General features: G+C 72.9%; 51 protein-coding genes and 2 pseudogenes (1 of these 53 running past the window's edge). 10 read left to right on the forward strand and 43 right to left on the reverse strand.

Features of this window, described 5'->3' with window-relative positions:
* Positions 1-133: 133 nt before the first annotated feature.
* The 3 genes from xdhC to H488_RS34225 are packed head-to-tail and all read right to left on the reverse strand — an operon-like array spanning position 134 to position 4,882.
* On the reverse strand, positions 134-988 hold the full coding sequence (xdhC, locus tag H488_RS34215; RefSeq protein ID WP_017834758.1) for a xanthine dehydrogenase accessory protein XdhC: 855 nt from the start codon (positions 986-988) through the stop codon (positions 134-136).
* A gap of 1 nt (position 989) precedes the next feature.
* A complete protein-coding gene (gene xdhB, locus H488_RS34220; protein WP_017834759.1) occupies positions 990-3,374 on the reverse strand; it encodes a xanthine dehydrogenase molybdopterin binding subunit in 2,385 nt (794 codons plus the stop codon).
* Positions 3,371-4,882: a xanthine dehydrogenase small subunit gene (locus H488_RS34225; protein ID WP_017834760.1), complete on the reverse strand. Its 1,512-nt coding sequence runs from the start codon at positions 4,880-4,882 to the stop codon at positions 3,371-3,373. The genes xdhB and H488_RS34225 overlap by 4 nt, the downstream gene beginning before the upstream one ends.
* A gap of 397 nt (positions 4,883-5,279) precedes the next feature.
* Between H488_RS34225 and H488_RS34230 the strand changes: the two genes are divergently transcribed.
* Positions 5,280-5,777: a nucleoside deaminase gene (locus H488_RS34230; RefSeq protein WP_017834761.1), complete on the forward strand. Its 498-nt coding sequence runs from the start codon at positions 5,280-5,282 to the stop codon at positions 5,775-5,777.
* A 156-nt stretch (positions 5,778-5,933) separates the two neighbouring features.
* Positions 5,934-7,565 (forward strand): nucleobase:cation symporter-2 family protein, encoded by a 1,632-nt coding sequence (locus H488_RS34235; RefSeq protein ID WP_017834762.1) that lies wholly within the window; start codon positions 5,934-5,936, stop codon positions 7,563-7,565.
* Between the two features lie 195 nt (positions 7,566-7,760).
* On the opposite strand, the gene H488_RS34240 is transcribed toward H488_RS34235, so the two are convergent.
* From H488_RS34240 to H488_RS34285, 10 genes are all read right to left on the reverse strand, one after another.
* Positions 7,761-9,146, reverse strand: coding sequence for an 8-oxoguanine deaminase (locus H488_RS34240; protein ID WP_017834763.1), 1,386 nt, complete (start codon positions 9,144-9,146; stop codon positions 7,761-7,763).
* Positions 9,147-9,350: 204 nt separating this feature from the next.
* Positions 9,351-10,754 carry an allantoinase AllB gene (gene allB, locus H488_RS0119160; protein WP_081615858.1) on the reverse strand — a complete coding sequence of 468 codons (1,404 nt, stop codon included), beginning with the start codon at positions 10,752-10,754 and terminating at the stop codon, positions 9,351-9,353.
* Between the two features lie 380 nt (positions 10,755-11,134).
* A complete protein-coding gene (locus tag H488_RS34250; RefSeq protein WP_017834765.1) occupies positions 11,135-12,301 on the reverse strand; it encodes a glycerate kinase in 1,167 nt (388 codons plus the stop codon).
* A 32-nt stretch (positions 12,302-12,333) separates the two neighbouring features.
* Positions 12,334-14,109: a glyoxylate carboligase gene (gene gcl / locus H488_RS34255; protein ID WP_031283718.1), complete on the reverse strand. Its 1,776-nt coding sequence runs from the start codon at positions 14,107-14,109 to the stop codon at positions 12,334-12,336.
* Positions 14,110-14,168: 59 nt separating this feature from the next.
* Positions 14,169-15,053 carry a 2-hydroxy-3-oxopropionate reductase gene (locus H488_RS34260; RefSeq protein ID WP_017834767.1) on the reverse strand — a complete coding sequence of 295 codons (885 nt, stop codon included), beginning with the start codon at positions 15,051-15,053 and terminating at the stop codon, positions 14,169-14,171.
* A 76-nt stretch (positions 15,054-15,129) separates the two neighbouring features.
* Positions 15,130-15,936: a hydroxypyruvate isomerase family protein gene (locus H488_RS34265; protein ID WP_017834768.1), complete on the reverse strand. Its 807-nt coding sequence runs from the start codon at positions 15,934-15,936 to the stop codon at positions 15,130-15,132.
* Between the two features lie 232 nt (positions 15,937-16,168).
* The gene (locus tag H488_RS34270; protein ID WP_017834769.1) at positions 16,169-16,990 is read right to left on the reverse strand and encodes a bifunctional allantoicase/(S)-ureidoglycine aminohydrolase; all 822 of its coding nucleotides are present in this window, start codon (positions 16,988-16,990) and stop codon (positions 16,169-16,171) included.
* Positions 16,987-18,333, reverse strand: a complete 1,347-nt coding sequence (locus H488_RS34275; RefSeq protein ID WP_017834770.1) for a DUF6986 family protein — start codon at positions 18,331-18,333, stop codon at positions 16,987-16,989. The genes H488_RS34270 and H488_RS34275 overlap by 4 nt, the downstream gene beginning before the upstream one ends.
* Positions 18,330-19,958 (reverse strand): malate synthase A, encoded by a 1,629-nt coding sequence (aceB, locus tag H488_RS34280; protein WP_017834771.1) that lies wholly within the window; start codon positions 19,956-19,958, stop codon positions 18,330-18,332. Before aceB ends, H488_RS34275 begins: the two co-directional genes overlap by 4 nt.
* 91 nt (positions 19,959-20,049) lie before the next feature.
* Positions 20,050-21,465, reverse strand: a complete 1,416-nt coding sequence (locus H488_RS34285) for an NAD-dependent malic enzyme (RefSeq protein WP_031283721.1) — start codon at positions 21,463-21,465, stop codon at positions 20,050-20,052.
* A 183-nt stretch (positions 21,466-21,648) separates the two neighbouring features.
* Between H488_RS34285 and H488_RS34290 the strand changes: the two genes are divergently transcribed.
* The gene (locus H488_RS34290; RefSeq protein WP_031283722.1) at positions 21,649-22,422 is read left to right on the forward strand and encodes an IclR family transcriptional regulator; all 774 of its coding nucleotides are present in this window, start codon (positions 21,649-21,651) and stop codon (positions 22,420-22,422) included.
* A 67-nt stretch (positions 22,423-22,489) separates the two neighbouring features.
* Here the strand turns inward: H488_RS34290 and H488_RS34295 are convergent.
* The 5 genes and pseudogenes from H488_RS34295 to uraD all read right to left on the reverse strand — a co-directional run bounded on the left by H488_RS34295 (position 22,490) and on the right by uraD (position 29,184).
* Positions 22,490-25,442, reverse strand: a pseudogene (locus H488_RS34295) (pyruvate dehydrogenase (acetyl-transferring), homodimeric type).
* Positions 25,443-25,582: 140 nt separating this feature from the next.
* A complete protein-coding gene (locus H488_RS34300) occupies positions 25,583-27,142 on the reverse strand; it encodes a nucleobase:cation symporter-2 family protein (RefSeq protein WP_017834774.1) in 1,560 nt (519 codons plus the stop codon).
* Between the two features lie 236 nt (positions 27,143-27,378).
* Positions 27,379-28,290 (reverse strand): factor-independent urate hydroxylase, encoded by a 912-nt coding sequence (gene pucL / locus H488_RS34305; RefSeq protein ID WP_017834775.1) that lies wholly within the window; start codon positions 28,288-28,290, stop codon positions 27,379-27,381.
* A 73-nt stretch (positions 28,291-28,363) separates the two neighbouring features.
* On the reverse strand, positions 28,364-28,690 hold the full coding sequence (gene uraH / locus H488_RS34310; RefSeq protein ID WP_017834776.1) for a hydroxyisourate hydrolase: 327 nt from the start codon (positions 28,688-28,690) through the stop codon (positions 28,364-28,366).
* Positions 28,687-29,184, reverse strand: a complete 498-nt coding sequence (uraD, locus tag H488_RS34315) for a 2-oxo-4-hydroxy-4-carboxy-5-ureidoimidazoline decarboxylase (protein WP_017834777.1) — start codon at positions 29,182-29,184, stop codon at positions 28,687-28,689. Before uraD ends, uraH begins: the two co-directional genes overlap by 4 nt.
* 202 nt (positions 29,185-29,386) lie before the next feature.
* Here uraD and H488_RS34320 point away from each other — a divergent pair, with 202 nt between their 5' ends.
* From H488_RS34320 to bcp, 3 genes are all read left to right on the forward strand, one after another.
* Entirely contained in the window at positions 29,387-30,169 is a 783-nt protein-coding gene (locus H488_RS34320; RefSeq protein ID WP_043739609.1) for an SDR family oxidoreductase, read from the forward strand.
* 164 nt (positions 30,170-30,333) lie between these two features.
* Positions 30,334-30,519 (forward strand): hypothetical protein, encoded by a 186-nt coding sequence (locus H488_RS34325; RefSeq protein WP_017834779.1) that lies wholly within the window; start codon positions 30,334-30,336, stop codon positions 30,517-30,519.
* 72 nt (positions 30,520-30,591) lie between these two features.
* Positions 30,592-31,059: a thioredoxin-dependent thiol peroxidase gene (bcp, locus tag H488_RS34330; RefSeq protein ID WP_017834780.1), complete on the forward strand. Its 468-nt coding sequence runs from the start codon at positions 30,592-30,594 to the stop codon at positions 31,057-31,059.
* 29 nt (positions 31,060-31,088) lie between these two features.
* On the opposite strand, the gene H488_RS34335 is transcribed toward bcp, so the two are convergent.
* Together H488_RS34335 and H488_RS34340 are read right to left on the reverse strand one after the other, a co-directional pair.
* The gene (locus H488_RS34335) at positions 31,089-31,928 is read right to left on the reverse strand and encodes a RibD family protein (protein ID WP_017834781.1); all 840 of its coding nucleotides are present in this window, start codon (positions 31,926-31,928) and stop codon (positions 31,089-31,091) included.
* 4 nt (positions 31,929-31,932) lie between these two features.
* Complete coding sequence (locus H488_RS34340; protein ID WP_017834782.1) at positions 31,933-32,469, reverse strand: hypothetical protein; 537 nt, start codon at positions 32,467-32,469, stop codon at positions 31,933-31,935.
* Positions 32,470-32,639: 170 nt separating this feature from the next.
* On the opposite strand from H488_RS34340, the gene H488_RS34345 reads away from it, so the two are divergent.
* Both H488_RS34345 and H488_RS34350 read left to right on the forward strand, forming a co-directional pair.
* Positions 32,640-32,903, forward strand: coding sequence for a DUF3072 domain-containing protein (locus H488_RS34345; protein WP_017834783.1), 264 nt, complete (start codon positions 32,640-32,642; stop codon positions 32,901-32,903).
* Between the two features lie 27 nt (positions 32,904-32,930).
* Positions 32,931-33,962 (forward strand): NAD-dependent epimerase/dehydratase family protein, encoded by a 1,032-nt coding sequence (locus tag H488_RS34350; protein WP_017834784.1) that lies wholly within the window; start codon positions 32,931-32,933, stop codon positions 33,960-33,962.
* Between the two features lie 48 nt (positions 33,963-34,010).
* Here the strand turns inward: H488_RS34350 and H488_RS34355 are convergent, their stop codons facing one another.
* The 19 genes from H488_RS34355 to urtA form a co-directional block, all read right to left on the reverse strand.
* On the reverse strand, positions 34,011-35,351 hold the full coding sequence (locus tag H488_RS34355) for an MFS transporter (RefSeq protein WP_017834785.1): 1,341 nt from the start codon (positions 35,349-35,351) through the stop codon (positions 34,011-34,013).
* A 69-nt stretch (positions 35,352-35,420) separates the two neighbouring features.
* Entirely contained in the window at positions 35,421-36,323 is a 903-nt protein-coding gene (locus H488_RS34360) for a hypothetical protein (RefSeq protein ID WP_017834786.1), read from the reverse strand.
* Positions 36,320-37,024 carry a response regulator transcription factor gene (locus H488_RS34365; RefSeq protein WP_017834787.1) on the reverse strand — a complete coding sequence of 235 codons (705 nt, stop codon included), beginning with the start codon at positions 37,022-37,024 and terminating at the stop codon, positions 36,320-36,322. Before H488_RS34365 ends, H488_RS34360 begins: the two co-directional genes overlap by 4 nt.
* A complete protein-coding gene (locus H488_RS34370; protein ID WP_081615856.1) occupies positions 37,024-38,439 on the reverse strand; it encodes a sensor histidine kinase in 1,416 nt (471 codons plus the stop codon). Before H488_RS34370 ends, H488_RS34365 begins: the two co-directional genes overlap by 1 nt.
* A gap of 105 nt (positions 38,440-38,544) precedes the next feature.
* Positions 38,545-39,018 carry a hypothetical protein gene (locus H488_RS34375; protein ID WP_017834789.1) on the reverse strand — a complete coding sequence of 158 codons (474 nt, stop codon included), beginning with the start codon at positions 39,016-39,018 and terminating at the stop codon, positions 38,545-38,547.
* Positions 39,019-39,154: 136 nt separating this feature from the next.
* Complete coding sequence (locus H488_RS34380; protein WP_031283725.1) at positions 39,155-40,102, reverse strand: alpha/beta hydrolase; 948 nt, start codon at positions 40,100-40,102, stop codon at positions 39,155-39,157.
* 91 nt (positions 40,103-40,193) lie between these two features.
* On the reverse strand, positions 40,194-40,415 hold the full coding sequence (locus H488_RS34385) for a hypothetical protein (protein ID WP_017834791.1): 222 nt from the start codon (positions 40,413-40,415) through the stop codon (positions 40,194-40,196).
* Positions 40,416-40,557: 142 nt separating this feature from the next.
* The gene (locus H488_RS34390) at positions 40,558-41,442 is read right to left on the reverse strand and encodes an urease accessory protein UreD (protein ID WP_017834792.1); all 885 of its coding nucleotides are present in this window, start codon (positions 41,440-41,442) and stop codon (positions 40,558-40,560) included.
* Positions 41,439-42,092 carry an urease accessory protein UreG gene (gene ureG / locus H488_RS34395; protein ID WP_017834793.1) on the reverse strand — a complete coding sequence of 218 codons (654 nt, stop codon included), beginning with the start codon at positions 42,090-42,092 and terminating at the stop codon, positions 41,439-41,441. Before ureG ends, H488_RS34390 begins: the two co-directional genes overlap by 4 nt.
* Positions 42,093-42,131: 39 nt before the next feature.
* A complete protein-coding gene (locus tag H488_RS34400; protein ID WP_017834794.1) occupies positions 42,132-42,854 on the reverse strand; it encodes an urease accessory protein UreF in 723 nt (240 codons plus the stop codon).
* Positions 42,835-43,323: an urease accessory protein UreE gene (locus tag H488_RS34405; RefSeq protein ID WP_017834795.1), complete on the reverse strand. Its 489-nt coding sequence runs from the start codon at positions 43,321-43,323 to the stop codon at positions 42,835-42,837. The genes H488_RS34400 and H488_RS34405 overlap by 20 nt, the downstream gene beginning before the upstream one ends.
* A 65-nt stretch (positions 43,324-43,388) precedes the next feature.
* Positions 43,389-45,101 (reverse strand): urease subunit alpha, encoded by a 1,713-nt coding sequence (gene ureC / locus H488_RS34410; protein ID WP_017834796.1) that lies wholly within the window; start codon positions 45,099-45,101, stop codon positions 43,389-43,391.
* Positions 45,098-45,475: an urease subunit beta gene (locus H488_RS34415; RefSeq protein WP_017834797.1), complete on the reverse strand. Its 378-nt coding sequence runs from the start codon at positions 45,473-45,475 to the stop codon at positions 45,098-45,100. Before H488_RS34415 ends, ureC begins: the two co-directional genes overlap by 4 nt.
* A 31-nt stretch (positions 45,476-45,506) precedes the next feature.
* The gene (locus H488_RS34420; protein WP_017834798.1) at positions 45,507-45,809 is read right to left on the reverse strand and encodes an urease subunit gamma; all 303 of its coding nucleotides are present in this window, start codon (positions 45,807-45,809) and stop codon (positions 45,507-45,509) included.
* Between the two features lie 142 nt (positions 45,810-45,951).
* Positions 45,952-46,644, reverse strand: coding sequence for an ATP-binding cassette domain-containing protein (locus tag H488_RS34425; RefSeq protein ID WP_017834799.1), 693 nt, complete (start codon positions 46,642-46,644; stop codon positions 45,952-45,954).
* The gene (gene urtD, locus H488_RS34430; RefSeq protein WP_017834800.1) at positions 46,644-47,522 is read right to left on the reverse strand and encodes an urea ABC transporter ATP-binding protein UrtD; all 879 of its coding nucleotides are present in this window, start codon (positions 47,520-47,522) and stop codon (positions 46,644-46,646) included. Before urtD ends, H488_RS34425 begins: the two co-directional genes overlap by 1 nt.
* Complete coding sequence (gene urtC / locus H488_RS34435; RefSeq protein WP_017834801.1) at positions 47,519-48,712, reverse strand: urea ABC transporter permease subunit UrtC; 1,194 nt, start codon at positions 48,710-48,712, stop codon at positions 47,519-47,521. Before urtC ends, urtD begins: the two co-directional genes overlap by 4 nt.
* The gene (gene urtB, locus H488_RS34440; RefSeq protein WP_017834802.1) at positions 48,709-49,593 is read right to left on the reverse strand and encodes an urea ABC transporter permease subunit UrtB; all 885 of its coding nucleotides are present in this window, start codon (positions 49,591-49,593) and stop codon (positions 48,709-48,711) included. Before urtB ends, urtC begins: the two co-directional genes overlap by 4 nt.
* 60 nt (positions 49,594-49,653) lie before the next feature.
* On the reverse strand, positions 49,654-50,910 hold the full coding sequence (gene urtA / locus H488_RS34445; RefSeq protein WP_017834803.1) for an urea ABC transporter substrate-binding protein: 1,257 nt from the start codon (positions 50,908-50,910) through the stop codon (positions 49,654-49,656).
* A 218-nt stretch (positions 50,911-51,128) separates the two neighbouring features.
* Here urtA and H488_RS34450 point away from each other — a divergent pair, with 218 nt between their 5' ends.
* Together H488_RS34450 and H488_RS34455 are read left to right on the forward strand one after the other, a co-directional pair.
* Entirely contained in the window at positions 51,129-51,662 is a 534-nt protein-coding gene (locus H488_RS34450; protein WP_237740475.1) for a substrate-binding periplasmic protein, read from the forward strand.
* Between the two features lie 357 nt (positions 51,663-52,019).
* The gene (locus H488_RS34455) at positions 52,020-52,787 is read left to right on the forward strand and encodes a cation diffusion facilitator family transporter (protein WP_017834805.1); all 768 of its coding nucleotides are present in this window, start codon (positions 52,020-52,022) and stop codon (positions 52,785-52,787) included.
* 112 nt (positions 52,788-52,899) lie between these two features.
* Here H488_RS34455 and H488_RS34460 read toward each other — a convergent pair whose 3' ends face one another.
* From H488_RS34460 to H488_RS34475, 4 genes and pseudogenes are all read right to left on the reverse strand, one after another.
* Positions 52,900-54,483, reverse strand: a complete 1,584-nt coding sequence (locus H488_RS34460; RefSeq protein ID WP_017834806.1) for a thiamine pyrophosphate-binding protein — start codon at positions 54,481-54,483, stop codon at positions 52,900-52,902.
* Between the two features lie 205 nt (positions 54,484-54,688).
* Positions 54,689-56,074 (reverse strand): annotated as a pseudogene (locus H488_RS36845) (NAD-dependent succinate-semialdehyde dehydrogenase); the annotation flags it as partial.
* A gap of 104 nt (positions 56,075-56,178) precedes the next feature.
* Positions 56,179-56,835, reverse strand: coding sequence for a cyclase family protein (locus H488_RS34470; RefSeq protein WP_017834809.1), 657 nt, complete (start codon positions 56,833-56,835; stop codon positions 56,179-56,181).
* Positions 56,822-57,037 carry the 3' portion of a purine-cytosine permease family protein gene (locus H488_RS34475; protein WP_017834810.1) on the reverse strand. It continues 1,290 nt past the right edge of the window, so the window shows 216 of its 1,506 coding nt (coding positions 1,291-1,506); its start codon lies beyond the right edge, outside the window; it ends in the stop codon at positions 56,822-56,824. Before H488_RS34475 ends, H488_RS34470 begins: the two co-directional genes overlap by 14 nt.

Raw genomic sequence — 57,037 nt, forward strand, 5'->3', positions numbered from 1 at the left:
TTGCACTTGTCGATCACCGACAGGCGCAGGTCGGTGGCGCGGCGGCCGTGGCGGTCCATCAGCCCGGCCCCGGCCGGGGCGCCGCTGGGGCCCGGACCGGTGTCGCGCAGCCGCGGCAGTCCCAGGGAAACGCTCATGTCACCGCCTCGGTGGTCGTCCCCGGCCCCCGGCGGCCGGGGGGCGCCGGAGCCGCGGCGGCACCGAACCGCCCGAGCAGGTCGGCGGCGACGCTGATGGCGATCACCGCCGGGGCCTTGCCCGGGATGCCGGGGAGCCCGATGGGACACGCGATGCGCTCCAGCGCGGCGTCGGAGTGCCCCTCCGCCCGCAGCCGCGCCCGGAACCTCGACCACTTGGCCCGGGAGCCGATCAGGCCCACGCTGCCGAGGTCGTCCCGGCGCAGCGCGGCGTCGCACAGCACGAAGTCCTCGGCGTGGTCGTGGCTCATGATCAGCACGTGCGCCCCGGCCGGCAGCCCGGCCAGGACGTTCTCGGGGACGGGGCTGTGGTGGAGGTGGACCTGCGCGGTCCCGTCGGTGACGTCGGCGAGCCGGGAGGCGTCCAGCTGGCTCTCGCGGCTGTCCACCAGGTGCAGGTGCAGGGGCAGCCGGGACAGCACCCGCGCGAGCTCGTGTCCCACGTGCCCCATGCCAAACACCGCCACCGCCGGCCGGGCGCCCTGGGGCTCGAGCAGAACGTTGACCACGCCCCCGCAGCACTGCCGCCCGTGCTCCACGGGAGCGTGCTCGTTGAGCGCGAAGGTCAGCGTCTCCGGGACCGTGGCCCCAGTGGCGAGGAGGACCCGCGCCCGCTCGACCACCGTGGCCTCGAGGTTGCCTCCGCCCACGGTGTCCCACGTGTCCGTCTCGGCCACGACCATCTTGGCCCCCGCCTCCCGGGGGGCGTGCCCGCGCACCTCCGTGACGGTGGCGAGCACCCCCGGTGCGCCCGCCGCGCGCAGGTGCTGCAGCGCGTCCAGCCAGTCCACGTCAGCGCGCCGCCGGAGCGGCCGGAGCGGCCGAGGCGGCGACGTCCGCCACGGGCAGGGCGCGGCGCGCCTCCTGGACCGCCCAGAACACGGCCTCCGGGGTGGCGGGGCTCGCGAGCTCGGTGCTCCGCCCGCCCGGCCCGAACGCGGCCGCGGCCTCCCGCAGCGCCTCGCGCACGCTGAAGGCCAGCATGAGCGGCGGCTCCCCCACGGCCTTGGAGCCGTAGACGACGCCGCTCTCGGTGGCCTCCTCGAAGAGGTGCACGTTGAACTCCTCGGGCATCTCCGAGAAGCTCGGCAGCTTGTAGGTGCTCGCCGCCTGGGTCGCCAACCGGCCCCGGTGCGGCCCGTCGGACTCGTCCCAGCGCAGCTCCTCGAGCGTGAGCCAGCCGGCGCCCTGGACGAACCCGCCCTCGATCTGCCCCACGTCGATCAGCGGGGAGAGGCTGTCGCCCACGTCGTGGACGATGTCGGTGCGCAGCAGCCGGTACGCGCCGGTGAAGCCGTCGACCTCCACCTCGGAGACGGAGGCGCCGTAGGAGAAGTACTTGAACGGCTCGCCCTGCATCCGGGCGCCGTCCCAGTGCAGCCCCTCGGTCCGGTAGTACCCGGCGGCCCACAGCGAGATCCGCTGGAAGTAGGCGTCGTGGGCGAGCTCGGCGAAGGACATCTGCCGGTCATGGAAGCCGATCCCGGTGACCGTGCCGTCGACGAACCGGACGTCATCGGGGTGGATGTCGAACTTGCGGGCGGCGACCTCGGCCAGCCGGTCGCGGATCTGCTCGCAGGCGTTCTTCACGGCCCCGCCGTTGAGGTCCGCCCCGGAGCTGGCGGCCGTCGCGGAGGTGTTGGGCACCTTGTCCGTGCGGGTGGGCGCGAGCCGGACGGTCTCCATGGGCACGCCCAGGGCCGTGGCCGCGACCTGGCGCATCTTGGTGTGCAGCCCCTGTCCCATCTCGGTGCCGCCGTGGTTGATGAGCACGGACCCGTCCTTGTAGACGTGCACGAGGGCGCCGGCCTGGTTGAAGGCCGTGAGGTTGAACGAGATGCCGAACTTGACCGGGGTGACCGCCAGCGCCCGCTTGGTGTCGGGGTGGGCGGCGTTGAAGGCGGCGATCTCCTCGCGGCGGCGCTCGACCTCGGCCCGGTCGAGCAGCTGGGTCCAGATGGTGCGCAGCCGCTCGGCGTGCCGGACGGGCTGGCCGTAGGGCGTGGTCTGGCCGGGGACGTAGAGGTTGCGGTGGCGCAGCTCCGTGGGGTCCAGGCCGAGCAACGGGGCGCAGCGGCCCATGACCTCCTCGATCACCAGCATGCCCTGCGGGCCGCCGAAGCCGCGGAACGCGGTCTGGGAGGTCTTGTGGGTCCGTGCGATCCGGCCGTGGACCTGCACGTGCGGGATCCAGTAGGCGTTGTCGATGTGGCACAGCGTGCGCTGCAGCACGGGCTCGGAGAGGTCCAGGCTCCACCCGCCGTCGCTGGTGACGGTGGCCTCCAGGGCCTGCAGGTGACCGCCCTCGTCGAAGCCGGCCTCCCACCGGGCGTGGTACGGATGACGCTTGCCGGACATGGTGAGGTCCTGGGTGCGGTTGAGCCGCAGCCGCACCGGCCGGCCCGTCAGCACCGAGCCGAGGGCGGCGACGGCGGCGTAGCCGTGCGGCTGCATCTCCTTGCCGCCGAACCCACCGCCCATGCGCAGGCACTGCACGGTGACCTCGTGGCTGTGCAGACCCAGGACGTGGGCGACGATCTCCTGGGTCTCCGTGGGGTGCTGGGTGCTGCAGTGCACCAGGACCTGCCCGCCCTCGTCCACGTAGGCGAAGGAGGCGTGGGTCTCCAGGTAGAAGTGCTCCTGGCCGCCGAACTCGAACTCCCCGCTGAAGCGGTGGGCGGAGCCGGCCAGCGCCGTGCCCGTGTCCCCGCGGCTGACGGTGGGCTGACCGCCCTGGAAGCTGCCGGCCTCGACGGCCTCCGCCACGGTGACCAGCGACGGCAGCGGCTCGTAGTCGACCTCGACGGCGTCCGCGCCCAGCCGGGCGGCCTCCTGGGTCTCGCCCAGCACCCAGCACACGGCGTGCCCGTAGAACATGACCTCGGCGGGGAACAGCGGCTCGTCGTGCTTGGTGCCGGCGTCGTTGACCCCGGGCACGTCCGCCGCGGTGAGGACCCGGACCACCCCGGGGACCGCCAGGGCCGGGGCGGTGCGCAGGTCCTGCACGCGGGCGTGGGCGTGCGGGGCCTGCACGGGCCAGGCGTGCAGCACGTCCTGGTGGCGCACGATGAGGTCGTCGGTGTACAGGGCCGTGCCGGTGACGTGCAGCGCGGCGCTCTCGTGCGGGACGGGCACGCCCACCACGGGGTCGACGGGGCGGTCGGCGAGGGACTTCAACGGGACACCTCCAGATCGGGGGCGGGCGCGTGCTGCGCCCAGAACTTGAGCAGGGCCTGCTCGAGCATGGCCGAGCGGTAGCGGGCGCTGGCCCGGTGGTCGTCGATCGGGGTGCCCTCCCCGGCCAGCGCGGCCGCCGCGGCGACGACCGTGTCGCGGTTCCACGGCGCCCCGTCGAGGAGGCGCTCCGCGCCGTGCGCCCGGATCGGGGTGGCCGCCACGCCGCCCAGGCCGATCCGCGCGGACGAGACCGTCCCGGCGTCCACCTGCACGGCGATGCCGACGGCCACGCTGGAGATGTCGTCGAAGCGCCGCTTGGCGATCTTGTGGAACCCGCTGTGCCGGGCGAGAGGCAGCGGGATCCGCACGGCGCGGATGATCTCCCCGGGGCGGCGGACGCTGCGCCGGTACCCCGTGTAGTACTCGTCCAGGGGCACCTCGCGCTCGCCCCCGGCGGAGGCCAGCACCACGGACGCGCCCAGGGCCAGCAGGGCCGGGGCCGAGTCCCCGATGGGCGATCCGGTGCCGAGGTTGCCGCCGAACGTCGCGGCGTTGCGGATCAGGCGGGAGGCGAACTGCGGGAAGAGCTGGTCGAGCAGGGGCACCCGTCCGGCGAGGCCGCGCTCGACCTCGGACAGGCTCAGGGCCGCACCGATCTCGATCCGATCCTGTCCCACCGCGAGCGTGCGCAGCTCCTCGAGCCGGTCCACGGCGAGGGAGAGCGGCGGACGGGTGTGGCGGATGTTGACCTCCACGCCCGCGTCCGTCGAACCGGAGATCAGCTGGGCCCCCGATTCGCGCTCGAGGTGCTCGAAGAGCTCGTCCAGGGAGCCGGGACGGACGAACCGTGCGCCGTCGGCCTCCACCTGGGTGGGCGGGGCGGGCTGCGCGGGCCGCTCCTGGCGCCGGAGCAGGGGGTCGGCGTCGGCCGGAGCCCCCAGGGCGTAGGCGGCGTCGCGGATGGGCCGGTAGCCGGTGCAGCGGCAGAGGTTGCCGCTCAGGGCGTGCAGGTCGAACCCGTTGGGCCCGCACTCGTGATCGGCCGCGTGCTCCTCGCCGGTGACCGCGGTGCCGGTCTGCGCCTCGTCGGCCGCGCCGGAGGTGCCGCGCTCGGGGCGGTAGTACTCGGCGGCCATGGCGCAGACGAACCCCGGCGTGCAGTAGCCGCACTGGGAGCCTCCCCGGAACGCCATCTCCTGCTGGACGGGGTGCAGCGCCGCGGGCGCGCCGGCCCCGGGGGCGGACCCGAGCCCCTCGGCGGTGACGACCTCCTGGCCATCGAAGGCGACGGCGGGGGGCAGGCACGCGTTCACGGCGGTCCACCGACTGCGCCCTTCCCCGTCCGGCCGGGCGACCAGCACCGCGCAGGCACCGCACTCGCCCTCGGCGCAGCCTTCCTTGGCCCCGGTCAGGCCCTCGCCGCGCAGCCAGTCCAGCAGCCGGGTGTGCGGGCCGAGCCCGTCACAGCTCCGGGTACGACCGTTGACCGTCACTCGGATGTCGCTCATGCCTGCTGCTCCTCGGTGCATGCCACTGGCCGCGACCTGGAGTCAGGTGGTTCCCCGGGGGTACCGGGAGCTCTCTGGCGGCGGACCAGCGCGATTCGTCGTTGCTCGCCCGGTAGATAGTCCGCTTCAGGACCCGCCGTAGGCTGAGTCACACCATAACCACGCCGTGACGGGGCCGCAAGAGTTCGGGCGCCACGACCGGGCCACGGCGGATCTGGAAGAATTCTTCCACAATGTGTTGTACCTCACGTCCAACTGCTCTACGTTGGCCTCAGCCACAGGCGGGTCCCGCTCGATCGGGACTATCTACCGGGCATGATCTGACAGCCGGGTGGGCCCGCCGACGGACATCAGCCGTTCCCCGGGTCCCCCCACGATCCGTGAGGACCTGAGCAGCATGTCGACCGTTCACGAAGAGACCACGCACCTCCAGACCCACCTCCAGCACGCCGTCGACCTCGCGGCGGAGAACGCCGCTGTCGACGGCGGACCCTTCGGGGCCGTCGTCGTGACCGCGGACGGGCGGGAGTTCCCCGCCGTCAACCGTGTGACGGCGGACCACGACCCCACGGCGCACGCCGAGGTCATGGCGATCCGCAGCGCCTGCCGCGCGCTGGGCACCTTCGACCTCAGCGGGGCCGTGCTCTACACCAGCTGCGAACCGTGCCCGCTGTGCCTCTCGGCCTCGCTGTGGGCCCGGTTGGACGCGGTGTACTTCGCCGCCGACCGGCACGACGCCGCGGCCGGCGGATTCGACGACGCCGAGTTCTACGAGTTCTTCGCCCGGAGCGCGCCGGAGCGTGACCGGGCCCTGCCGGTCCGCCACGTCCCGCTCGACGCACGCACCGAGCCGTTCCGGGCGTGGGCCGGCAACGCCCACCGCACCGAGTACTGAGCCGACCGCCCGCCGCCCCCGGTCGGCTTCCACCGGGACCATCAGATCTGGACACTTCACGGGAGACCCGCCGACAGGGCGGGCCCGGGAAAAACAGAGGATCGCCGGACCTTGCGCAGCAGAGCCGACGCCTGCGCGCTGAAGGAGGCACCTTCCATGTCATCGACCACACCCGGCCGTCCGACCGGCGCCCGCGCGACCGCAGACCATCCGACCGCAGCCCGCACGATCCGCCGTGGGCGCCCGTCGCGCCCGGCGCCCGCACCCGGACCGGAGGACGAGCGGCTGCCGCTGGGGCGCACCACCGCCTACGGCTTCCAGCACGTCCTCACCATGTACGGCGCCATCGTCGCCGTCCCCCTCATCATCGGGCAGGCCGCCGGGCTCTCCGGCGAGGAGATCGCCCTCCTCATCAGCTCCTGCCTGCTCATGGGCGGGGTCGCCACCGTCCTGCAGAGCTTCGGGGCGCCCTTCCTCGGCTCCAGGCTGCCGCTCGTGCAGGGGGTGTCCTTCGCCGGGGTCGCCCCCATGCTCGCGATCCTGGCCGGTGGCAACGACCTGACCACCATCTTCGGGGCCGTGCTCGTCTCCTCGGTGGTGGGCTTCCTGCTCGCGGGCGCGTTCTCCCGCGTCCTCCGGCTGTTCCCGCCGGTGGTCACCGGAACGGTGATCACAGTCATCGGCATCTCCCTGCTGCCGGTCGCGATCTCCTGGGCCGCCGGGGACGGGGACGGCGGAGCCGCCGATCCCCGCAGTCTCGCCCTGGCCGGGATCACCCTGCTCATCGTGCTGGTGCTCTCCAAGGTGGGGGTCGGGATGATCTCGCGCCTGTCCATCCTGCTCTCCTTCGTGCTCGGCACGGGGATCGCCCACGCGATGGGGATGGTGGACTTCTCCGGTGTGGGCGAGGGCGGCATCGTCACCTTCCCGACGCCCCTGGCCTTCGGGCCCCCGACCTTCGAGCTCGCCTCGATCATCTCGATGCTCATCGTGGTGCTCGTGACGATGACCGAGACCACGGCGGACATCCTCGCGGTGGGCGAGATCACGGGGGCCGAGGTCGACTCGAAGCGCGTGGCCAACGGCCTGCGGGCGGACATGCTCTCCTCCGCGGCGGCGCCGGTGCTCAACTCGTTCACCCAGACGGCTTTCGCCGCCAACGTGGGCCTCGTGGCGGTGACAGGCGTCCGCAGCCGCTTCGTGGTCACGGCCGCCGGCGTCATCATGGTGGGGCTGGGCCTGTTCCCCGTCATCGGGGAGGTCGTCGCGGCCATCCCGGCCCCGGTCCTCGGCGGCGCGTCGATCGTGCTCTTCGGCACGGTGGCCTCCTCCGGCGTGCGCACGCTGGCCAAGGTGGACTTCGGCAACTCCATGAACCTCGTCATCGTGGCGGTCGCCTTCGCGTTCGGCCTCATCCCCGTGGCCGCACCGCAGTTCTACGCCGGCTTCCCGTCCTGGACCCAGACCATCCTCGGCTCGGGGATCAGCGCCGCAGCACTCGTGGCCATCGCCCTCAACCTCCTGTTCAACGAGCTGACCGCCGGAAACTCCCGGCACCAGTCCGTCATGGCGGCGGCGCCGGTGCGGGTCGTCCGGGCGGACACCCTGGCGCACCTGCGGGAGGGCGACCGGATCCAGGACGGTGCCGTGGTGGACAGCGACGGAGCCGAGGTGGCGGTCGTGGCGGAGCACCACTTCGACGACGTCCGGAGGATGATCGACGACGGGGAGATCACGCACACGGGACAGATCCGGACGGTCCTCGCCGCCAAGGACGCGACGGCCTGAGCACCCGGGCCCGCACCCCACCTGCGAAACCTCGACCAGGGGCGTTCCCCGCCTCCGCCCGGCACACCGCCGGGCGGAAGCGGGGAACGCCCCTGCAACGGTGTCCGGGCCGGCCCGATCAGCTCGCTGCCACCGGGCCGCGGCGCCCCGCCCCGGCCCGGTCTGCCGGCGCCGGGCCCGCCGGGGCCGGGAGCTTCAGGCGTTCACCAGGCGGCGGGCCGCCGCGGAGTGCTCGGCGGTGAGCGCCTCCACGTCCAGACCGGTGATCGCACCGTCCTCCACGAGCCAGCGCCCGCCCACCATGACCCGGTCCGCGCGCTCCGCGCCGCACAGCAGCAGCGCGGAGAGCGGGTCGTGGGCGCCGGAGAAGCGCAGCCCGTCCAGCCGGAACATCGCGAGGTCCGCCTGGGCGCCCGGGCGCAGCACACCGAGGTCCGGGCGGCCGAGCAGGCGCGCGGAGCCGCGCGTCGCCCAGCCGAGGGCCCGCTCCGGGGTCACGGCCTCCGCCCCGTAGCGCAGCCGCTGCACGTACAGGGCCTGCCGGACCTCCTGCACCAGATTGGAGGCGTCGTTGGAGGCGGACCCGTCCACCCCGAGCCCCACGGGGGCTCCCGCCTCCTCGAGCTCCACGGCCCGGCAGATCCCGGAGGCCAGGCGCATGTTGGACGTGGGGCAGTGGGCCACGCCCACCCCGGCCGCGCCCAGGCGGGCCACCTCGGCGTCGTCGAAGTGGATGCCGTGGGCCAGCCACGTCCGGTCGGTGAGCCAGCCCGTGGACTCGAGGTAGTCGACCGTCCGCAGCCCGAAGCGCTCCCGGCAGAAGTCCTCCTCGTCGATGGTCTCGGCGAGGTGGGTGTGCAGCCGCACGTCCAGCTCGCCGGCCAGGACGGCGGTGTCCCGCATGATCTCCCGCGTCACCGAGAACGGTGAGCACGGGGCCAGCGCGATCTGGGTCCGGGCGCCGTCGCCGCGCTCGTGGTAGGTCCCCACCAGGCGTGCGCTGTCGGCGAGGATCGTCTCCGCCTCCTGCACCGTCTGCTGCGGGGGCAGCCCGCCGTCGCGCTCGCCCAGGCTCATGGATCCCCGGGAGAGGACGGCCCGCATGCCGAGGCTCCGGGCGGCCTCGACCTGCACGTCGATCGAGTGCTCCATGCCGCCGGGGAACAGGTAGTGGTGGTCGGCCGCCGTGGTGCAGCCCGAGAGCAGCAGCTCCGCCATCGCCACCGTGGTCGCGAGCTGCAGGTCGCGGGGGCGCAGGCGGGCCCACACGGGGTAGAGGTCCCGCAGCCACGGGAACAGGGGGACGCTGACCACGGGCGCCCAGGCGCGCGTGAGCGTCTGGTAGAAGTGGTGGTGCGTGTTGATCAGCCCGGGCACCACCACGTGCTCCCAGGCGTCGAGGACCCCGCACGGAACAGTCGGAGCTCCGCCGGCCGGGACCAGCTCCACCACGGTGCCGGAGGCGGTGTCCACCACGACACCGCCGGCCGTGTCCGCGGAGGTGTCCTCGCCGGTGTACAGGGCCAGGGGCTCGCGCAGCCACAGCAGGTGGGAGCCGGGGTTCGAGGTGTGGGGACGCACAGGGTTCTCCGATCGGTCGCAGGTCTCGTCACCGGCGCCGTGCGCCTCGTGTGGTCCGAGGGCGGCACGCGGCGCCGCCAGCTCAGTGAGGTCCTGTCTGCTGATCCAGGAGACCGCTCCCGCGGTCCCGGTGACCGTAGCACCGGCGGATGTTGGCCTTCAACCGTCCGGGCCCTGACGACGACGGGCCCGTCCGGCGTCCGGTCAGCTCTCCCCGCGCCGGATCAGTCGGCCCGACGGAGTCCGGAAGTCCACGGAGCTGCCCCGCAGATAGGTTCTGCGCACCTTTCCGGACAGCGCCTTGCCCTGGTACGGGGTGATGGGGTTCTTGTGGTGCAGCTTCCCGGCGTCCACGACGAAGGCGTCGTCGGGCGCGAAGACCACCAGGTCGGCGTCGTAGCCGATGGAGACCTTGCCCTTGGCGCGCAGGCCGGCCCGCTGGGCCGGCTTCGTCGACATCCACTCCACCACGCGGCCCAGGTCCACTCCGCGGCGCCGGGCTTCCGTCCAGATCAGGGACAGCCCCAGCTGCAGCGAGGAGACACCACCCCAGGCCACCCCGAAGTCGCCGTTGTCGAGGTCCTTGAGGTCCAGGGTCGAGGGGGAGTGGTCGGAGACGATGAAGTCGATGGTCCCGTCGATCAGTCCCTCCCACAGCAGCTCGCGGTTGCCGACCTCCCGCACGGGCGGGCAGCACTTGAAGGCGGTGGCGCCATTGGGCACCTCCTCGGCGAGCAGGGTGAGGTAGTGCGGACAGGTCTCCACCGTGATGTCCAGGCCGTCCCGCTTCGCGGTGGCGAGCATGGGCAGAGCGTCCGAGGAGGACAGGTGCAGGATGTGGGAGCGGGCGCCGGTCCAGCGGGTGCGCTCGATGACCTCGGCGATGGCCAGGTTCTCGGCGCCGCGCGGGCGGGACTTCAGGAAGTTCTCGTACACGTCCCCCTCGGGCCGCGGGGCACGGTCGATGGCCCGGGAGTCCTCGGCGTGCACGATCATCAGCGAGTCGAACGTCTTGATCTCGGCGAGGTCCTCCTCCATCTCGTCGGCCTCCAGATGGGGGAACTCGTCCACCCCGGAGTGCAGCAGGAAGCACTTGAAGCCGAAGACGCCGTCGTCGTGCAGCTCGCGCAGGTCGGGCTTGTTGCCGGGGATCGCCCCGCCCCAGAAGCCGACGTCCACGAAGACGTTGTCCTGGGCGAAGAGGCGCTTGTACTCGAGGGCCGGCACGTTGACGGTCGCCGGGACCGAGTTGAGCGGCATGTCCAGGACCGTGGTGACGCCCCCGGCGGCGGCCGCGCGGGTGGCGGAGGCGAAACCCTCCCACTCGGTGCGGCCGGGCTCGTTGATGTGCACGTGGGTGTCCACCAGGCCGGGCAGCAGGTGCTCGTCCTCGGCCAGCTCCACGACCTCGCGGCCGACCAGGCCGGCGCCGAGGGGTTCGATGGCCACGATCCTGCCGTTGCGCACGCCGACCTCGCGGGGAGCGAAGTGGTCCCCGCAGGAGACGTTCTGCCCCCGCACCACGAGGTCGAACTCGCGGTGGCCGTGCGCATCGGTGCCGGCGTCACCCGACGCCGGGCGGGAGGCCTCCGCGGCATCGGCAGGCATCCCGTGCTCCCGCTTGTAGTCGGCGATCAGCCGGCGCACGCGCTCGGGGTCGTTGACGTCGTGGCTCACGTCCAGCTTGTGCGCCTGCTCGGTCTCGAAGGCGCTCCGGGCGGCGGCCGGCTTGGTGGCCGCGCGGGCGGAGTCCTCCCGGGCGATCGCCGCAGGGTCCGCACTCACCTGTTGCGCACGCCCCGCGGCGTCAGAAGCGTCGTCCGCGCGCTGTCCGGGCTCCGCGGACGGTTGACCCGGATCCGGTCGGTGCCCCTGCTCGTCGCTCTGCTTCCCGCCCCGGTCGGTGGTCCCCGGCCGCTGCGGCGTCTTCTTCTCCGTCATTCGGAGCTCCTCCTCGTCTTCGGCGTCCGCGCGGGCCGCCGGATCGATCAGTTGGGTCGGGTCCCCGTGAGCAAAGCGGGGAGCTCGAGGGCGAGCCGGGCGCCCACCTGCTCGAGAAGCCTGCCGGCCTCGCGCATGCTGACCCGCGGGTCCGGCTCGAGCTCGGTGAGGGCATAGGTGCGCACGAAACCGGCGGCCCTGCGGGTCTCCTCGTCGAGGGTGGTGCGGCCGCACACGGCCACCACCGGGACGCCGGCGGCGTGCGCGGTGGTGGCGACCCCCATGGGGGTCTTCCCGCCGAGCGACTGCTCGTCGAGGCTGCCCTCCCCGGTGACGACCAGGTCGGTGCCCGCCATCCGGTCGGCGAGCCCCACGAACTCCAGGACCACGTCGATGCCGGGGCGGCGCTGGGCCCCGAGCACGGCCAGGGCCGCGTAGCCCACGCCGCCGGCGGCTCCGGCGCCGGGGGCCCCGGCCGCCGTCAGGGCGGCCGGGCCGAGGGCGTCCGCCAGCCGGTCCCGGAAGACCGTCAGTGCGGCATCGAGGGATGCGACGAGATCCGGGTCGGCGCCCTTCTGCGGGCCGAACACGGCCGCCGCACCGTTGGTCCCGGTGAGGGGGTTGTCGACGTCCGCGGCCAGGACGAACTGTGCGTCCCGCACCCGGGGATCCAGCCCGGTGAGGTCCACCCGGGCCAGCCGGGCGAGCTCGGCGCCTCCGCGGCCCAGCTCGGCGCCCTCGTCGTCCAGCAGGCGAGCGCCGAGGCCCTGGAGCAGCCCCGCACCGCCGTCGGTGCAGGCGCTGCCGCCCACCCCCAGGACGATCCGGGTGGCTCCGGCATCGAGGGCGGCGCGGACCAGTTCGCCGGTGCCGCGGCTGGTGGCGCCCCCGGCGTCGAGCACGGGTGCGCCGTCCTCGTCCACGGGGAGCGCGGCCAGTCCCGAGGCCAGGGCCATCTCCACCACCGCGGTCCGGTCGAGCAGGGCGAACCCTGCCGCGACGGGGTTCCCGGCGGGACCGGTCACGGTGGTGGAGGAGGCGACGAATCCGGCGCCGACGGCGGCGTCGAGGGTGCCCTCGCCGCCGTCGGCCACCGGGACGGCCACGACCGTGGCGGACGGCTCCACGGACCGGATGCCCGCCGCGAGGTGCTCCACCACGTCGGTGGCTTCCAGCGAACCCTTGAACTTGTCCGGGGCGACGACGATGCGCACGGGGCGTGCCTCCTGTTGTGTGCGGACGGGGGTCAGTCGAGCAGGGCGATCGCCGTCGGGGCGTCCACGCCGCTGACGGCGAGCTCCTCGAACTCGACCACGTTGTCGATCTCGGTCCCCATGGAGATGTTGGTGACCTTCTCCAGTATGACCTCCACCACCACGGGGACCTGGTGCTTCTCCAGGAGGACCCGCGCCTGGCCGAAGGCCTCCTGCAGCTTCTCGGGATCGGTCACGCGCAGGGCCTTGCAGCCCAGGCCCTCGACGACCTTGAGGTGGTCCACGCCGTAGCCCTGGGTCTCCGGGGAGTTGATGTTCTCGAACGCCAGGGAGACGTTCTGCTCCATCTTGAACCCGCGCTGGGACTGGCGGATGAGGCCCAGGTACGAGTTGTTCACCACCACGTGGAGATAGGGCAGGTTGAACTGCGCCCCGACGGCCAGCTCCTCGATCATGAACTGGAAGTCGTAGTCCCCGGAGAGCGCGACGACGGTGGCCTCGGGCTTGCCCCGGACGACGCCGAGGGCGGCGGGCCCGGTCCAGCCCAGCGGGCCGGCCTGGCCGGCGTTGATCCACTGGCGGGGGCCGTGCACGTGCAGGAACTGGCCGCCGGCGATCTGGGAGAGCCCGATCGTGGAGACGTAGGTGACGTCCGTGCCGAAGGCGGTGTTCATCTCCTCGTAGACGCGCTGCGGCTTGACCGGGACCTGCGTGAAGTGCGTCTTGCGCTGCATCGAGCCCTTGCGCTGGGCGCAGTCCTTGACCCACACGGACCAGTCCGGCACGGAGAACCGCTCCTTCCGCTCCCGGGCGACCTCGATGAGGATCTCCAGGGCCGCGCCGGCGTCGGAGACGATGCCGAGGTCGGGGGAGAAGACGCGTCCGATCTGGGTGGGCTCGATGTCGATGTGCACGAACGTGCGGCCCCGGGTGTAGGTGTCCAGGCCGCCGGTGTGGCGGTTGGCCCACCGGTTGCCGATGCCGAGCACGAAGTCGGACTCGAGGAACGTCGCGTTGCCGTAGCGGTGGGAGGTCTGCAGTCCGACCATCCCGGCCATCAGCGGGTGGTCGTCCGGGATGGCGCCCCAGCCCATGAGGGTCGGGATCACGGGCACGTCCAGCAGTTCGGCGAGCTCGACCAGCTGCGCCGAGGCATCGGCGTTGATGATGCCGCCGCCGGCCACGATGAGCGGACGCTGCGCGGAGGAGAGCATGTCCAGGACCTTCTCGGCCTGCGCGCGGGTCGCTGCGGGGCGGTGGACGGCCAGGGGCTCGTAGACGTCGATGTCGAACTCGATCTCGGCGAGCTGGACGTCCAGGGGGAGATCCAGCAGCACCGGACCGGGCCGGCCCGAGCGCATGAGGTAGAAGGCCTTCTGGAACGCCCCCGGCACCTGGCCGGGCTCCAGCACTGTCATGGCCATCTTGGTGACCGGCGCGGCGATCGAGGAGATGTCCACGGCCTGGAAGTCCTCCTTGTGCAGCTTGGCCACGGGGGCCTGGCCGGTGATGCACAGGATCGGGACGGAGTCCGCCCACGCGGCGTAGAGGCCGGTGATCATGTCGGTGCCCGCAGGCCCGGACGTCCCCACGCAGATCCCGATGTTGCCGGGGGCGGCCCGGGTGTAGCCGTCGGCCATGTGCGAGGCGCCCTCGACGTGCCGGGCGAGGGTGTGCCGGATGCCGCCGTGGGCGCGCATCGCCGAGTAGAACGGGTTGATGGCGGCGCCGGGCAGGCCGAAGGCCTCGGTGGCGCCCTCCTTCTCGAGGATGGCGACGACGGCGTCGACCGTGCGCATTCTTGCCATGATGAACTCCTTGGAAGCAGGACCCGGGATCGGGTCGGGAAGCGGTGGGGTGGGGAAGGTCAGCGGCCCGAGCGGCCGGAGAGCTCCTCGACGAGCTTGAAGAGACCCGAGTGGTCGAGTCCGCCGTCGCCCTTGTTGACGGTGGCGGCCACGAGCTGGGCGACGATCGCGCCGAGCGGCACGGCCACGCCGGCCTCCCGGGCGGCGGAGGTCACGATGCCCATGTCCTTGTGGTGCAGCTGGAGCCGGAAGCCCGGGTCGAAGTTGCGGTCCAGCATCTTCTGGCCCTTCTGGTCCAGGACCTTGGAACCGGCCAGGCCGCCCCCGAGGACCTTCAGCGCGGCGTCCGTGTCCACGCCGTAGGCCTCGAGGAAGACGACGGCCTCCGCGAGCAGCTGGATGTTGCCGGCCACGATCAGCTGGTTGGCCGCCTTGACGGTCTGCCCGGAGCCGGCGGGGCCCACGTGCACGATCGTCTTCCCGACGGCCTCGAGCACCGGGCGGGCGGCCTCGAAGTCCGCGGCCTCGCCGCCGACCATGATCGAGAGCACGGCGTCGATGGCGCCCTGTTCCCCGCCGGAGACCGGGGCGTCCAGCGGGCGCAGTCCGTGCTCGACGGCCTCCCGGGACAGGCGCGCGGCCACGTCCGGGCGGATGGAGCTCGCATCGATCCAGACGGTGCCCTGCGCGGCGTGGGCGAAGACGCCGTCCTCGCCGGTCACGACGCCCTCGACGTCCGGGGAGTCCGGGACCATCGTGATCACGACGTCGGCGTTCGCGACGGACTCGGCCACGCTGGACGCGCCCTTGCCGCCGGCCTCGACGAGCTGGTCGATCTTGTCCTGCGAACGGTTGAAGCCGACGACGTCGTAGCCGGCCGTGACGAGGTTCTTGGCCATGGGCAGGCCCATGATGCCGAGTCCGATGACGGTGACGTTGGTCATGGTGGGATTCCTCACTGTGGGAGCCCGTGCGGTGCGTACGACGGGCCGTGGTGGCAGGTGCGGGGGAGGAGTGGCGTCAGGCGCCGGCGCGGGCCGCGGACCACGCGGCGGTCCAGGCGAAGGGGTCCTGCTGCGACGCCTTGTACTCGAGGCCCACGTAGCCCGAGTAGCCGAGCTCCCGGCTGCGCTCGATCCACTGCTGGAGCGGGAGCTCGCCGGTGCCGGGCTCGTTGCGCCCTGGGGCGTCGGCGATCTGGATGTGGCCGAAGTCAGCGGCGTGCTTCTCGATGACCGTGGAGACGTCGTCACCGTTGACCGACAGGTGGTAGAAGTCGGCGAGCAGCCTGATGTTGTCGGCACCGGCGGCCCGGACCTCCGCGATGACGTCGAGGGCGTCCTGGGCGGTCTTCAGGGGATAGGCCTCGGTGCCGGAGACCGGCTCCAGCAGCACGGTCCCGCCGATGCGCGCCACGCCCTCGGCGGCGGCCACGAGATTGCGCACCGCCAGCTCGTCCTGGGCCTCCGGCGTGTGCTCGGGCCGGCGGTTGCCGTAGAGCGCGTTGAAGGCCTTGCAGCCGGTGCGCTCGCCGATGGCGGCGACCACGGCGATGTTCTCCTTGAACTCCCCGCAGCGGCCCTTCCAGGACACGAGGCCCCGGTCTCCGCCCGGCATGTCGCCTGCGTTGAAGTTCAGCCCGCTCAGCTGCACCCCCGCGTCCCGGATCGCGTCCACGAAGGCGTCGACGTCGCGGTCCGCGGGCACGGACTCCGCGAAGGGCCACCAGAACTCGACCGCGTCGAAGCCGGCGGCCTTGGCGGCCGCGGGGCGCTCGAGCAGGGGCAGGTCGGTGAGAAGGATGGAGCAGTTCACGGTGTAGGACATCTGGATCCTCCTGGTTCGGACGGGGCCGCCACGTATTTCGAGATGTGGAAGTCAATTTCTGTCTTGTGAAACAGCGTACGATCCCCTGTGACGCAGGTCAATCCCTGATTGGAAGAATTATTTCAGGATGTGGAAACTGTGGGGTGTGGTCCGATGGCATGGAAGGACCCCGTGCCGCCGCGGTGGCAGGGCGGCACGGGGTCCGGTCGGTGGGGACGGGATCGCCGTCCGGTCAGCGCAGCTTCATCTGCCGGTTGACGTCCTTGTAGAGGAGGTACCGGAACCGGCCGGGGCCGCCCGCGTAGCAGGCCTGGGGGCAGAACGCCCGCAGCCACATGAAGTCGCCGGCCTCGACCTCGACCCAGTCCTGGTTGAGCCGGTAGACGGCCTTGCCCTCGAGGACGTAGAGCCCGTGCTCCATGACGTGGGTCTCGGCGAAGGGGATCACCGCCCCCGGCTCGAAGGTCACGATCGTCACGTGCATGTCGTACCGGACGTCGTCCGGGTCCACGAAGCGCGTGGTCGCCCACTTGCCGTCGGTCCCCGGCATGGCCGTCGGCTCGACCTCCTGCTCGTTGGTGACGAACGGCTCCGGCACCTCGATGCCCTGCACGTACTCGTAGGCCTTGCGGATCCAGTGCAGGCGGGCGGGCTCGCCGCCGCGGTTGCGCACGGTCCACTCGCACTCCGGCGGGAGGAAGGCATAGCCGCCGGGGACGAGCTCGTGCTCCTCCCCGTCGACGGTCAGGACGAGCGCCCCCTCCATGAGGAAGAGCACGCCCTCCACGCCGGCCTCCGTCTCGGGCCGGTCGCTGCCGCCGCCGGGGCCGACCTCCACGATGTACTGCGAGAAGGTCTCCGCGAAGCCGGACAGGGGCCGGGCGAGCACCCAGACCCGGGTGTCCTCCCAGAACGGGAGCCGGCTGGTCACGATGTCCCGCATGGTCCCGCGCGGGATCACCGCGTAGGCCTCCGTGAACATCGCCCGGTCCGTGAGCAGCTGGGTCTGGTCGGGGTGGCCGCCGTGCGGCGCGTGGTAGGTGGTCTCGGTCATCTGAAGTCGCCTCCGGTGGTCGATGCGGCCGGTGCCGCGGCCTTGGGGTGGGCCAGGGAGAAGAGCTCGTGCTCGCCGATGCCGGCGCTCTCCTCGAGCTCCTCCCCGGAGATCGCGCCGCACAGCACGCCGCGGTGGACGAAGCGGGCCAGGGCGCGGGCGGTGGCCGGTTCGTCCATGATCTCCGACTCGATGCCGTGCACGTAGTTCTTCAGCCGCAGCGCCGCCGCGGGGAAGCCCTCGCGGTAGAAGAAGTACGTGGCCAGGTAGCGGGTGGGCAGCTGGTGCGCGTGCAGGTCCCATCCCTGGTAGTAGCCCCGCTCCAGGGAGCGGCGCACCAGACGGGCGTGCAGCCGCCAGGCGGCCAGCTTCTGCCGGTCGCTCCCGGTGGGCAGGATGTTCGTGGAGCCGTCGGACAGCCGCACCCCGGTGCCGGCCACGGCGACCTGCATGACGGCCTTGGCGTGGTCGGCGGCCGGGTGCTCCATGGACTGGTACTGGGCGGCGATCTGCAGGGAGTCGGAATAGTCGTAGGTCCCGTAGTGCAGGGCCTCGACCCGTCCGTCCGTCCGGTGGAGCATCGCCGGGATGGGGCAGGTGCCGTCGGTCCCCAGGATCATCGGGGCCGTCTCCATCTGCACCTCGAACCGCAGCCGCCCGGCCGGCAGTCCGAGGCCCGCCTCGAGCTGTTCGCAGGCCTCGACCATGACGTCGACCTGCTCCGTGGTGCTCACCTTGGGCAGGGTGAGGACGAGGCCGCGGGGGAGGCCGTCCTCGCTGTGCCCGGCCTCCCGCAGCCCGCCCTCGCGCACCAGGGTGGTGACGAACAGGTCGAGCGTGCGCAGGCCGCGGTCCCGGGTGGCGGCCTCGAAGCACTTGAAGCGGATCCCGATGTACGGCGGCGCGGTGCCCTCCCGGACGGCCAGGGCCACGGTGCGCGCCGCGCGCACGGCCCACTCGTCCTCCTCCTGGTCCCCGCGGTCGCCGAAACCGTCCTCGAAGTCCAGACGGACGTCCTCGATGGGCTCGGTGGCGAGCTTGTGCTCGACCGCTCGCGCCACCCGGTCGACCAGACCAGGGTCGGCACCCTCGGGGGCCACCTCCTCCGCGAGGGAGGCCGCACCGAGCCCGGCCACGGACCGGGCGGCGCGCTCTCCCCACTGCCGGGCGGTCTCCGGGGTGAAGCTGTCGGCGGGGAGGTAGACGGTGTGCACGGGCTGGCGTGTACCGGGGTCCCCCGGGTAGGACCGCTGGAGCAGCGCGTCGGTGCCGGCCAGCCGCTCCGCAGCGCGCTGCCGGAAGGCCGTGCCCAGCGTCCCGGTGTCCAGGTCGCCGGCGCTCACTTCGTGGCCACCCGGTCGCGGTCGGACTGCTCGAGCAGCTCGTAGGCGGGCAGGGTGAGGAAGTCGACGTAGTCCTCGCCCAGCACCAGATCGGCGATCAGGGCGGCCGCCGGCTCGAAGTGCGCCTCGTAGGACTGCGGGTCGACCTCCTCGCGCAGGACCTCCTTCTGCCGCTGGAGCTCCTCGGCCACGAGCTCGCGGGTCGCGGTGTTCCCGGTGTCCTCGTAGACCACGCCGTTGCGGATCTGCTGCCAGATCTGCGAGCGGGAGATCTCGGCGGTCGCGGCGTCCTCCATGAGGTTGTGGATGGCCACGGCCCCGTTGCCGGAGAGCCACACGGCGGTGTAGCGGATCGCCACGTAGAGGTTGGCCGCGAGCTCCTTCTGGGTGCTCACCCGCCCGGCGCTGGCGACGTCGAGCAGCTGCTCGGCGCTCACCCGCACGTCCTCGCGCAGCCGGTCCACCTGGTTGGGCCTCTCGCCGAGGACCCCGTCGAAGACCTCGCGGCAGGTGGGCACCAGGTCCGGGTGGGCCACCCAGGAGCCGTCGAAGCCGTCGTCGGCCTCGCGGGTCTTGTCCGCGCGCACCTTGGCGAACGCGGCCTCGGTGGCCTCCTGGTCCCGGCGGTTGGGGATGACCGCGGCCATGCCGCCCATCGCGAAGGCCCCGCGGCGGTGACAGGTCCGCACGAGCAGCTCGGTGTAGGCCCGCATCAGCGGGGCGGTCATGGTGATGGTGGAGCGGTCCGCCAGGACGAACTTCTCGCCGGCGTCCCGGAAGTACTTGATGATGCTGAACAGGTAGTCCCAGCGTCCCGCGTTGAGCCCCGAGGCGTGCTCGCGCAGCTCCCAGAGGATCTCGTCCATCTGGAACGCCGCGGGGATCGTCTCGATGAGCACGGTCGCCCGGACGGTGCCGTGCTCGATGCCCAGGTGCTCCTCGGCGAACGTGAACACGTCGTTCCACAGCCGGGCCTCGAGGTGGGACTCCAGCTTCGGCAGGTAGTAGTACGGTCCGTGCCCGTTGGCCAGCAGGAGCTTCGCGGTGTGGAAGAAGTGCAGGCCGAAGTCCACGAGCGCGCCGGAGGCCGGCTGCCCGTCCACCGTGACGTTGTGCTCGGGCAGGTGCCAGCCGCGGGGCCGGGTGACCACCACGGCGAGCGGGGCGTCCTGGCGCAGGGCGTACTGCTTGCCCTCCGGGGACGTGAAGCTCAGGGTGCCCCGGGCGGCGTCGCGCAGGTTGAGGACGCCGTCCACCTGGTTGTGCCAGGTGGGGCTCGAGGCGTCCTCGAGATCGGCGAGCCACACCTTGGCCCCGGAGTTCAGCGCGTTGATCGCCATCTTGGCCGGCGAGGCGGGCCCGGTCATCTCGACCCGGCGGTCCTGCAGGGCCGGCGGCGCCGGGGCGACCGTCCAGTCCCCCTCACGGATCTCCCGGGTCTCCGGGAGGAAGTCCAGGGTGCCGGTCTCGGCGGCCCGGCGGCGGTTCTGCTCCCGGGCGCCGAGCAGCTCGGCGCGGCGGTCGGCGAAGTGGTGGTGCAGGGCCTCCACGAAGGAGAGGGCCTCGGCGGTGAGGATCTCGCTCGCGCGGTCCAGGCCGGCGGGGGTGGTGAACTCGATGGCCATGGTGGTCTCCGTTCGGTGCTGGGTTCGGTGGGCGTCGCCGCCCGTGGTGCCGGGCGGCGACGCCCGGTGGTGCGGACTCGGTGCCGCGCTGCTAGCGGGCGGCCACCGGTGCGAGCTGACGGGTGTCCTGCTGGGCCGCCTGCTGCACGGCCTCGGCCACGGCCGGTGCCACGTGCTGGTCGAAGACACTGGGGACGATGTAGCTCGCGTTGAGCTCGTCCTCGGCCACGCAGTCGGCGATGGCCTGCGCGGCGGCGACCAGCATGTCGGTGGTGATGTCGGATGCCCCGGCGTCGAGCAGGCCGCGGAACAGGCCCGGGAAGGCCAGGACGTTGTTGATCTGGTTCGGGAAGTCCGAGCGGCCGGTCGCGACCACCGCGGCGTGCTCCGCGGCGACGCCGGGATCGATCTCGGGGTCGGGGTTGGCCATGGCGAAGACGATCGCGCGGTCGTTCATGGCGGCCACGTCGGCCCCGTCGAGCAGGTCGGGGGCGGAGACGCCGATGAAGACGTCGCTGCCCACCACGGCCTCCTTGAGCGAGCCGGAGAACCCGGTCTCGTTGGTGTTCTCGGCGATCCACTGCCGGTGCGGGTCGTCGTAGCTCTCCCCGCGGTGGATCGCGCCCTTGCGGGAGCAGGCGATGATGTCCTGCACTCCCTGGGCCTTGAGGAGCTGGATGATGGCGTGCCCTGCGGCGCCCACCCCGGAGACCACGACCTTGATGTCGCCGATCTGCTTGTCCACCACGCGCAGGGCGTTGAACAGCGCGGCCAGGGCCACGATCGCGGTGCCGTGCTGGTCGTCGTGGAAGACCGGGATGTCGAGCTCCTCGCGGAGCCGGGCCTCGATCTCGAAGCAGCGCGGGGCCGCGATGTCCTCGAGGTTGATCCCGCCGTAGACAGGCGCCATGGCCTTGACGATGCGCACGATCTCGTCGGTGTCCGTCGTGTCGAGGCAGACCGGCCACGCGTCCACGCCGGCGAACGCCTTGAACAGGGCGGCCTTGCCCTCCATGACCGGCAGGGCGGCGGCCGGGCCGATGTCGCCCAGGCCGAGCACCGCGGTGCCGTCGGTGACCACGGCCACCGTGTTGCGCTTGATCGTCAGCCGCCGGGCGTCCTCGGGGTTGTCGTGGATGGCCATGCAGACCCGGGCCACGCCGGGGGTGTAGGCGCGGGAGAGGTCGTCACGGTTGCGCAGCGAGACGCGGGGGGTGACCTCGATCTTGCCGCCGAGGTGGATCAGGAACGTGCGGTCGCTGATCTTGCGCACACGGACGCCGTCGAGCGCCTCGAGGGAGTCGCGCACCTCGTCGCGGTGGGAAGCGTCGGAGACGTTGCAGCTGACGTCGACGACGACGTGGTCTGCGTGGGACTCCACGATGTCGAGGGCGGTCACGGCCGCGCCGGCCCGAGCGGCGGCGGCGGCGAGCTCGCTGGTGACGGTGAGGCCTGCCGGGGCCTCCACACGCAGGATCATCGAGTATCCGGGACTGGGCGTGGCCATGGTTCCTCCAGGGGCTGTGGTGCGACCATTTCAGTCGCATCGTGGAATGAAACTTTCGTATTATGGATATTATGGGAGCCAGCCGAGGTTGGCAAGGATCTTTCGTGACACCTGTCACGGATCCGGCCACCGAGATCTCGCCCGGCGCACGAGGCGGCCGGGCTGTACCGACGGGAGATGGCCATGACCACGACGACCACACGAGCCGGTTCGGGCGGGGTGCAATCGGTGGAACGCGTTTTCGAGCTCCTCGAGGTGATCACCGCGGCCGGTGGGGAGATGTCGCTCAGCGAGCTCTCCGCCGCTGTGAAGCTTCCGCTGCCCACCATCCACCGGTTGCTGCGCACGCTGGTGCCCTCCGGCTACGTCCGTCAGCTCCCCAACCGCAACTACGCGCTGGGGCCGCGGCTGATCCTGCTGGGGGAGGCCGCCGGGCGGCAGTTCGGTTCGGCGGCCCGTTCGCGTCTGGACGAGCTGGTGGCCGAGCTCGGCGAGTCGGCGAACATGGCCGTGCTCGACGGCCATGAGGTCGTCTACATCGCCCAGGCCCAGTCCAACCGGTCCATGCGCATGTTCACGGAGGTGGGCCGCCGGGCCGACACCCACGACACCGGTGTGGGCAAGGCCATGCTCGCCACCCTGCCGGACGAACGGGTCCGTGCCATCGTGGGCGCGGCGGGCATGGCCACGCCCACGCCCAAGAGCATCGGGACCCTCGAGGAGCTGTTCGCGGACCTCGACCGGATCCGGGAGCGCGGTTACGCGATCGACGACGAGGAGACCGAGCTCGGCGTGCGCTGCTACGCGATGGCCGTGCCCGGGGCGCCGACCCCCACGGCGATCTCCGTCTCCGGACCGGTGTCCCGGGTGGACGAGGAGTTCGGCCGCCGGGCCGTGCCCGTGCTGCGCCGAGCGGCCGAGGCGATCGCCGCCGAGCTGATGCCCGTCACGGCCTGACTTCGTTTTCGAACAGTTTTTGTAGAAGTCCTGNACACCTCGAAAAACATTTTCGAAAAGTGCGGGATCAGGCGTCGCCGCCCGCGTTGCCGGTGGTGCCGGAGGTGACGTCGTCCAGGCGGTAGCGCTCGAACGCCCGGGCCGGGGCCCCGGCGTCCACCTCCCCGCGGTCGGCAAGCATCTGCAGCGCCCGCACCACGATGGAGTGCACGTCGATCCCGAACCAACGCCGAGCCGCGGCGCGGGTGTCCGAGAAGCCGAAGTCGTCGGCACCCAGGGTGGCGAAGTCGTTCGGCAGGTACTGCCGGATCCGGTCCGGCAGCTCCGAGACGAAGTCCGTGGAGGCGATGACGGGCCCTTCCGCCCCTGCGAGCTGCTGGGTCACGAAGGGCACCCGGCGCGGTGCTGCCGGGTTGCGGAACGCCTCCTGCTCGGCGGCCAGGCCGTCGCGGCGCAGCTCGTTCCAGGAGGTCACCGACCACACGTCGGCGGAGACCCCCCACTCCTCGGCCAGCACCTGCTGGGCCTGCAGGGCCCACGGCACCGACACGCCCGAGCCGAGCAGCTGCACCTTCGGGCCGGGGTGCGCGGAGCCGGCGACCCGGTGGATGCCGCGCACGATGCCCTCGACGTCGACGTCCTCCGGCTCGGCCGGCTGCTGGTAGGGCTCGTTGTAGACCGTCAGGTAGTACATGACGTTCGGGTCCGCCGAGTCCGGGCCGTACATCTGCTCGAGGCCGTGCCGGACGATGTGGGCGATCTCGTAGCCGTAGGCCGGGTCGTAGCTGCGCACGGCCGGGTTCGTGCCGGCGAGCACGGGGGAGTGGCCGTCGGCGTGCTGGAGGCCCTCGCCGGTGAGCGTGGTGCGCCCGGCGGTGGCCCCGATGATGAACCCGCGGGTCATCTGGTCGGCGGCGGCCCAGANGTGCTGGAGGCCCTCGCCGGTGAGCGTGGTGCGCCCGGCGGTGGCCCCGATGATGAACCCGCGGGTCATCTGGTCGGCGGCGGCCCAGAGGAGTCGCCGGTGCGCTGGAAGCCGAACATTGAGTAGAAGATGTAGAACGGCACCATGGGCTCGGCGTGGGTGGCGTAGGAGGTGCCGGCGGCGGTGAAGGCCGCGACGGCGCCGGCCTCGTTGATCCCCGGGTGGAGCAGGACGCCCTGTGGGGACTCCTTGTAGGCGAGCATCAGCTCGCGGTCCACGGAGAGGTAGTTCTGCCCGTTGGGGTTGTAGATCTTCGCCGTGGGGAAGAACGAGTCCATGCCGAAGGTGCNAGGTAGTTCTGCCCGTTGGGGTTGTAGATCTTCGCCGTGGGGAAGAACGAGTCCATGCCGAAGGTGCGGGCCTCGTCGGGGACGATGGGCACGATCCGGTGGCCGAAGTCCTTGCTCCGCATGAGATCCCGCAGGACGCGCACGAAGGCCATGGTGGTGGCCGCCATCTGCTTGCCCGATCCCTTCTTGCCGGACCGGTAGGCGTCGTCGCCGGGCAGCACCACGGGGGCGTGCTGGGCCCGGCGCACGGGCAGGCCTCCGCCCAGCTCCATGCGCCGCTCGAGAAGGTACCGGATCTCCGGGGCGTCGGGACCGGGGTGGTAGTACGGGGCGCCGTAGAGGTCGTCGTCGATCTGCTCGTCGGTGATCGGGATGCGCAGGTGGTCGCGGAAGGCCTTGAGGTCCTCCAGGGTCAGCTTCTTCATCTGGTGGGTCGCGTTGCGCGCCTCGAAGGAGGCGCCCAGGCCGTAGCCCTTCACCGTCATCGCGAGCACCACCGTGGGCTTGCCCCGGAACTCGGCGGCCGCCCGGTAGGCGGCGTAGACCTTGCGGTAGTCGTGGCCGCCGCGCTTGAGGGCCCAGATCTCGTCGTCGGTCATGTCCGCGACGAGCTCCTTGGTGGTGGTGGACCGGCCGAAGAAGTGGTCGCGGACGAACCCGCCGGACTCCGCCTTGAAGGTCTGGTAGTCCCCGTCGAGGGTCTCGTTCATGACCCGGACCAGCTCGCCGTCCGTGTCGGCCGCCAGCAGGGGGTCCCACTCCCGTCCCCACAGCACCTTGACCACGTTCCAGCCGGCGCCGCGGAAGAAGGCCTCGAGCTCCTGGACGATCTTGCCGTTGCCGCGCACCGGCCCNACCACGTTCCAGCCGGCGCCGCGGAAGAAGGCCTCGAGCTCCTGGACGATCTTGCCGTTGCCGCGCACCGGCCCGTCCAGGCGCTGCAGGTTGCAGTTGATCACGAAGTTGAGGTTGTCCAGCTTCTCGTTGGCGGCCAGCTGGAGGAGCCCGCGCGACTCCGGCTCGTCCATCTCGCCGTCGCCCAGGAACGCCCAGACCTGCTGGTCGGAGGTGTCCTTGATCCCGCGGTGGTGCAGGTAGCGGTTGAACTGCGCCTGGTAGATCGCGTTCATCGGCCCGATGCCCATCGAGACCGTGGGGAACTGCCAGAAGTCCGGCATGGACCGGGGGTGCGGATAGGACGGGATGCCGTTGCTGCCCTTGGACTTCTCCTGCCGGAACCCGTCCAGCTGCTCCTCGGTGAGCCGCCCCTCCAGGAACGCCCGGGCGTACATGCCCGGGGAGGCGTGGCCCTGGAAGAAGACCTGGTCCCCGCCGCCGGGATGGTCGGGGCCGCGGAAGAAGTGGTTGAAGCCGACCTCGTAGAGGGTGGCCGCGCCGGCGTAGGTGGAGATGTGCCCGCCCACGCCGATCTCGGGGCGCTGGGCCCGGTGCACCATCACGGCGGCGTTCCAGCGCAGCCAGCGGCGGTAGGTGCGCTCGATCTCCTCGTCGCCGGGGAACTCCGGCTCCTGGTCCACGGGGATCGTGTTCACGTAGTCCGTGGTGACCGTCGGCGCGGCCGGGCCAGCGGACCCGGGTCGTGGTGCCGATGACTGCAGGAGGTACTGCGTCCGCTCCCGCACCTGCTTCTCGACGAGGTCCTCGAAGGAACCCAGCCACTGCGCGGCTGCGGCCGATGTGCTGTCCGGGGCCTCGGGGGTCGGCCGGTTGCGGTGTTCAACCATGTGCTCAGGGGTCACGTCAACTCTTTCTCAGGGGTCATGGGTGGAGAAAGCCAGGGGTGGAGGAGAGGCGCGTCCGACCGGTCTTCTGCGGCGCCGGGATCCCCGGCGCCGCAGAAGACCGGTGGAGGTTCGTCGGCGGGTCAGTGTGCGGACGAGCCGCCGGAGCCGTCCTGGGGCTTGCAGACCCTGGTGTCGATGATCTCGCCGGCGGCGGTGATGACGGGCACCTCGTTGCCGTCGCAGTCCACGAGCTTGCCGTTCCTGACCGTGTCGCCCTCCTGGAGGTGGCCCTGCAGGTGCTCGATGCTCTCGTAGCGCACCGCGCGCACCGGGGCGTTGGCGAAGACGGAGCCGGTGCCCCGCGGTGGGTTGCCGGCGCGGAACTCGTTGAACAGGATGTTGAGCAGGATCGCCATCACGGCCGCCGAGCTGATGCCGGAGTGGAAGATCGTCTCGAACCAGGCCGGGAAGTTCGCGTAGATCTCGGGCACGGCGATGGGCAGCATGCCGAACCCGAGGGAGGTGGCCACGATGATCAGGTTGGCGCCGTTGCCGAAGTCCACCTTCGCCAGGGTGCGGATGCCGGAGGCGGCCACGCTGCCGAAGAGCACGATGCCGGCCCCGCCCAGCACGGGCGGCGGGACCGCCGCGACGACCCGCCCGAGCACGGGCAGCAGGCCGAGGGTCACGAGGATGAGGCCGCCGGCCGTGACCACGAAGCGGCTCTTGACGCCGGTGATGGCCACGAGCCCCACGTTCTGGGCGAAGGCGCTCTGGGTGAAGCCGTTGAAGAGGGGGGCCAGGGCGGAGGAGGCCATGTCCGCGCGCAGGCCGTCGGCGATGCGCTTCTTGTCGACCTTCGTGTCGACGATCTCGCCGACCGCGATGATGTCGGCGGTGGTCTCGGTGAGGGTCACGAGGATGACGATGAACATGGAGAGGATGGCCGCCACCTCGAACACGGGGGGACCGAAGGCCAGTGGCTGCGGGACGGCGAAGATGTCGCCGCTGAGCACCTGGCTGAAGTCCGCCATGCCCAGCGCCGCGGCCGCGGCCGTGCCGAGCACCAGGCCGATGAGGATGGAGAGCCGGGAGATGGCGGCGCTGCCCAGCTTGGAGAGCAGCATGATGATCAGCAGGGTCAGGCCGGCCAGGGCGATGTTGCCGACCGAGCCGTACTCGGGGGACTGCGCGTTGCCGCCCATGGCCCACCGGGCCGCCACCGGGAACAGCGTGAGGCCGATGGACGTGATCACCACGCCGGTGACGACCGGCGGGAAGAAGCGGATGATGCTCACGAAGAACGGTGTGATGAGGAAGCCGACGACCGAGGCGACGATGACGGCGCCGAAGACGGCCTGGATGCCGCCGCCGCTCTGGACGATCGCGGTCATGGTGGCCACGCCGGCGAAGGAGGTGCCCTGCACGAGCGGCAGCTGCGAGCCGAAGAACTTGAGGCCCCAGGACTGCAGGACCGTGGCGAGTCCGCCCACGAACAGCGAGGCCGCGATGAGCAGACCCTGCTCCTGCGGGGTCATGCCGGCGACCCCGCCGATGATGAGCGGCGGGGCGATGATGCCGCCGTACATGGTGAGCACGTGCTGCAGCCCGTAGCCGAGGCTGGCGCCCGCGCCGAGGTACTCGTCCTCGGGGCGGGCGCGGGTGGTGGTGGGCGGCTCGGCGGTGCGTGACCTGGCCATGGTGTTCTCCTAAGGATCCTGGTGACGGGAGAGACCCGGTGCCGGCGAAGGGGCGGGACCGGGGCGGAGCGAGGAGGTGGAGAGGTGCGCGATGCGCGGTGGGCGCCGCGGGGCGCCGGGTGAGCCGGCAGCGTGGGCGCCGCCCGCAGGAGGGTGCGGGGGTCCGCCGTCGTCGCGCACGGACGACGACGGACCCCGGCCGGTGCCGCCGTGGGCGGCACCGGGGAGTGCGGTGCTCAGCAGAAGCCTGCGATGCCCATCCAGGCGGACTCGTTCTCCGCGGCTCCCTTGCGCTGGATCGTGGCCTCGATGAGTCCGTAGGGGCGGTCGGCCGCCCAGTGGGTCTCCTTGTCGTTCTCGAGGCCGCAGAAGCCGAGGTCGTACACGAAGTGGTGCTTGTTCGGGCACGAGAACTTGATCTCGTCGATCTCCGGGTGGGCCTCGATGACAGCCTTGCCCATCAGGTAGAGGGTCTCCTGCAGGGCCTTGGAGTAGTGGTCGGTGAACTTGGTCAGGATGATCTTCTTGACGTTCTCGTAGACGGCGTCGTAGTCCACGTCGGTGGTGTTGTAGCGCCACCGGGTGGCCACGTCCGTGGACATGATCCGGTCCTCGGTCTCGGGCAGGACCGTGTACTTGTCCTTCGGGTAGCCCGTGAAGCCGGACTGCGTGGACTTCAGGACCGTGAGGTCCTTGAACCCGGAGATCACCGTGCGCTCCTCGCCGTCGGCGACGACCACCGCGGTGCGCACCTCGTCCTTGTGCTGCACGAAGCAGTGGTCGTGGTCGTTGATGCGGTTCCACGCGTACTCCTGGGCCGCCCAGCGACCACCGGTGATCCACTCGAACTCGCCGGTGAAGTGGTCGGCGAGCTTGAGCAGGAACTGCTCGGGGGACTCGATCCCGTACTGCTGGGCGAAGGCGAACACGGTCTGCTTCTGCGTGTCCGTGGGCACGCAGTGGGCGTTGTCGCCGAGGGTGTGCACCTCCTCCAGGTCGCCGCGCAGCTGCGAGGTGACCACGAGGTCGCGGATCTCGTGGCGGTCGGTGTCGCGGTTGATGCGCACCACGTGGTTCTCGGCCTTGCCGTACTGGTTCTTGCCCAGGACGACGGTGTCCGTGGTCTTCTCGGTGATGACGTCGGTCATGACGTTTCTCCTTGCACTCGAGGTTTCTGCTGATCGGGGCGGTCGAAGACGGGCTGACCCGTCGACTCCTGGGTCAACTGCCCCGGTAGGTGGAAAAGGCGAACGGGCTCAGCAGGAGCGGCACGTGGTAGTGCCTCTCCTCGGCCTGCACCGTGAAGTTCACCGTCACGAACGGGTAGAACGTCGGCTGGTTCCGGCCGGCGAAGTACTGTCCCGTGGCGAAGGTGATCCGGTAGTCGCCGGATTCCAGGGTCTCTGGGCCCAGTTCGGGCACGCGTCCGTCGGCGTTGGTCTCGGCGGTCGCGATGGAGGTGCCGTCGGCGGCCTCGAGGGCCACGGCGATCCCCTGGGCGGGGGTGCCGGTGACGGAGTCGAGGACGTGGGCGGTGACGTAGCTCATGGGGTGACGAGTCCTTCGAGTCGGAGGAGGGCGATCTGGCGCAGCTGGTCGGCGACCACGGCCTGCTCCGTCCCGGGGTCGTTGTCCATGCGGGTGGAGAGCTGGTCGAGGATCTCCTCGGGTGTGCGCCCGGCGGCGCGGATGAGGAACACCTGGCCGAACCGCTCCTCGTAGGCGAGGTTGCCCTCGCGCAGGCGCTGCTGGACGTCGGTGTCCGTGGGGTCGACCGCGGACTGCTCCGCTCGCGACAGCCCGGCCTCCGCGTGGTCGCCCTCGGCCCGTTCGCCGATGCGAGGGTGGTGGGACAGGGCTCTCTCGATCTCCTCGGCGCCGAACGGTTTCGCGGCCGTCCGGGCCGTGCTGAGCAGGGCATCATGGTGGGCGTAGGGCCGGGCGTCGACCACGGCCTCCACCCAGCGCGGGATGTCGAGCGCCGGACGGACGACCTCGGCCGCCTGGGTCCTGTTGAGGGAGTTGAACGCGGTGAGCTTCATGGAGTGTGCCTGTCACCTCTCTGTATTCCGTAATGTGGAAGAAAACTTTCACTACGTATAGTGAACTGGCTCACAAGCTGGAAGTCAATGGTCGCATCCTTGTGTTACTGATTTTTTGCAGAGAGATGCCGGGAGTGAAACTTCGGTTTCACCGCGGGGCAGGAGGATTGCGGCCATGCCGAGGGAGTGCGGAAGGAACGTCATGGATGGAGCAGGGGATCGGCACGGCGGTCCGGGTGCGGAGGACAAGGTGCTCGTGGTGACGGGAGCCGGTTCGGGGATCGGCCGCGCGGTGGCGCGCGCCTTCCTGGCGGCCGGGTGGGTGGTGGTGCTGGCCGGCCGGCGGCGTGCCGCCCTGGTGGAGACCGCCGCCGGGGCGCCGGGCGCCCGGATCGTCCCGGTGGATGTGGCCGACGCCGAGAGCGTGGCCTCGGCCTTCCGGGAGATCGAGGAGCTGACCGGGCGGATCGACGTCCTGTTCAACAACGCGGGCACGTTCGGGCCCCGCGGCGGGGCGGACGAGATCGATCCCGCGGAGTGGCAGCGCACCCTGGAGGTCAACCTCACCGGCACGTTCCTGTGCTCGGCGCAGGCCGTCCGGATCATGAAGCGGCAGCAGCCCCGGGGTGGGCGGATCATCAACAACGGCTCGATCTCCGCGCACGCGCCCCGGCCCCTGTCCGCGGCCTACACCGCGAGCAAGCACGCCGTCACCGGCCTCACCCGGTCCCTGGACCTGGACGGGCGCCCCTACGGCATCACCTGCGGGCAGATCGACATCGGCAACGCGGCCACGGAGCTGCTGGCGGGCCTGGGCACGGACGGCGGCGCCCTACAGGCCGACGGCACGCTGCGACCGGAACCGAGCTTCCCCGTCGAAGAGGTGGGGCGGGCGGTGCTGATGATGGCCGAGCTGCCCGCCTCCGCCACGGTGAACTCGCTCGTGCTGACCGCCTCGGGGATGCCGTTCGCCGGCCGCGGCTGACGGATCGGTGCCGCACTCCGCGCCGGGGACCTCCGCGACGCTGTCTCCGCGACACTGTCTCCAGGGGGCGCCCGTTCTCGCGATCCCTCTTGACGAGCGCCCCAGGAGGCACTAATTTCATATTGTGGAAACTTAATTCCATAGTACGAATCCTGGAGGAACCCGTGAACTACACCGCGCCGTCGCCCGCACCCGCGATCTTCTGCAACTACACCGCCATCGACTGCGACCCGGACCTCAGCCGCCCGCTGCACCGGCACCGGCGGACCGCACCGCTGTGGGCGCTCGCGGTGTCCTCGGCCTGCGTGGGCGCGATGGTGGGCCGCGCGGCCGCTCGACGCCTCCCGTAACCACGTCCTCCAGGAGCCGGTGCAGACCAGCGCGCCGGCTCGCTCCACCGATCCACCCCTCGAGGAGAACCCATGACCCAGCAGATCCGGACCGGCCGGCAGGCCCCCGACCTCGCACTGACCGACCACGAAGGACAGCAGGTCCGGCTCTCCGAGCTGCGCGACCACAAGGTGATCGTCTACTTCTATCCCAAGGCCTTCACCCCCGGCTGCACCTCCGAGGCGTGCGACTTCCGGGACAGCCTCGCCTCGCTCCAGCACTTGGGCTACACCGTGCTCGGGGTCTCCGGGGACGACCCCGAGACCCTGTCCCGATTCGCCGAGGAGTACCACCTTCCCTACCGGCTGCTCTCCGACCCCGACGGTCAGGCCGCCCGGGCATGGGGTGCCTGGGGGGAGAAGACGGTCAACGGGGAGACCCGGACCGGCCCGCTCCGCTCGACCTTCGTCATCGAGCAGGACGGCACCGTGAGCTCCGCGGAGTACAACGTCCAGGCCGAGGGCCACGTCAAGAGCCTGCGGGAGCGGCTGGGCGCCTGAGCCGCACCGGTCGTCGGACCCGGATGGGCTCAGGCCCGGAAGGTCAGCTCGGTGCAGAGGTCGTCGCCGAGCACGAAGCGGCGCACCGGGGCGCGCAGCGCCCCGGAGAGGTGGTCCGCGCCGGGGAACCGGATGCCGGGCACCCCGTCCCCGATGAGCATGGGCGCGGTGGTGAGGTAGAGACGGTGCAGCGTCCCGGCCGCGAGGAACCCCGAGACGGTGCGCCCGCCGCCCTCCACGAGCACCCGCCGCAGGCCCCGCCGGGCCAGCGCCTCGAGCACGGCCCGGGGTGCCAGCCCGTGCTCGCCCACGGGCACCCGCAGCACCGCGACGTGCGGCGCCGGCGCCGTGGGCGCGTCCGCGTCCTCGCCCACGACCCACAGCGTGGGCGCGGCTCCGTCCGTGAGCACGGCCGAGGTCAGAGGGGCGCGCGCCGAGGGGTCCAGGACCACCCGGGTGGGATGGGGGCCGGGCACGGCGCGGACGGTCAGCCGGCAGTCGTCGGCGACCACGGTGCCGACGCCCACGACCACGGCCTCCACAAGTGCGCGCAACCGGTGCAGGTGCTCCCGGTCCTCCGGGCCGGTCACGAACTCGGCGTGCCCGGTGCGCGAGGCGATGAACCCGTCCAGGCTCTGTCCCAGCTGGGCGAGGACGAGGGGGCCCCGGTGCGCCACGAGCGGTCCGTAGCGTTCGACGAGCTCCGCCCCCGGCGGCGGAACGGGGCCGGTCCGGCCGGCGAGCAGCGCCTCCCAGGCGGCGGCGGGGGAGGCGTCCGGGGCGGCCGGGCCGGAGGCGTCGTCGTCCGCGGGCGGTGGGGCGGCCCCGGTGCCGCGGGGCGCGGAGCTGTCGGTCACGGCTTCGGTCACGGGGTCAGTCCCGGGCGAGGAACCGGTCCCGTGCCGTCTCCGCGGCGATGGCCCGCAGGCGGTCGTACTGGTCGGCGGCCCCGGCCTCGAGGGTCCTCAGCTCCTCGGCGTCGAGGCGCGGCTCGGCGGGGGCGAGCTCCAGGAGCGTGACCCACATGCTGCGCTTGGCGACCACCAGGGACTGCAGCATCTCGAGCTCACCGTGGGCGGCGATGCCGGTCCGCTCCCGGATCCGGCTCAGCGGATTGAGCCGGGAGGCAATGCCGGTGACGGTTCCGAGCCCCTTGGCCACCGTGCGCCGGCCGGAGCCCAGACGGTCGATCATCGCCTCGAGGCGGCCGATGTCGTCCTTGATCTCGTCGACGAACGCCGCGAACCGGCCCTCGTAGGGGGTGCCGGCCCACGTGGTGGCCGCCTCGTCGAAGAGCCGCACCCCGGAGAGGGCCCCCATGTAGTGCCCGAGCATGTAGGCCTCGAGCTTGTCGGACCGGACTCCGGCGCCCGCGGCGCCGTTCGGGCCGGTGGGCGGCTGCTCGCTCATCTGCTACTCCTCGCTCGTGGGAAGGGCGTCGCCGGGGCCCAGCACGGATCTCCCCGGGGCCACCAGCCTACTGACTCCGTCCCCCTCGCGGCAGGAGGGGTGCGGCGGGACGGGGTGCGGGGCCGCCGGGCCGGGCGGAAACCATAAGGGATGTGACTATCATGGGGCGCATGACTGAGAACGCGAGCGGATCCCCGGACCCCGACGAGCAGCAGACCATCGGCGCCTCCAGCCCTGAGCCGGGCAGCGGGCTCGACCGCGACCCGGACGAGTGGGCCACCGGCGAGGAGCCGATGACCAGCGCGCAGCGCAGCTACCTCGACACCCTGGCCCGCGAGGCCGGCGAGGAGCTGCCGGCGGACCTCACCAAGGCCGAGGCGTCCAAGCACATCGACCGCCTGCAGGGCGAGAGCGGCAGGGTCCAGGACCAGTAGGTCCTGCACCGGCGGAGGGGGAGCACCGTGAAGATCGTCGTTCTGGGAGCCACGGGCAACGTGGGCACCGCGGTGCTCCGCCGGCTGCACGCCGCGCCGGAGGTCACCCACATCGTCGGGGTCTCCCGCGAGGGGCCCGAGCGGGGCGGGGAGCCCTACGACGGCGTGGAGTGGCACACCGTCGACGTCGCCGCGAAGGAGTCCACCGCGGCGCTGGCGGAGATCATGGCCGGCGCGGACGCCGTGATCCACCTCGTGTGGCTCATCCGCCCGAACCGGGACTTCGCGCTGATGCACGAGACGAACGTGGACGGCCTCGTCCACGTGCTCGACGCCGTGGTGCTCGCCGGCGTGCCCCAGATCGTCTACCCCTCCTCGCTCGGCGCCTACAGCCCCGGCCCCAAGGACCGGGCCGTGGACGAGTCCTGGCCGGTCGGCGGGGTCGAGACCTCGCACTACAACGTGCAGAAGGCCGAGACGGAGGCGCTGCTCAACCGGTTCGAGGAGGCCCACCCCGGGATCGTGGTGACCCGGCTGCGGCCCGGCTTCCTGTTCCAGGCGGACGCCGCCCCCGAGATCGGGGACTACTTCTTCGGCGCCCTCGTGCCCAGGAAGCTCATCGCCCGGCTGCGCCTGCCCGTGCTGCCGTTCCCCGAGAAGTTCCGCTTCCAGACGCTGCACACCGACGACGTCGCGGACGCGTTCTGGCAGGTCGTCCAGCACCGGGCCGGCGGGGCGTTCAACGTCGCCGCCGAGCCGGTGCTCGGCGCCGACGGCGTGGCGAAGGTGCTCGGCGCCCGGCGCGTGCTGCCCGTGCCGCCGGCCCTGGTGCGCGCGCTCGTGGCGATCACCTACCGGCTGCGGCTGCAGCCCACCGACCCCGGATGGATCGACCTGGCCGGCGCCGTGCCGATCATGGACACCACGCGGATCCGCGAGGTCACCGGCTGGTCGGAGAGCGTGAGCTCGCTCGAGGCGCTGCGGGAGCTCGTCGACAACCTGGACGGCCGGGAGGGCCTGGGCAACAAGGAGCACCGGCCACGGTCGCCGCTGGTCTGACCGCGCCGGCCCCGCCGGGCGGGTCCGTGGACCGGGACGTCCCGCGGGTCAGCGGTCCCGGCGCCGGAGCACGGCCAGCACCGCGCTGATCAGCACCATGGCGCAGGCCGCGCCGACCGCGGCGGCGAACGCGCCCCGGTGCCCGGCGGTCTCGGCCAGGAGCCCGGCCGACGCCGCGCCCACGGCGGAGCCGAGGACCACGCCGCTCGCGAGCATCGTCATGACCGTGCCCAGCCGCTCCGGCCGGGCGACGTCCCCGCCGATGGTGTAGATCGTGACCATGGCGGGCCCCAGCGGCAGACCGGCGAGCAGCAGCACCACGAGCATCGACCCGATCCCGCTCGGCAGCAGGAACAGCAGGCTCAGGGCGGCCATGGCGCCGGAGCTGACCAGCCAGCGGGAGGCGGGCCGGAAGCGCTGCGGCCACCACGCCACCGACAAGGCCGCGGCCGCCGAGCTGATGCCGAGCACGGCGTAGAGCAGACCGGTCGCGCTCTGGATCCCGAACTCGCCGCCGAAGGCGTTGAGACCGTTCTGCACGGCGCCGAAGAACGCGCCCATGGCCACCATCCCCAGGACGGGGAGCAGCACGAGGACCCGCTCCCGGACGGGAACGGGACGGGCCGCCGCCCGGCGCCGGTCCTCCCGGGAGACGGCCGGGACCGCCAGGCGCGTGGGGTGCACGGCGAAGGTCGTGACCATGGTGAGGGTCAGGGCGGCCGCGAGGACGAAGGGGGACCAGGGGGCGACCAGGGAGGCCAGGACACCGACCAGGGCCGGGCCGAGCACGAAGGTCAGCTCGTCGGCGGTGGACTCGTAGGACAGGGCGGTGTCCAGCTCGCGCCGGTTCCCGCCGACCAGGCCGCGCCACCGCACCCGGGCCAGCGGGCCGACCTGGGGGCAGGTGGCGCCCACGAGCAGGGACGCGCCGACGAGCAGCGGCACGGCCGGCGCGTCCGGGCCCGCGGGGGCGTAGGCGGTGACCAGCAGCAGCGCGATGGCCACGGCGTGGGCGAGGGCGGAGACCAGCAGCACGGCCTGCTGGCCCAGGCGGTCGGCGAGGTGGCCCATCAGGGGCCCGCCCAGCGCCGAGCCGACCCCGACGGCGCCGGCGGCCAGCCCTCCGACGACGTAGGAGCCGCTGACGGCGGTGGCGAGGGTGAGCGCCCCGACGGTGAGCATGGCCAGGGGCAGGCGGGCCGCGAAGGCGATCGGCAGGAAGTCGCGCCCGGCGAGCTGCACGAGCCGGGCGTACCGGCCGCCGGACGAGGGCGTCGTCCGGCGGCCGGTGTCGTGCGGGGCGGCCGCGGGGTGCTCCGCGGCGGGGGCCGGGGCGGCGGGCACGCGGGCCGCGCGCTCGGCCGTGGAAGGGGTGGTCAGGGGGTTCACAGGGGTCCTCGGAGGATGTGCGCACCGTCCCCCCTCCCGGTGCGCCCGACCCGGACAACAGGGTCCAGTCTACCGCCCGGACGCCCCGCTGCCAGGGGCGGCGGACCGGCCGCCGTAGGTGATCTCCGCCGCGCCCACGGCCGAGGCCACGTACAGGCAGGGGCGGTCGTCGGGGACGGCGGCGCAGACGGTGGCCGCCGTCAGGTCCTCGGGGTCGCGGTCGTCCGCGCCGGCGACCGCGGGGGTCCACCAGTCGGCGTCCGGGACCGCGGCCTCGACGGCCCCCGCCCGGGTCGTGACGGCCACGCGCCGCGGGGCCTCGCCCACGAGCCGGACCTCGGTGGCCCCGACCTCGGTGTGCACGTCCAGGTCCTCGCGGACCCGGATCCCGTCGAGGTCCACCGCGCCGACCTCCGAGGACGCCCACAGGGTGCGGGCGCTGCCGCTCGCCTCGATCACGCCGGCCTCCGTGTCGAGCCGGACGTCGCCGAAGTCGCCCTCGACGCTCAGGGCGCCGGCGTCCCCGGAGAGCCGCAGGTCCACGGGCTCGTCCGCGGCCGGGACGGTGATCCGCACGTGCATCCCGCTGCCGGCGCCCGGCCAGGAGCGGGACGGGAGGGCGTCGATGCTCAGCCGGCCGTCCTCGACCCGGGGCTCGGGGGCGCTCTCGAGCCTGAACCCGGCGTACACGGACTCCACCCGCAGATCGGGCACGTCGGCCGTCACGACCTCGACGACCGCCGACCGGCCGTCGACCACGACCGTGTCCACGGACTCGGTCACGGTGGTGTCCACCCGGTGCTCCTGGACGGACAGGGACGCGGCGGCGGTGGCGCCGCCGGCGCCCAGCAGGAGGAGGGCGCCGATGCCGCCGAGCACGGCGGTGGGGACGAGCCAGGCCGTGCGCTCGTTGTCGCTGACGACGTCGTGGGAGGAGTCGTGGGCGGCGGGGTGCTCGGGGTGGGTGCTCATGGCCGGTGCTCCTGGTGGGACGGGTTTGCGGACGGGGTGTGGCCGGGCCCGGGGTCCGGGTAGCCGAGGTAGCGCAGGACCGCACGGACGCGGCGGTTGCCGCCGTCCTCGTGGGCGAGGCCCAGCTTGGTGAACACGGAGCGGATGTGCTTCTCCACCGAGGACTCGGTGAGGAAGAGGTTCGCGGCGACCGAGGCGTTGGAGAGCCCCTGGGCCATGAGCCCGAGCACCTCGTGCTCCCGCGGGGAGAGGAGCTCCAGGTCCTGACGGTGCCGCGAGCGCACGAGCAGCTGGGAGACGACCTCCGGGTCCAGGACGGTGCCGCCCGCGCCCACGGTCTCCACGGACTCGAGGAACTGGTCGACGTCCGCGACCCGGTCCTTGAGCAGGTACCCCAGCCCGTCCCGGCGGGACGCGATGAGCTCCGAGGCGTAGCGCTCCTCGACGTACTGCGAGAGCACGAGCACCGCGATCCGCGGGTGCTGGGAGCGGACGAGGACGGCGGCGCGGATGCCCTCGTCCGTGAACGTCGGCGGCAGCCGCACGTCCACGAGGGCGAAGTCCGGCTCGTGCTCCTCGACGGCCCGGAGCAGGTCCTCCGCGGTGTCGACGTCGGCGACCACCTCGTGGCCGGCCTCGGTGAGCAGGCGGACGAGGCCCGCGCGCAGGAGGACGGCGTCCTCGGCGATGACGATGCGCATCAGGATCCCGCCCCCCGGTCGACCGGCAGCTCGACGGTCAGCTCGGTCGGCCCGCCCGCGGGGGAGTCGAGGAAGAAGTGCCCGCCCGCGGAGCGGATCCGGTCGGCGATCCCGGACAGGCCGCCGCCGGGGACCACCACGGCGCCGCCGCGGCCGTCGTCGGCGATCCGGGCGACCACGCGGGTGCCTCCCGCGGGATCGGTCTCGAGGCCCACCCGCACCGACGCGGCGCCGGCCTGGGCGTGCTTGACAATGTTGGCGATGCCCTCGGAGACCGCGAAGTACACGGCGGCCTCGGTCTCCGGCGCCAGCCGCGGCACCCGCACGTCCACGGCGACCGGGACGGGGGACTGGGCGGCCACGGCGGAGAGGGCGGCGTCGAGGCCCCGGTCCTCCAGGACCGCCGGGTGGAAGCCCCGAGCCAGGCGGCGCAGCTCGGCGATCGCGGCCTTGGTGGTGGCATGCGCCTCCCCGATGAGGTCCTTGGCCCCGGCGGGGTCGTGGTCGATCCGGCGCTGGGCCATCGACAGGTTCATGGCCACGGACACGAGCTGGGGCTGCACGCCGTCGTGCAGATCCCGTTCGATCCGGGACCGCTCGGTGCGGGCGCCGCGGACGGCGGTCTCGCGGGCGGCCGCGGCCTCGGCGGCCCGGCGGCGCAGCTCCGCCGCCTCGTCCACCCGAAGCAGCAGCCGGGACAGGCCCCGGTGCGCGGCCACGGCGAGGACCACGACGAGCAGCCCGAGGAGGGCCAGGGTGATCCCGGTCAGGACCACGGCCCAGTCCGGCCACGTCCCGACCACCTCGGAGGGCCAGAGCGGGTTGTTCGGCGCCGCGTAGAGCGGCGCGAAGGCCAGGGCGACGGCGGCGCCGGTGCCGGCCAGGGCCGCCACGGCGACCCAGCCCAGGACCGTGGTGAGGAGCAGGTGCAGCAGTCCCGTCCAGAACGCGGCGTCGGAGACGTCCAGCCACCACTGGTGGACGATCCGCCAACCGTCGGTGCGGGGCGAGCGGCGCCGGCGCGGGCCAGGCAGGTGCAGCCCGAACGCCGCCTGCGTGCGGCGGCGCTCGACCCACTCGATCCCGCGGACCGCGTAGATCGCGGCCACGAGCAGGACCACGCCCACCAGGGCGGCGAGCGAGGCGAAGCCGGCGGAGACCAGGGAGACCAGGGCCGTCAGCCACAGCGTGCCGAGCGCGGCGTCCACCACGAGGTCGGTGGTGCCGAAGAACAGGGTCCTGGGGGACCACGGTCCCCACTCCCGGGACCGGGCCCCGGCGGCGGGGCCCGCGGGCCGGGAACCGCCTGCGGGGCGGGGGGCGTCGTCCGGGGTCCCACGACCGCTGCCGGGATCGGTGCCGGGGCTGCCCCACGGTACGGGTGGAAGGGGCCGGGTCTCGTGCGGTGTGCTCATGCCTTCACGCTACGGTCGCGGGGGTCGTCGCCGCAGCGACGTTCTCCACCTGGTACGCCTGCGGTTTTCCGCACCCCGGCCCGGCGCTCCGGGCGCCGGCGCGGCTCAGCCGGCGTCCAGCAGGCCGACTCCCATGGCCGCGAGGGTGCCGAAGGCGACGCCCCACAGGACGATGGAGACGATCTGCCACCGGATGACGGCGTTGCGGTCCGCGCCGAAGGAGACCATGGCGGTGGCCGTGATCTGGCTGGGCAGGATCGTTTGGCCGAGCAGGCTCACGCCGGCCACACCGTACTTGTCGAAGGCCCGGCGCAGTCTCTGCTGCCGGGGCGAGGGCTCCCGGGGGTCGCCGGCGAACCTGCGGCGGAGGCCGTGCGCGCCCAGGACCAGCGCCAGCATGGAGGCGACGTTGCCGACGACGGCGGCCCCGACGGCGATCGCCGGGTCGAGGCCGGCCAGGACGCCGACGACGGACCCGAAGTAGGACTCGACGAACGGGATCGCTCCTGCCACCACCACCCCCAGCCACTGGAGCAGCGGCGGCAGGGAGGAGGTGAATTCCTGCAGGGCGTCGATCATCGGGGTCCTTCCGGGGGAGGTCGGCGCGGCCGGCCCGCGTCCGTCGCCGGGGCCGCTCCCAGCACGCTATCGGCGCGGCCCGCCCCGGGGCCTCCCCCGGCAGACGGAGCCTCGGCCGCTCCGGGCGAGGGAACCGTCAGCGGCCGCCGGCCGGCTCCGCCCCGGGGCGGAGGTGGCGGACCAGGAACCGGGCCTGGTCCTCGAGCACGCGCGAGCGCACGGGGTCCTCGTAGACCGCGAAGTGCCCCACCGGGCACGTCACGACCTCGCCCCGCGGCGCCGCCCGGGCGATCCGCGCGGCCCGCCGCGGATCCGTCTCGGTGTCCTGCTCCGCGACGCACACGAGCAGCGGCGCCCGCACCCGTTCGGCGGTGCCCGGCAGGTACACGGGAGGGTGGAGGAGCAGCCGGGGCGCGAACTCGTTGCGCCAGGACGGACCCGTCCTCACGGCGTGCTCCAGGTACCGGTCGCTGTCCGGGTCGATGATCGCGCCCACGTCCCCGGGGAGCGCGAACACCGGGATGCAGCGCGGGGGGAGCCCGCGCCGTCCCCGCAGCTCGTCGCGGACCGCGGCGGCCAGCAGCCGGACGGTGGTCCGCAGGAGCAGCCCGAGCGGGATGTGCTCCTGCTGCTTCTTGGCCCGGATCTCGTCGGTCGTGCTCTCGGAGCCCTTGCCGAACTCCGGCACCTGGGCGACCACGGCCCGGGTCCGCCGGTCCGCGGAGGCCAGCCGCAGGACGTGCCCGCCGGACAGCGAGCTGCCCCACAGCGCGGTGCGGGCCGGGTCGAGGCCGGGCAGGGAGCGGGCCAGGCGCACGGCCGCGCGCCAGTCCTCGAGCTGCTCCGCTGCGTCCACGATCTGCCGGGGTGCGCCGCCGCTGCGGCCGAACCGCCGGTAGTCGAAGGTCAGCACGGCCAGGCCGTGCTCCGCGAGGCCGGCGGCGTGCTCGGCCAGCTGGTCCTGGGTGCCGGTGAAGCCGTGGCCCATGACCACGCAGGGCACCGCGGCGCCGGCCGGCGCCGGGCGGTACAGCGCGGCGGCGCACGGGACGCCGCCCGAGTCGAACGTGAGAGCCTCTGGCATCGTGTCCTCCACCGGCCGCGGCGGACCCTGGTGCCCGCCCGTGGGGTCCATCGTGCGCGCGTTCCGGCGCCGGTGCCAGGGCCCCGGGCGGTCAGGCCGAGGTCACCAGTTCGGACCGGCGCAGCCGGTGGCCCCGGATCGAGACCAGCCGCCGGAGTCCCGTGCGGTCCTCGAGGACCCAGGCGATCCCCAGCTGCGGGACCACCTCGCTGACCGTGCCGGTGAAGCGGGGCTGCCGGTGCTCCCAGGCCTCGATCCGATCACCCGGCCGCACCCGGGCCAGGCCCAGGATCCATCTGTTGCTCGCGGTCATGGGGAGCCCCTTCCGTCTCGTGCGCCCGGTTCCCCCATCCTCGTCCCGGCATGTGGCCGCGGCGTTTCCGGCGGGTTGACGTCCCATGTCCTCTCCTCGGTCCCGGGGGCCGCCCCGGGCCCGGAGGGAGGGCCGGCGGGGTTCAGTACTTCCGCAGCGCCACGCGCGGCTGTCCCGTCCACCGCGCGCGCAGCAGCGCCGAGACGTCCAGGAGCAGGTCCGTGAGCTCCGCGGAGCCGGGGCCCAGGGCGCGGACCACGAGGCCGGGCACCGGCAGCTCGGAGACCCCGCACCGCAGCCCCGGCACCCGGGCCTCGGCCGCGGCGAGCAGGCCGTGGACCTCCTCCACCAGCTCCCGGTCCGCCCGGGGGTCCACGACCAGCAGGGAGCCGAGGTGCGTGCGTCCCTCCAGGAAGCCGAGCCCGGCCACGGCATCCTCGCCCGGGCGCAGGCGGAGGTTGTCGAGGACCACCGTGCGCCCGCCCATCAGCACCTCGGTGCGCAGCACCACGCCGCGGTAGCGGAAGACGGTGCCGTCCGGCGCCCACCCGGGGGTGACCACCTCGCCCGCCACGAGGCAGGCCGAGGGGTCCATCGTCACGGTCGTGGACTGCACGTAGTCGGCGTCCTCGTAGGCGATGAGCTGGTCCGGCAGGTACTCGAGGACCGCGCCGGGACCGAGCGCGAGACGTACGTCCTGGCGGGCGGGGGCGGCCGGGGTGCGGTAGACCTTGGTCGCGGACTGGGTGGTGACCAGAGCGGTGCCGGCGGCCCCGACCGTGACGTCCAGCTCGTAGCGGTCCCCGCCGAGGTACCCGCCGCCGGGATTGACGACGACGAAGCACGGCTGCCCCGACCCGTCCAGGTGGTGCGGGCGCAGCACGCGCAGGGCGCCGGCGTGGAACTGGTGGGCCGCCACGGTCCGGTCCCCGCGGGGCACCAGCACCAGCTCGAGCCGGCCCGTCGGCGCGGAGGCCGGCGCGGCACACCGGCCGGGTGCCGCGGCGGCGGGCGCGGCGGCGGTCACGGGACCATGTCCAGCATCAGCACGTCGTGCCGGATCCACGCGAGGATCCGCTCGAGGCCCTCGTCGGTCCGGAGGTTGGTGAAGCAGAACGGGCGGTCCTTGCGGAACACGGCGGAGTCCGCGGCCATGACGTCGAGGTCGGCGCCGACGTGCGGGGCGAGGTCGGTCTTGTTGATGACGAACAGGTCGGACTTGATCATGCCCTGCCCGGCCTTGCGGGGGATCTTCTCGCCCTGGGCCACGTCGATGACGTAGATGGAGAAGTCGACCAGCTCCGGGCTGAACGTGGCGGAGAGGTTGTCCCCGCCGGACTCGACGAACACGATCTGCAGGTCCGGGTGCTGGGCGCACAGCTTCTCGATCGCGGCCTCGTTCATCGAGGTGTCCTCGCGGATCGCGGTGTGCGGGCAGCCGCCGGTCTCGATGCCCACGATCCGGTCCAGCGGCAGCACGCCGTTGCGGGCCAGGATCCTGGCGTCCTCGATCGTGTAGATGTCGTTGGTGATCGCGGCCATCGAGACCTCGTGGATCAGCGCCCGGGTGACCCGCTCCACGAGCTGGGTCTTGCCGGCGCCCACGGGCCCGCCCACGCCGATGCGCACGGGGCCGCGGCCGGTCGGCGCGGAGGGGGCGGGGGAGACGGTGGTCATGGTGAGCTCCTGGGTCGGTGCGGTCGGTGCGGTGGTGGGTCAGGACATGAACATGCGGGCCCGTTGCCAGGCGTGGCGCATCTGGGCGATCTCCAGGCCGGGACTGGTCGCTCCGGCCTCGTGGTCGGCCATGGACCCGATCCGCTCGACGCCGCGGGCGACGTCCTCGTGCAGGGCGCGCAGCACGCGCTGGCCGGCGTTCTGGCCGATGGGGATGCCGCGCACGGCGTTCTGGGTCAGGGAGGTCACGGTCGAGAAGAGGTACGCGCCGGCCAGCTGCTCCCAGGTCACGCCCAGGCCGGCGCCCACGAGCGCGAAGGCCACCGCGGGACTGCCGCGGCTCGTCCCGGCGCGCTGGCGCTGCGCGTAGGCCAGCAGCCGGGGGGAGGGGAAGTTCTCGGCGCCGATGTCGGTCATCCGCCGGCCCATCGCGGTCGCGGCGTCCCGCACCTGGACGGGCAGGGCCTGGGCGGCCAGCAGGTCGTCGGCGCGCCACACGGCGTCGTCCTCGGCCGCCGTGGCGACCGCGCGCACCGCCCAGCCCTCCGCCGGCACCACCTGGTGGTGCAGGCAGTGCCGGACCCAGGCCAGGAAGCTCGGCTCGTCGTGGACCGTGCCGTCGTCCACGTAGGTCTCGAGCCCCAGGGAGTGGGCGAACGCGCCGGTGGGCAGGGCGGAGTCGGCCAGCTGCAGCACGGCGAGCGTCCCGGCGAGCGATCCGGCGGCGCCCGCGGGGGAGTGCTCAGTGGGTGTGCTCGGCATGGCGGAAGGGGACCTCCATCTGTCGCTCGACGCGAGCGAAGCGCACCCCGGCGCCCTGCAGGAAGGCCTCGGCCGTGTGGTCGTACTGGAGCACCATGACCCCGTCGTGGCCGGGCAGCTCGGGGACCCCGGCCGCGGGGCCGAGGAACTGGGCGGGCAGGTGCCGGTTGCCCAGGGAGTGGGCCACGAAGCCCATCTGCTCGATCGTGGCGGGCGCGACCACCAGGACGTCGGTGGGCAGGGTCGAGACGACGACGGCGCTGTGGCCGTCCCGGTGCAGGATGTCGCCGTCCCTGAGCTCCCGCCGCGAGCTCAGCCGGATCCCCACCTCGGTGCCGTGGTCGGTCACGACCCGCTGGACGCGCTTGCGCAGCTCGGGCCCGGAGAGCGCGACCCGCTCCAGGTGCAGGCCGGCGCGCTCCGGCTCGGTGAGCTCGGCCAGGTTGCCGAGGACGGCTTCGACGATCACGGGTGCGGGTCCTCTCATGGGGCTTCGGGGTGTCTCAGGGTGTGCGGGCCCGGGCGGCGGACCGGTCAGAACAGGAAGTAGCGCTGGGCCATGGCCAGCTCCTCGGCGGGCTCGCACGTGGCGAGCTCGCCGTCCACGCGGACCTCGTAGGTCTGCGGGTCCACCTCGATCTCCGGGGTGGCGTGGTTGTGCCGCATGTCCTGCTTGCTCAGGCCGCGGATCCCGCCCACGGGCAGCACCCGCTTGCGCAGGCCCAGGCGCTCGCCGACGCCCGCCTCGACGGCGGCGCGGGACATGAAGGTGATGGAGTTGGCGTGCGGGGCGGTGCCCTTCGCGCCGAACGCGTCCCGCATCAGCTGCGGCTGCGGGGTGGGGATCGAGGCGTTGGGGTCGCCCATGAGCGAGTGCACGATCTGCCCGCCCTTGAGGACGGCGTGGGGCTTGACCCCGAAGAACACCGGGTCCCACAGCACGAGGTCCGCGAACTTGCCCGGCTCGACCGAGCCCACGACGTCGGCGATCCCGTGCGCGACCGCCGGGTTGATCGTGTACTTGGCCACGTAGCGCTTCAGCCGGGCGTTGTCCCCGCGGCCCGTCTCCTCGGGCAGGGGCCCGGTGCGCCGCTTCATCTGGTCGGCCAGCTGCCAGGTGCGCAGCACCACCTCGCCCACGCGGCCCATGGCCTGGGAGTCGGAGGAGGTCATGGAGAACACGCCCAGGTCGTGCAGCACGTCCTCGGCGGCGATCGTCTCGGGCCGGATCCGGGAGTCCGCGAACGCCACGTCCTCCGGGATGTCCGGGTTGAGGTGGTGGCAGACCATGAGCATGTCCAGGTGCTCCTCCGCCGTGTTCCGGGTGAAGGGCAGCGTGGGGTTCGTCGAGGACGGCAGCACGTGGGGCAGGGCCGCGATGCGGATGATGTCCGGGGCGTGGCCGCCGCCGGCGCCCTCGGTGTGGAACGTGTGGATGACGCGCCCACCGATCGCGGCCACCGTGTCCTCCAGGAACCCGCACTCGTTGAGGGTGTCGGTGTGGATGGCCACCTGCACGTCGAACTCGTCGGCCACGCCCAGGGCCGTGTCGATCGCCGCCGTGGTGGCGCCCCAGTCCTCGTGGATTTTGAGCCCCACGGCGCCGGCGCGGATCTGCTCCGCGAGGGGCTCGGCGGCGCTCGCGTGGCCCTTCCCGAGCAGCCCGAAGTTCATCGGGTAGCCGTCGAGGGCCCGGAACATGCGGGCGAGGTGCCACGCGCCGGGGGTGATCGTGGTGGCGTTGGAGCCCTCGGCGGGGCCCGTGCCGCCGCCGAACATCGTGGTGATCCCGGAGGACAGGGCCGTGCCGATCTGGTCGGCGCCGATGAAGTGGATGTGGGAGTCGATCCCGCCCGCGGTGAGGATCCGGCCCTCGCCGGCGATCACCTCGGTGGAGGCGCCGATCAGGATGTCGACGCCGTCCATGATGTCCGGGTTGCCGGCCTTGCCGATCCCGCTGATGTGCCCGTCCCGGATGCCGACGTCCGCCTTGTAGATCCCGGAGGCGTCGAGCACCACGGCGTTGGTGACCACGGTGTCCACCACGCCGTCGTCCCGGGTCAGCCGCCCGTTGTGGCCCATGCCGTCCCGGATCACCTTGCCCCCGCCGAAGACCACCTCGTCCCCGGGGACCGTGCGATCGTGCTCCACCTCGAGGAACAGCTCGGTGTCCGCCAGGCGCACCAGGTCCCCGGTGGTGGGCCCGTAGAGGCTCGTGTACTGGGCGCGGGACATCTCGTGGCTCATGCCTGCTCCTTCCCGGAAGCGTCGGGGCGGGGGCCGCCGTCGGTGCCGGGGGCGTCCGTGCCGGGGGCGTCGAGGGGCCCGTTCACCCGGTTCGCGAGGCCGTGGACCTCGCGGCGCCCCGCCAGGGCGACGAGCCGGACGCGCTTGCGGTCGCCGGGCTCGAAGCGCACCGCGGTGCCGGCGGGGACGTCCAGGCGGAAGCCGTGGGCCGCCGTCCGGTCGAACTCGAGGCCGGGGTTGGCCTCGGCGAAGTGGAAGTGCGAGCCCACCTGCACGGGGCGGTCGCCGCGGTTGACCACGTCCAGCTCCGTGGTGGGCCGGCCGGCGTTGATCACGACGGGCTCGGGCCGCAGGACGTACTCTCCGGGGATCACGGGCGCTCCTTCGGTGCCGGGGGCGGGCGGGTCAGCGGATGGGGTCGTGGACGGTGACGAGCTTGGTGCCGTCCGGGAAGGTCGCCTCGACCTGGACGGAGTGGACCATCTCCGGCACGCCCTCCATGACGTCCGCCCGGGCCAGGATCGTGGAGCCCCAGGACATGAGCTCGGCCACGGTCCGGCCGTCCCGGGCGCCCTCCAGCAGCTCGGCGGTGATCAGGGCGACCGCCTCCGGGTGGTTGAGCCGCAGCCCCCGGTCCCGGCGCCGCCGGGCGAGGTCGCCGGCCACGACGACCAGCAGCTTCTCCTGCTCACGGGGTGTCAGGTGCACGGCTCTCCTCGGGACGGCGGGTGCTCAGGGACAGTCGTCACCGTAGGGGCTCCGTGTTTCGGCGAGGTTCACCGGGTGTTTCCGGCACGTGCCGGGGCGCGGGCGCACGGGCCGGCGCCCCGGCACGTGCGCCCGCGCCGGCTCAGAGGGCGAGCGCCGCCCGGGCGTGCTCCTCGGCCCGCTCCCCGGCGCGGCCGGAGGCGCTGACCCGCCCGGAGTCCAGGACGTACCAGTCCGTGGCCGAGCCCAGGGCGAAGCCGATCCGCTGCTCCACCAGCAGCACCCGGATCCCGGTGCCGGCGGCCAGCTGCAGGATCTTCTGCTCGATCTCCTGGACCACGGACGGCTGGATGCCCTCGGTGGGCTCGTCGAGGATCAGCAGGGACGGCTCGGTGATCAGGGCGCGGGCGATCGCCAGCTGCTGGCGCTGCCCGCCCGAGAGCAGCCCGGCCCGGCGCTCGAGCAGCCCCTCGAGCGCCGGGAACATCGCCAGAGACCGGTCGACGGCGGCCCGCCCGTTCCGCCGGCCGTCGGCCACCACCTGGAGGTTCTCCCGGACGCTGAGCCCGCCGAAGGAGCGCTGGCCCTGCGGGACGTAGGCCATGCCGCGGCGGACCCGGGCGTGCCCGCCGAGCCCGGTGATGTCCTCGCCGTCGAGCAGGATCCGGCCGGAGGTCACCCTGTTGAGGCCCACGATCGCCCGCAGCAGCGTGGTCTTGCCCGCCCCGTTGTGGCCGAGGAGGGCGACCACGGCGTCCCTGCCGACGGTGAAACCCACGCCGTGGACCACCTCGGTGCGGCCGTAGCCGGTGTGCACGTCCTGGAGCTCGAGCATCAGGAGTCCCCTTCCCGGGGGTCGGCCGCGGTGGCGGCGGCGGTGGCCGTGGTGCCCAGGTAGATCTCCTGGACCCGCGGGTCGGCCTGCACGTGGGCCACGGAGCCCTCGCTGATCACCCGGCCGTCGGCCATCACGGTGACGGAGGTGGCGTAGCGGCGCAGGAACTCCATGTCGTGCTCCACCACGATCGTGATCCGGTCGCCGCCGATCCGGCGCAGCAGCTCACCGGTCTGCTCCCGTTCTTCGTGGCTCATCCCGGCCACGGGCTCGTCGAGCAGCAGCACCTGCGCCTTCTGCACGAGCAGCATCCCGATCTCGAGCCACTGCTTCTGCCCGTGGGCCAGCACCCCGGCCGGGACGTCCCGCAGGGCGGAGAGGTTGATGATCTCGAGGGCCTCCTCCACCTCCCGGGACACGGACCGCCGGGCGGCGAGCAGGGACAGGGGCGGGCGGCCGGCCTCCGCGGCGATGTCGAGGTTCTGCAGGACCGTGAGCTGCTCGAAGACGCTCGCGGTCTGGAAGGTGCGGCCCACGCCCAGCCGGGTGATCCGGTGCGTCCTGCGGCCCACCAGCTGGTGGCCGTCGTGGTCGATCGACCCGCGCGCCGGGACGAGCCCGGTCACGGCGTCGATGAGGGTGGTCTTCCCGGCGCCGTTGGGGCCGATGAGGAAGCGCAGGTCGCCCTGGTTGACCACGAGGTCCACGCCGTCCACGGCCGTGAAGCTCCCGAAGGACACGGTGAGGTCCGTGATCTCGAGGTAGGAGGGGCGGCCGGTGCGCAGCCCGCCGGGCTGCGGCGGGGTGCGGCCCAGCAGGGAGCTCCTCCACTCGGGGCGGCGCGCGGACAGCATCTCGGGGCGTGCGGCGGCGTTCATCGGGCCTCCTCCGCGGCCAGGGCCGCTGCCGGGGTGGGGACGGGGTCGTCGGGGGTGGTGGCCCCTCCGGGGCCGTGGCCGTCGCCGTCGCCGGGGGCGGTCGCGGGGGTGCGGCGACGACGCCGGAGCACACCGGGCAGCGAGGCGATGCCGCCGGGCAGGAACCCGACCACCAGCACGAAGAGCAGGCCCTGGAGGTACACCCAGAAGGACGGGAACGCGGAGGCCAGGGACGTCTCGGCGAAGGACACGGCGATCGAGCCGAGCACGGGCCCGAGCAGGGTCGCGCGGCCGCCGACGGCCACGCCGATGAGGAACGCGATGGACGGGATCACCCCGACGTCGGCGGGGGAGACGATCCCCACCACGGGGACGAACAGCGCCCCGCCGATCCCGGCCATCACCGCGGCCAGGACGTAGGCGGCGGTCTTCACGAGGGCGGGGTCCCGGCCGAGGAAGCGCACGCGCTCCTCCTGGTCCCGCACCGCCACGAGCAGCTCGCCCCACCGGCTGCGGTGGAGCTGCCAGGTGAGGGCCACCATGGCCAGGAGCAGCGCCGCGGTGACGAGGTAGAGGAGCAGCTGGTTGCGCGGGTCGGCGAGGTCGTAGCCGAACAGGGAGCGGAAGCTGCTCAGCCCGTTGGAGCCGTTGGTGAGGACAGGCTGACCGATCAGCCAGACCGCGAAGGCCGCGGCGAGGGCCTGGGACAGGATCGCGAAGTAGGCGCCCTTGACCCGCCGGGTGAAGATCGCCAGGCCCAGGGCCGCGGCCACCGCCGCCGGCACCAGGACCACGCCGAGCACGGCGGCCACCGGGTGGGCGAACACGGCCCACACGGCGGGCAGCTCGGTGACGCCGTTCTGCCGCATGAACTCGGGGACCTGCTCGCCCAGCAGCCGGGTGTCCGCGAGCTGCAGGTGCATGGCCATGATGTAGGCGCCGAGGCCGAAGAACAGGCCCTGGCCCATGGTGAGCATCCCGCCGCGGCCCCAGGCCAGGCCGATGCCCACGGCCACCATGGCGATGCACAGGTACTTGCCGAGCAGGCCCAGGCCGAACCCGCCGAGGGTCAGGGGGGCCAGGACGAGCAGCAGGAGCGCGCCGAGGGCCAGCCCGGCGGCGGCCCCCCGGGGCCCGGTGAGCCGGTCGCGCCACGCGGCGGCGGGACGGGGTGCGCTGGTGGTGCTCATGCCAGACCTCTCGTTCGGACGCTGAAGATCCCCTGGGGGCGCAGCTGCAGGAAGGCGACCACGGCGACCAGCACCAGGACCTTGGCGATCGAGGCGGTCGTGGAGTACTCGACGAAGGCCTGGAGCACGCCCAGGCCCGCCGCGGCGAGCACGGCCCCACGGATCTGGCCGATGCCGCCGGCGACGACCACGAGGAAGGCGTCCACGATGTACGTGGTGCCGAGGGTGGGGCTCGTGGAGCCCACGAGGGTCAGCGCCACCCCGGCCACGCCGGCGAGCCCGGAGCCGATGAAGAAAGTCAGCTGGTCGGTGCGCCGGGAGGAGATCCCGCTGACCTCGGCGAGGTCGCGGCTGAGCACCACGGCGCGGATCCGGCGGCCCAGGGAGGTGCGGTGGAGCACGAGCGCGAGGGCGGCGACCACAATGACGGCCAGGGCCAGCAGGAACACGCGGGACGCCGGGACCGGGACGCCCAGGACCTCCACGGGGCCCTGCAGCAGCTCGGGCAGCCGCACGTCCACGCTGGGGGCGCCGAAGACGTCCCGGGCCACCTGCTGGAGGACCAGGGACACCCCGAAGGTGACGAGCAGCGTGTCCAGCGGCCGGTGGTACATCCGCCGCAGCAGCAGCCCCTCGACCAGCAGGCCGAGGGCCCCGCCCACGAGGAACGCGATCGGGATCGACAGCAGCAGGGAGACCCCGGCGTGGCCGAGCACCTGCTGGACCGTGAACGCGGTGTACGCGCCGGCCATGATGAACTCGCCGTGGGCCATGTTGATGACGCCCATCTGCCCGAAGGTCAGGGACAGCCCCACGGCCGCGAGGAGGAGGATGGAGCCGAGGCTGAGCCCGGCGGACAACTGGCTGACGATGACTTCCATGGACGGCTCTTCTCTCGGTCTGCGGGGCGTCGGGGGCGGTGCCGGCGGCGGCGGGGCGGCTCAGCCGGAGACGCCGTCGGCCCAGTCGTAGCCGGTCAGGAACGGGTCGGGGGCCACGGGCTCGGCGGCCTCCTCGACCGTCTCGATCAGCCCGTCCTCGCGGATCCGGCCGATGCGCGGGGTCTTGGTGACGTGCTGGGTCTCCCCGTCCACCTCGACGGTGCCCTCGGGGGCCTCGACCACGGTCCCGTCGGCGGCCTCGCGCACGGCGTCGACGTCGAAGGACCCGGCCTTCTCGACCATCGCCCGCCACAGGTGCACGGACGTGTAGGCGGCCTCCATGGGGTCGCTCGTGACCCGCCCGGCGCCGTACCGGTCCTGGAACGTCCGCACGAACCGCTCGTTCTCGGGGGTGTCGACGGTCTGGTAGTAGTTCCAGGAGGTCAGCTGGCCGGCGACGTTCTCCACGCCGATCCCGGGGACCTCCTCCTCCGCGACCGACACGGACACCACGGGCACCTCACCGGCTTCGAGGCCCACGGAGGTGTACTGGCGGAAGAACGCCACGTTGGAGTCGCCGTTGAGGGTGTTGAACACCGCGTCGGCGTCCGAGGCCAGGAGCTTGTTGACGATGGTCGAGAACTCGGTCGAGCCCATCGGCACGTACTCCTCGCCCACCACCTCCATGCCGTGGGCCGCGGCGTAGGCGTTGATGATCCGGTTCGCCGTGCGGGGGAAGACGTAGTCGCTGCCCACCAGGAAGATCCGCCGGTGCCCCTGCTCCCGCAGGTGGTCGAGGGCCGGGACGATCTGCTGGTTGGTGGTGGCCCCGGTGTAGAAGATGTTGGGGGAGGCCTCGAGCCCCTCGTACTGCACCGGGTAGAACAGCAGCGAGTCCTGGGCCTCGAAGACCGGGAGCATGGCCTTGCGGCTCGCGGAGGTCCAGCCGCCGAACACCGCGGCCACGCAGTCCTGCCGGATCAGCTTGGCGGCCTTCTCCGCGAACACCGTCGGCTCGCTCGCGCCGTCCTCGGTGACGGGGTCGAGCTCCTTGCCGAGCACCCCGCCGTCGGCGTTGATCTCCTCGATCGCGAGGTTCAGGGAACGGTTGACGGTCGTCTCGCTCACGGCCATCGTGCCCGAGAGGGAGTTGAGCAGCCCCACCTTCACGCTGTTCCCGGAGGTGTCCACGCACGAGCTCGAGGGCGCCTGGGCCGCCTCTGCGCTCGGCTGCGGGTCGTACTTCGCGCCGCACCCCGTGAGGAGCGTGGCGGCCACGAGGGCCGGGATCAGAGCGCGCCGTGCGGGGACCGTCATGCCGTCCTGCTTTCCGGGGGAGGAGTCGCTGGGTGCCGGGCGGTGGTCCTGCGGGCAGGACCCGGTCCGCCGGGATGGGAGCGACGCTAGCCAGCCGGGATTTCCGGGGTGCGGCGCAGAGGTTTCCCGGCGATGTCGGACGCGGCGCCCGGTTTCGGGCGTGTGTCGACCGGTCCCGCAGCGGCGCCGTCCGACGCAACTCCGTATGCTCGGGACCGATGGAGAGCGCGGTCCGCCGGGACCGCCCCGGTGCTTGGAAAGGTCGTGCGGCGATGTCCCCCTCGGTGCGCCCGCTCGCGGTGGCGGTGCTGACCGCGGCCCTGGTCACGGGGTGCGGCTCCGGGTTCCCGAAGGACCCCGAGGGCACCCTCGACCGGGTGCGCGGCGGTGAGCTGCGGGCCGGGGTCTCGGAGAGCCCGCCCTGGACGGAGGTCGCCGACAGCGGCCGTCCCTCGGGGGTGGAGGTCGAGCTGGTCGAGGAGTTCGCCGAGCGGATCGACGCCGAGGTCGTCTGGACCTCCGGCGCCGAGAGCCACCTGATCCGCTCGCTCGAGGGCGGCGACCTCGACGTCGTCGTCGCAGGCCTCACCGAGACGTCCCCCTGGGAGAAGCACGCCGCGCTGACCCGCCCGCACACGGAGATCGAGACGGGAGACGGCCGCACCGAGAAGATCGTGCTGGCCACCCGGCTGGGGGAGAACGGCTTCCTCACCGAGCTCGAGACGTTCCTGGTGGAACGGGAGGAGGGGTGATGTCGCAGTCCGGGGCGAAGGCCCGGTTCGGGTCCACCGAGCTCACCGGCGCCCAGGCGCGCACCCTGGCGCGTGCGGTGCGCCTGGAGAAGATCACCCTCGGGGTGCTCGCCGTGACCGTGGCCGTCGTGGCGCTCGTGGCCGGGCAGTCCCAGGCCATGAAGGTCGCCTGGATCGAGGACTCGCTCTCGTTCCTGCCGCCCCTCGCCTTCCTCGTGGCGGTCCGCGTCGCCGGCCGGCGCCCTACGCCCCGCCACCCCTACGGCTACCACCGCTCCGTGGGCGTGGGCCACCTCGTGGCGGCGGNTCGCCTGGATCGAGGACTCGCTCTCGTTCCTGCCGCCCCTCGCCTTCCTCGTGGCGGTCCGCGTCGCCGGCCGGCGCCCTACGCCCCGCCACCCCTACGGCTACCACCGCTCCGTGGGCGTGGGCCACCTCGTGGCGGCGGTCGCGCTCCTGGCGATGGGCGCGTTCCTCGTGGTCGACTCCGGCTCCGGGCTCCTGCGGGGCGAGCGGCCCCCGATCGGGGTCACGAACCTGTTCGGCACGCCGGTGTGGTCCGGGTGGCTGATGGTGGCGGCGATGACGCTCACCAGCATCCCGCCGGTGGTCCTGGGCCGGATGAAGATGAGGCTCGCGGAGGAGCTCCACGACAAGGTGCTCTACGCCGACGCCGACATGAACAAGGCGGACTGGATGACCGGCCTGGCCACCTCGGTCGGTGTGCTGGGCATCGGGATGGGCCTGTGGTGGGCGGACGCGGTCGCGGCGCTCGTGGTCTCCACATCGATCCTCAAGGACGGGGCCACGAACCTCAAGGGGGCCGTCGCCGACCTCGTGGACTCCCGCCCGACCACCTACGACGACGCCGCGCCGCACCCTCTCCTCCAGGAGATGGAGACCGTGCTGCGCCAGCAGCCCTGGGTGCAGGACGTGGGCGTCCGGGTCCGCGACGAGGGCCACGTCTTCCACGTGGAGGCCTTCGTGGTCCCGGCCGAAGGGGTCGTCCCGACGCTCGAGCAGCTCGCGGCCGCCCGGAAGCGCTGCGCGGACCTGGACTGGAAGATCGAGGACGTGGTGCTCGCCCCCGTGACGGAGCTGCCGGAGGACCAGGTCCCGCGCTGACCCGATCCCTGCCCCTGCGCGAGGGGTCTCGTCCCGAGGCCGTCCGGGCTGTGTTCCGACAGGAGGCGACCCCTCGGCAGGGATGTGGGTGGAACCGGACCCCTCGGCGGGGTCAGATCTTCAGGTGCACCAGGCTCGGCCCCTCGACCGCGAGCGCCTCGACGACCTTCTCGGCCAGGTTCTCCATGGTGGCCTCGAACCCGGCCGCGCCGAAGGCCTCCGCGAGCGCGGGCCAGTCCGGCTGCCGCAGGTCCACGGCGAGCGGGTCGATGTCCCGGTCGGTCATGTTCTGCCGGATCTCGCCGTAGCCCCCGTTGTCCACGCACACGATCGGCAGGTCCACGCCGAGCTCCACGGCGGTCATCAGCTCCTGGATCGAGAACATCAGGGCGCCGTCGCCCACGAGGCACAGCACGGGCCGGTGCGGGGCGGCGAGCTTCGCCCCGATCGAGGCGGGCAGGCCGTAGCCCAGGGTCGCGTAGGTCCCCATGTAGAGCAGGGAGTGCGGGAGCTGGGCGCGGAAGAACGTGGTGGAGCCCAGGTAGGTGACCTGGGAGGAGTCGCCGCCGATGATCGTGTCCTCGGGCACCACCGCCATGATCGTCTCGTTGAGCGCCGCGAGCTCGGGCGCGGTGCGGCGGCCCTCGTCGTCGAGCCGGGCGAAGACCTCGGTGAGGTCGCGCGGGGGGCGCGGGGCGAGCGGGCCGATCGCCTCGAGGAGCTGCGGGACCACGGCCGCGGAGTGGCCGGGCAGCTCGATGTCCGGGTCCAGGTTGCACAGCATCTGGTCCCGCATGATGTCCACGCGCACGACCGGGCCCCGCGGCGTGATGTCCCCGCCCCACAGCTCGGCCTCGCCCACCTTCGAGCCGATGACCAGCAGGGCGTCGGCGGAGCGCAGGAACTCGTGTGCGGTGGACAGGCGCAGGTCGGCGCCCAGCGAGAGGCGGTGCCGCTCGGGGATCGCGCCCTTGCCGTTGGTCGTGGTGATGACCGGCGCCTCGAGCAGCTCGGCGAGCTCGAGCAGCCGCGCGCCGGCGGCCAGCGAGCCGCCGCCGGCGAGGATGACAGGGTGCTCGGCGTCCCGCAGCACCTCGGCGGCGCGGCGCACGTCGTCGACCGGCGCCGGCTGCGGGGCACCGAGCCGGCGCGGGGCCACCTGCCGGTCGGTGTAGTCGAGCTCCGCCTCCAGGACGTCCAGCGGGATCTCGATGTGCACCGGCCGGGGGCGGGAGTGGGCGAAGTCCCGGAAGGCGTCGTGGACCATGGTCACGGCCTCGGCCCCGCTGGTGACCCGGCGGCTGCGGCCGACGATCGCGTCCACGGCCGCGGACGGGTTCTTCGTCTCGTGCAGCGAGCCGATGTCCCGGAAGTCGTGGCCCACCGGACGGCCGGGGGACAGGATGATCATCGGGCGGGACTCGGCGTAGGCCGTGGCCGCCCCGGACAGCGAGTTGAGCAGGCCCGGCCCGGACGTGGTGATGACGACGCCCGGCAGCCCGGAGACCTGGCTCCACCCGTCGGCGCCGTACGCGGCGCCCTGCTCGTGGCGGGTGGTGACCGCCCGGATGCCCAGCTCGCGCAACGGGCGGTAGAACTCGAGCGAGTGGGTCCCGGGGATGCCGAAGACGGTGTCGACGCCGTAGCCCCGGAGGGTCTCCAGCACGGCACGGGCGGTGGTCCTGCGGGCGGTCATGAGCGGTCCTCCAGGGGGTGGGGCGGGTGGTGCGGGGCGGGTGGAGCGGGTGGAGCGGGCCGTGCGGCGGACGCCGGCGGTCAGCCCTCCCCGGCGGGCCGGTCCTTGACGTAGAGCAGGCGCTTGTTGACGAACTCGTCCATGCCCAGCGGGCCCAGCTCCCGGCCGTAGCCGGAGCGCTTGACCCCGCCGAAGGGCANTAGAGCAGGCGCTTGTTGACGAACTCGTCCATGCCCAGCGGGCCCAGCTCCCGGCCGTAGCCGGAGCGCTTGACCCCGCCGAAGGGCATCTCGGCGCCCTCGGCCTCGGCGGCGTTGACGGCGGCCATGCCCGCGTCCAGGCCCTCGGCGAGCCGGCGCGCCCGGTCGGGGTCCGTGCTGAAGACCGCCCCGCCCAGGCCGTAGGGGGTGTCGTTGGCCAGGGCGAGCGCCTCCGCGTCGTCGGCCACCCGGTAGACCACGGCCACGGGGCCGAAGAGCTCCTCGTGGTGGGCGGCCATGTCCGGGGTGATCCCGGTGAGCACGGTGGGCTCCAGGTACGCGCCCGGGCCCTCGAGCAGCCGCCCGCCGGCGTGCAGAGTGGCGCCGGCGTCCACGGCGGCCCGGATCTGACGGGCCAGTCCCTCGGCCGCGGCCCGGGAGGACAGGGGGGCGAAGGTCCCGGGGGCGGCCTCGGCCGGGTCGCCCGGGGTCAGCGCCTCGGCCTGGCGGGTCAGCTCGGCCACGAACTCGTCGTAGAGGTCCGCCATGACGATCATCCGCTTGTTGGAGTTGCACGCCTGGCCCGTGTTGCCCATGCGGGTGGCGAAGGCCGCGCGGGCGGACTCGCGCACGTCGTCGGTGTCGAGCACGACGTAGGGGTCGGAGCCGCCGAGCTCGAGGACGACCTTCTTCAGGTTCCGCCCGGCGATCTCGGCGACCTTCGCCCCGGCCCGCTCGGACCCGGTCAGGGACACCCCCTGGACCCGCGGGTCGGCGATGATGTCCGCGACCTGGTCGTGGCTCGCGAAGACGTTGGCGTAGGCGCCGGCCGGCACCCCGGCGTCGTCCATGAGCTGCTGGAGGGCCAGGGCCGCCCGGGGGCAGGACTCGGCGTGCTTGAGCACGATCGTGTTGCCCAGCACCAGGTTGGGGGCCGCGAAGCGGGCCACCTGGTAGTAGGGGTAGTTCCACGGCATGATCCCCAGCAGCACCCCCACGGGGCGCTTCTGGACCACCGCCCGGCCGCCGCCGGAGGCCGTGATGGGCTGGTCCGCGGCCAGGGCCGGGCCCTGCTCGGCGAAGTACGCGAAGATCTCGGCGCAGAACGCGACCTCGTCCCGGGCCTCGGCGAGCGGCTTGCCCATTTCCTCGGTGATGACGGCGGCCAGCTCCTCGACCCGTTCGGTGAACAGCGTCCCGACGCGGGCCGCGACGGCCGCCCGCTCCTCGATCGGCAGGGTCCGCCAGGCGCGGAACGCGGCGTCGGCGCCGGCCAGGGCCTCCTGCACCTGGGCGTCGGTGGCGGTCGGGTGCTCGGCCAGGACCCGGCCGGTCGCCGGGTTGACGGATCGGTAGGAGGACAGGGCGGTGGATCGGGCGTCAGCGGTCATGGCGGGGTCTCCTCGGGAATGATCGGGTGTCGTCGTCGGCGTCGGCGTCGGCGTCGGTGGCGTCGTGGTCCCGGGGCGGGGACCGGGCAGCGGCGGCGCGGGGCTCACGGCTGCATCGCCACCGCCCGCACCGGGGAGCCGTCCAGTCCGCGCAGCCGCAGCGGCAGGACGCTCACCAGCGGGTCCCGCCAGTCGACGGCGTGCAGGTTCGTCAGGTTCTCGACGATCGCCCCGCCCGCCCCGAGGACCGCCGCGTGCACCGGCAGCTCGGGTGGGCCGGACGCGCCGGCGTCCGGGGTGCGGTCCGGGTTGAGGGTGTCCGTGCCGAGCACGTGCACGCCCGCGGACAGCAGGCGCTCGGCGATCTCCACGTCCAGCACCGGGTGCGCCAGGTAGCGCGGGGTGCCGAAGTGCCGGGACCAGTCGGTGCGGAACAGCACGATCGTGCCGGCCCGCACGTCCTCCAGCTGTGCGCGGACGTGCGCCCATCGGATCACCTCGTGCCCCCGGAGCTCCGGCACGTGCACGATGCGCGCCGGTCCCACCAGGCGGGCGAGGTCGAGCTCGTCCACGGGCGAGCCGCCGTCCACGGTGTGCAGCGGGGCGTCCACGTGCGTGCCGCTGTGCGTGCCCAGGTGCAGCTCGGCCACCTGGAAGCCGTCCCGCGGGACGGACGCCGCGAGCCGGGAGTCCACGGCCGGGTCCCCCGGGAAGACCTGCATGCCGGCCTCCACGGGGTGGCTCAGGTCAACGAGGCGCATCGGCGGCCTCCTCCGGCCTGCTGGCCGCGCCGACAGTGCCGACAGTGCCGACCGTGCAGGATCCGCCGGTCCGCTCGGGCGCGGCGGCCCCGTCCCGCGCCCCGGCCCCGTCCGTCCCGGTCCTCCCCGCCTCGGCGAGGTGTCGCTGGACCGGCCGGCCCGGCACGATCCGCTTCGCCGCCAGGGCCCAGAGCAGGTAGAG

Origin of the sequence: Kocuria sp. UCD-OTCP (assembly GCF_000349605.1) — a bacterium.
In the GTDB taxonomy this organism is placed as follows: domain Bacteria; phylum Actinomycetota; class Actinomycetes; order Actinomycetales; family Micrococcaceae; genus Kocuria; species Kocuria rosea.

Coding starts and splice junctions, on each gene's coding strand:
- H488_RS34225 (WP_017834760.1), bottom strand. CDS start 4,882: ATGAGCGACATCCGAGTGACGGTCAACGGTCGTACCCGGAGCTGTGAC.
- H488_RS34230 (WP_017834761.1), top strand. CDS start 5,280: ATGTCGACCGTTCACGAAGAGACCACGCACCTCCAGACCCACCTCCAG.
- H488_RS34235 (WP_017834762.1), top strand. CDS start 5,934: ATGTCATCGACCACACCCGGCCGTCCGACCGGCGCCCGCGCGACCGCA.
- allB (WP_081615858.1), bottom strand. CDS start 10,754: ATGCCTGCCGATGCCGCGGAGGCCTCCCGCCCGGCGTCGGGTGACGCC.
- gcl (WP_031283718.1), bottom strand. CDS start 14,109: ATGGCAAGAATGCGCACGGTCGACGCCGTCGTCGCCATCCTCGAGAAG.
- H488_RS34260 (WP_017834767.1), bottom strand. CDS start 15,053: ATGACCAACGTCACCGTCATCGGACTCGGCATCATGGGCCTGCCCATG.
- H488_RS34265 (WP_017834768.1), bottom strand. CDS start 15,936: ATGTCCTACACCGTGAACTGCTCCATCCTTCTCACCGACCTGCCCCTG.
- H488_RS34270 (WP_017834769.1), bottom strand. CDS start 16,990: ATGACCGAGACCACCTACCACGCGCCGCACGGCGGCCACCCCGACCAG.
- aceB (WP_017834771.1), bottom strand. CDS start 19,958: ATGGCCATCGAGTTCACCACCCCCGCCGGCCTGGACCGCGCGAGCGAG.
- H488_RS34285 (WP_031283721.1), bottom strand. CDS start 21,465: ATGGCCACGCCCAGTCCCGGATACTCGATGATCCTGCGTGTGGAGGCC.
- H488_RS34290 (WP_031283722.1), top strand. CDS start 21,649: ATGACCACGACGACCACACGAGCCGGTTCGGGCGGGGTGCAATCGGTG.
- H488_RS34300 (WP_017834774.1), bottom strand. CDS start 27,142: ATGGCCAGGTCACGCACCGCCGAGCCGCCCACCACCACCCGCGCCCGC.
- pucL (WP_017834775.1), bottom strand. CDS start 28,290: ATGACCGACGTCATCACCGAGAAGACCACGGACACCGTCGTCCTGGGC.
- uraH (WP_017834776.1), bottom strand. CDS start 28,690: ATGAGCTACGTCACCGCCCACGTCCTCGACTCCGTCACCGGCACCCCC.
- uraD (WP_017834777.1), bottom strand. CDS start 29,184: ATGAAGCTCACCGCGTTCAACTCCCTCAACAGGACCCAGGCGGCCGAG.
- H488_RS34320 (WP_043739609.1), top strand. CDS start 29,387: ATGGATGGAGCAGGGGATCGGCACGGCGGTCCGGGTGCGGAGGACAAG.
- bcp (WP_017834780.1), top strand. CDS start 30,592: ATGACCCAGCAGATCCGGACCGGCCGGCAGGCCCCCGACCTCGCACTG.
- H488_RS34340 (WP_017834782.1), bottom strand. CDS start 32,469: ATGAGCGAGCAGCCGCCCACCGGCCCGAACGGCGCCGCGGGCGCCGGA.
- H488_RS34345 (WP_017834783.1), top strand. CDS start 32,640: ATGACTGAGAACGCGAGCGGATCCCCGGACCCCGACGAGCAGCAGACC.
- H488_RS34360 (WP_017834786.1), bottom strand. CDS start 36,323: ATGAGCACCCACCCCGAGCACCCCGCCGCCCACGACTCCTCCCACGAC.
- H488_RS34365 (WP_017834787.1), bottom strand. CDS start 37,024: ATGCGCATCGTCATCGCCGAGGACGCCGTCCTCCTGCGCGCGGGCCTC.
- H488_RS34370 (WP_081615856.1), bottom strand. CDS start 38,439: ATGAGCACACCGCACGAGACCCGGCCCCTTCCACCCGTACCGTGGGGC.
- H488_RS34375 (WP_017834789.1), bottom strand. CDS start 39,018: ATGATCGACGCCCTGCAGGAATTCACCTCCTCCCTGCCGCCGCTGCTC.
- H488_RS34380 (WP_031283725.1), bottom strand. CDS start 40,102: ATGCCAGAGGCTCTCACGTTCGACTCGGGCGGCGTCCCGTGCGCCGCC.
- H488_RS34385 (WP_017834791.1), bottom strand. CDS start 40,415: ATGACCGCGAGCAACAGATGGATCCTGGGCCTGGCCCGGGTGCGGCCG.
- ureG (WP_017834793.1), bottom strand. CDS start 42,092: ATGACCACCGTCTCCCCCGCCCCCTCCGCGCCGACCGGCCGCGGCCCC.
- H488_RS34400 (WP_017834794.1), bottom strand. CDS start 42,854: ATGCCGAGCACACCCACTGAGCACTCCCCCGCGGGCGCCGCCGGATCG.
- ureC (WP_017834796.1), bottom strand. CDS start 45,101: ATGAGCCACGAGATGTCCCGCGCCCAGTACACGAGCCTCTACGGGCCC.
- H488_RS34425 (WP_017834799.1), bottom strand. CDS start 46,644: ATGCTCGAGCTCCAGGACGTGCACACCGGCTACGGCCGCACCGAGGTG.
- urtD (WP_017834800.1), bottom strand. CDS start 47,522: ATGAACGCCGCCGCACGCCCCGAGATGCTGTCCGCGCGCCGCCCCGAG.
- urtC (WP_017834801.1), bottom strand. CDS start 48,712: ATGAGCACCACCAGCGCACCCCGTCCCGCCGCCGCGTGGCGCGACCGG.
- urtB (WP_017834802.1), bottom strand. CDS start 49,593: ATGGAAGTCATCGTCAGCCAGTTGTCCGCCGGGCTCAGCCTCGGCTCC.
- urtA (WP_017834803.1), bottom strand. CDS start 50,910: ATGACGGTCCCCGCACGGCGCGCTCTGATCCCGGCCCTCGTGGCCGCC.
- H488_RS34450 (WP_237740475.1), top strand. CDS start 51,129: ATGGAGAGCGCGGTCCGCCGGGACCGCCCCGGTGCTTGGAAAGGTCGT.
- H488_RS34460 (WP_017834806.1), bottom strand. CDS start 54,483: ATGACCGCCCGCAGGACCACCGCCCGTGCCGTGCTGGAGACCCTCCGG.
- H488_RS34470 (WP_017834809.1), bottom strand. CDS start 56,835: ATGCGCCTCGTTGACCTGAGCCACCCCGTGGAGGCCGGCATGCAGGTC.